General features: G+C 70.1%; 54 protein-coding genes (1 of these 54 running past the window's edge). 34 read left to right on the top strand and 20 right to left on the bottom strand.

Annotated elements, in window-relative coordinates; genetic code table 11:
* Positions 1–600, bottom strand: the 5' portion of a protein-coding gene (locus tag VH914_15865; GenBank protein ID HEX4492685.1) for an SDR family oxidoreductase. Its footprint begins 402 nt before the window's first position; only the first 600 of its 1,002 coding nucleotides appear in the window; it begins with the start codon at positions 598–600; the stop codon falls past the left edge of the window.
* Between the two features lie 84 nt (positions 601–684).
* Here VH914_15865 and VH914_15860 point away from each other — a divergent pair, with 84 nt between their 5' ends.
* From VH914_15860 to VH914_15830, 7 genes are all read left to right on the top strand, one after another.
* Positions 685–1,653 (top strand): TIGR03557 family F420-dependent LLM class oxidoreductase, encoded by a 969-nt coding sequence (locus tag VH914_15860; GenBank protein ID HEX4492684.1) that lies wholly within the window; start codon positions 685–687, stop codon positions 1,651–1,653.
* A 26-nt stretch (positions 1,654–1,679) separates the two neighbouring features.
* Positions 1,680–2,225 carry a hemerythrin domain-containing protein gene (locus VH914_15855; GenBank protein HEX4492683.1) on the top strand — a complete coding sequence of 182 codons (546 nt, stop codon included), beginning with the start codon at positions 1,680–1,682 and terminating at the stop codon, positions 2,223–2,225.
* A 16-nt stretch (positions 2,226–2,241) separates the two neighbouring features.
* Positions 2,242–3,300, top strand: coding sequence for a DNA topoisomerase IB (locus VH914_15850; protein ID HEX4492682.1), 1,059 nt, complete (start codon positions 2,242–2,244; stop codon positions 3,298–3,300).
* A 149-nt stretch (positions 3,301–3,449) separates the two neighbouring features.
* Positions 3,450–4,307: a formate/nitrite transporter family protein gene (locus tag VH914_15845; protein ID HEX4492681.1), complete on the top strand. Its 858-nt coding sequence runs from the start codon at positions 3,450–3,452 to the stop codon at positions 4,305–4,307.
* A 111-nt stretch (positions 4,308–4,418) separates the two neighbouring features.
* Positions 4,419–5,132 (top strand): GAF and ANTAR domain-containing protein, encoded by a 714-nt coding sequence (locus tag VH914_15840; GenBank protein HEX4492680.1) that lies wholly within the window; start codon positions 4,419–4,421, stop codon positions 5,130–5,132.
* 67 nt (positions 5,133–5,199) lie between these two features.
* Entirely contained in the window at positions 5,200–6,204 is a 1,005-nt protein-coding gene (locus tag VH914_15835) for a chemotaxis protein CheB (GenBank protein HEX4492679.1), read from the top strand.
* Complete coding sequence (locus VH914_15830; protein HEX4492678.1) at positions 6,204–8,051, top strand: protein-glutamate O-methyltransferase CheR; 1,848 nt, start codon at positions 6,204–6,206, stop codon at positions 8,049–8,051. Before VH914_15835 ends, VH914_15830 begins: the two co-directional genes overlap by 1 nt.
* Positions 8,052–8,063: 12 nt before the next feature.
* Here VH914_15830 and VH914_15825 read toward each other — a convergent pair whose 3' ends face one another.
* Together VH914_15825 and VH914_15820 are read right to left on the bottom strand one after the other, a co-directional pair.
* Positions 8,064–8,624 carry a hypothetical protein gene (locus VH914_15825; GenBank protein HEX4492677.1) on the bottom strand — a complete coding sequence of 187 codons (561 nt, stop codon included), beginning with the start codon at positions 8,622–8,624 and terminating at the stop codon, positions 8,064–8,066.
* The gene (locus VH914_15820; GenBank protein HEX4492676.1) at positions 8,621–9,151 is read right to left on the bottom strand and encodes a CinA family protein; all 531 of its coding nucleotides are present in this window, start codon (positions 9,149–9,151) and stop codon (positions 8,621–8,623) included. Before VH914_15820 ends, VH914_15825 begins: the two co-directional genes overlap by 4 nt.
* A gap of 115 nt (positions 9,152–9,266) precedes the next feature.
* Between VH914_15820 and VH914_15815 the strand changes: the two genes are divergently transcribed.
* Both VH914_15815 and VH914_15810 read left to right on the top strand, forming a co-directional pair.
* Positions 9,267–9,545, top strand: coding sequence for a hypothetical protein (locus VH914_15815; protein HEX4492675.1), 279 nt, complete (start codon positions 9,267–9,269; stop codon positions 9,543–9,545).
* A gap of 19 nt (positions 9,546–9,564) precedes the next feature.
* Entirely contained in the window at positions 9,565–10,776 is a 1,212-nt protein-coding gene (locus VH914_15810; protein ID HEX4492674.1) for a glutathione-independent formaldehyde dehydrogenase, read from the top strand.
* Positions 10,777–10,826: 50 nt separating this feature from the next.
* On the opposite strand, the gene VH914_15805 is transcribed toward VH914_15810, so the two are convergent.
* From VH914_15805 to VH914_15795, 3 genes are all read right to left on the bottom strand, one after another.
* Positions 10,827–13,766 carry a protease pro-enzyme activation domain-containing protein gene (locus VH914_15805; GenBank protein HEX4492673.1) on the bottom strand — a complete coding sequence of 980 codons (2,940 nt, stop codon included), beginning with the start codon at positions 13,764–13,766 and terminating at the stop codon, positions 10,827–10,829.
* A gap of 139 nt (positions 13,767–13,905) precedes the next feature.
* Positions 13,906–15,378, bottom strand: a complete 1,473-nt coding sequence (locus VH914_15800; protein ID HEX4492672.1) for a hypothetical protein — start codon at positions 15,376–15,378, stop codon at positions 13,906–13,908.
* A gap of 62 nt (positions 15,379–15,440) precedes the next feature.
* Positions 15,441–15,614: a KOW motif-containing protein gene (locus tag VH914_15795; GenBank protein HEX4492671.1), complete on the bottom strand. Its 174-nt coding sequence runs from the start codon at positions 15,612–15,614 to the stop codon at positions 15,441–15,443.
* Between the two features lie 39 nt (positions 15,615–15,653).
* On the opposite strand from VH914_15795, the gene VH914_15790 reads away from it, so the two are divergent.
* From VH914_15790 to VH914_15780, 3 genes are read left to right on the top strand one after another with little or no spacing between them, the layout of a single operon-like run.
* Complete coding sequence (locus VH914_15790) at positions 15,654–16,124, top strand: SRPBCC family protein (protein HEX4492670.1); 471 nt, start codon at positions 15,654–15,656, stop codon at positions 16,122–16,124.
* Between the two features lie 17 nt (positions 16,125–16,141).
* A complete protein-coding gene (locus VH914_15785; GenBank protein HEX4492669.1) occupies positions 16,142–16,897 on the top strand; it encodes a class I SAM-dependent methyltransferase in 756 nt (251 codons plus the stop codon).
* A 20-nt stretch (positions 16,898–16,917) separates the two neighbouring features.
* On the top strand, positions 16,918–17,373 hold the full coding sequence (locus tag VH914_15780) for an SRPBCC family protein (GenBank protein HEX4492668.1): 456 nt from the start codon (positions 16,918–16,920) through the stop codon (positions 17,371–17,373).
* 76 nt (positions 17,374–17,449) lie between these two features.
* Here VH914_15780 and pip read toward each other — a convergent pair whose 3' ends face one another.
* Both pip and VH914_15770 read right to left on the bottom strand, forming a co-directional pair.
* Positions 17,450–18,412: a prolyl aminopeptidase gene (pip, locus tag VH914_15775; protein ID HEX4492667.1), complete on the bottom strand. Its 963-nt coding sequence runs from the start codon at positions 18,410–18,412 to the stop codon at positions 17,450–17,452.
* Positions 18,394–19,014 carry a VOC family protein gene (locus tag VH914_15770; GenBank protein HEX4492666.1) on the bottom strand — a complete coding sequence of 207 codons (621 nt, stop codon included), beginning with the start codon at positions 19,012–19,014 and terminating at the stop codon, positions 18,394–18,396. Before VH914_15770 ends, pip begins: the two co-directional genes overlap by 19 nt.
* Before the next feature lie 73 nt (positions 19,015–19,087).
* Here VH914_15770 and VH914_15765 point away from each other — a divergent pair, with 73 nt between their 5' ends.
* A complete protein-coding gene (locus VH914_15765; GenBank protein ID HEX4492665.1) occupies positions 19,088–20,236 on the top strand; it encodes a TRAM domain-containing protein in 1,149 nt (382 codons plus the stop codon).
* 45 nt (positions 20,237–20,281) lie between these two features.
* Positions 20,282–20,647, top strand: a complete 366-nt coding sequence (locus VH914_15760; protein HEX4492664.1) for a cupin domain-containing protein — start codon at positions 20,282–20,284, stop codon at positions 20,645–20,647.
* Between the two features lie 63 nt (positions 20,648–20,710).
* Here the strand turns inward: VH914_15760 and VH914_15755 are convergent, their stop codons facing one another.
* Entirely contained in the window at positions 20,711–21,346 is a 636-nt protein-coding gene (locus VH914_15755; protein HEX4492663.1) for a phosphoribosyltransferase family protein, read from the bottom strand.
* A 43-nt stretch (positions 21,347–21,389) separates the two neighbouring features.
* Between VH914_15755 and VH914_15750 the strand changes: the two genes are divergently transcribed.
* Positions 21,390–22,067, top strand: a complete 678-nt coding sequence (locus VH914_15750; protein HEX4492662.1) for a dihydrofolate reductase family protein — start codon at positions 21,390–21,392, stop codon at positions 22,065–22,067.
* A 24-nt stretch (positions 22,068–22,091) separates the two neighbouring features.
* On the opposite strand, the gene VH914_15745 is transcribed toward VH914_15750, so the two are convergent.
* Complete coding sequence (locus VH914_15745; protein HEX4492661.1) at positions 22,092–22,625, bottom strand: sigma-70 family RNA polymerase sigma factor; 534 nt, start codon at positions 22,623–22,625, stop codon at positions 22,092–22,094.
* A 90-nt stretch (positions 22,626–22,715) separates the two neighbouring features.
* Here VH914_15745 and VH914_15740 point away from each other — a divergent pair, with 90 nt between their 5' ends.
* Entirely contained in the window at positions 22,716–23,447 is a 732-nt protein-coding gene (locus tag VH914_15740) for a zf-HC2 domain-containing protein (GenBank protein ID HEX4492660.1), read from the top strand.
* 82 nt (positions 23,448–23,529) lie between these two features.
* Positions 23,530–24,219, top strand: coding sequence for a YcnI family protein (locus tag VH914_15735; GenBank protein ID HEX4492659.1), 690 nt, complete (start codon positions 23,530–23,532; stop codon positions 24,217–24,219).
* A 28-nt stretch (positions 24,220–24,247) separates the two neighbouring features.
* Here VH914_15735 and VH914_15730 read toward each other — a convergent pair whose 3' ends face one another.
* Both VH914_15730 and VH914_15725 read right to left on the bottom strand, forming a co-directional pair.
* Positions 24,248–26,449, bottom strand: a complete 2,202-nt coding sequence (locus tag VH914_15730; protein ID HEX4492658.1) for a YceI family protein — start codon at positions 26,447–26,449, stop codon at positions 24,248–24,250.
* A gap of 155 nt (positions 26,450–26,604) precedes the next feature.
* A complete protein-coding gene (locus tag VH914_15725; protein ID HEX4492657.1) occupies positions 26,605–29,343 on the bottom strand; it encodes an alkaline phosphatase family protein in 2,739 nt (912 codons plus the stop codon).
* A gap of 143 nt (positions 29,344–29,486) precedes the next feature.
* Between VH914_15725 and efeO the strand changes: the two genes are divergently transcribed.
* Positions 29,487–30,623 (top strand): iron uptake system protein EfeO, encoded by a 1,137-nt coding sequence (gene efeO / locus VH914_15720; GenBank protein ID HEX4492656.1) that lies wholly within the window; start codon positions 29,487–29,489, stop codon positions 30,621–30,623.
* Here the strand turns inward: efeO and VH914_15715 are convergent.
* Positions 30,620–31,744, bottom strand: a complete 1,125-nt coding sequence (locus VH914_15715; GenBank protein ID HEX4492655.1) for a DinB family protein — start codon at positions 31,742–31,744, stop codon at positions 30,620–30,622. The genes efeO and VH914_15715 overlap by 4 nt on opposite strands.
* Positions 31,745–31,795: 51 nt before the next feature.
* On the opposite strand from VH914_15715, the gene VH914_15710 reads away from it, so the two are divergent.
* The 4 genes from VH914_15710 to VH914_15695 all read left to right on the top strand — a co-directional run bounded on the left by VH914_15710 (position 31,796) and on the right by VH914_15695 (position 36,935).
* Complete coding sequence (locus VH914_15710; protein ID HEX4492654.1) at positions 31,796–33,811, top strand: FAD-dependent oxidoreductase; 2,016 nt, start codon at positions 31,796–31,798, stop codon at positions 33,809–33,811.
* 4 nt (positions 33,812–33,815) lie between these two features.
* Complete coding sequence (locus tag VH914_15705; GenBank protein HEX4492653.1) at positions 33,816–35,096, top strand: PQQ-dependent sugar dehydrogenase; 1,281 nt, start codon at positions 33,816–33,818, stop codon at positions 35,094–35,096.
* A 61-nt stretch (positions 35,097–35,157) separates the two neighbouring features.
* Complete coding sequence (locus VH914_15700; protein HEX4492652.1) at positions 35,158–35,706, top strand: SigE family RNA polymerase sigma factor; 549 nt, start codon at positions 35,158–35,160, stop codon at positions 35,704–35,706.
* The gene (locus VH914_15695; GenBank protein HEX4492651.1) at positions 35,703–36,935 is read left to right on the top strand and encodes a hypothetical protein; all 1,233 of its coding nucleotides are present in this window, start codon (positions 35,703–35,705) and stop codon (positions 36,933–36,935) included. The genes VH914_15700 and VH914_15695 overlap by 4 nt, the downstream gene beginning before the upstream one ends.
* A 1-nt stretch (position 36,936) precedes the next feature.
* On the opposite strand, the gene VH914_15690 is transcribed toward VH914_15695, so the two are convergent.
* Positions 36,937–37,293, bottom strand: a complete 357-nt coding sequence (locus VH914_15690; protein HEX4492650.1) for a hypothetical protein — start codon at positions 37,291–37,293, stop codon at positions 36,937–36,939.
* Positions 37,294–37,360: 67 nt separating this feature from the next.
* Entirely contained in the window at positions 37,361–37,999 is a 639-nt protein-coding gene (gene lexA / locus VH914_15685; GenBank protein ID HEX4492649.1) for a transcriptional repressor LexA, read from the bottom strand.
* Positions 38,000–38,447: 448 nt separating this feature from the next.
* Between lexA and VH914_15680 the strand changes: the two genes are divergently transcribed.
* The 4 genes from VH914_15680 to VH914_15665 all read left to right on the top strand — a co-directional run bounded on the left by VH914_15680 (position 38,448) and on the right by VH914_15665 (position 43,486).
* Entirely contained in the window at positions 38,448–38,606 is a 159-nt protein-coding gene (locus tag VH914_15680; GenBank protein HEX4492648.1) for a LysM domain-containing protein, read from the top strand.
* A gap of 51 nt (positions 38,607–38,657) precedes the next feature.
* Positions 38,658–39,167, top strand: a complete 510-nt coding sequence (gene nrdR / locus VH914_15675; protein HEX4492647.1) for a transcriptional regulator NrdR — start codon at positions 38,658–38,660, stop codon at positions 39,165–39,167.
* 214 nt (positions 39,168–39,381) lie between these two features.
* Positions 39,382–42,177: a vitamin B12-dependent ribonucleotide reductase gene (locus VH914_15670; protein HEX4492646.1), complete on the top strand. Its 2,796-nt coding sequence runs from the start codon at positions 39,382–39,384 to the stop codon at positions 42,175–42,177.
* A 178-nt stretch (positions 42,178–42,355) separates the two neighbouring features.
* Positions 42,356–43,486, top strand: coding sequence for an alpha/beta hydrolase (locus VH914_15665; protein ID HEX4492645.1), 1,131 nt, complete (start codon positions 42,356–42,358; stop codon positions 43,484–43,486).
* On the opposite strand, the gene VH914_15660 is transcribed toward VH914_15665, so the two are convergent.
* A complete protein-coding gene (locus VH914_15660; GenBank protein ID HEX4492644.1) occupies positions 43,449–43,880 on the bottom strand; it encodes a VOC family protein in 432 nt (143 codons plus the stop codon). The two genes, VH914_15665 and VH914_15660, sit on opposite strands and share 38 nt — an antisense overlap.
* 58 nt (positions 43,881–43,938) lie before the next feature.
* On the opposite strand from VH914_15660, the gene VH914_15655 reads away from it, so the two are divergent.
* Complete coding sequence (locus VH914_15655; GenBank protein ID HEX4492643.1) at positions 43,939–44,475, top strand: hypothetical protein; 537 nt, start codon at positions 43,939–43,941, stop codon at positions 44,473–44,475.
* On the opposite strand, the gene VH914_15650 is transcribed toward VH914_15655, so the two are convergent.
* Positions 44,462–44,962, bottom strand: a complete 501-nt coding sequence (locus VH914_15650; protein ID HEX4492642.1) for a hypothetical protein — start codon at positions 44,960–44,962, stop codon at positions 44,462–44,464. The genes VH914_15655 and VH914_15650 overlap by 14 nt on opposite strands.
* A 28-nt stretch (positions 44,963–44,990) precedes the next feature.
* The gene (locus VH914_15645; protein HEX4492641.1) at positions 44,991–45,389 is read right to left on the bottom strand and encodes a VOC family protein; all 399 of its coding nucleotides are present in this window, start codon (positions 45,387–45,389) and stop codon (positions 44,991–44,993) included.
* 138 nt (positions 45,390–45,527) lie between these two features.
* Here VH914_15645 and VH914_15640 point away from each other — a divergent pair, with 138 nt between their 5' ends.
* The 5 genes from VH914_15640 to VH914_15620 are packed head-to-tail and all read left to right on the top strand — an operon-like array spanning position 45,528 to position 52,221.
* The gene (locus VH914_15640) at positions 45,528–46,541 is read left to right on the top strand and encodes an AraC family transcriptional regulator (protein HEX4492640.1); all 1,014 of its coding nucleotides are present in this window, start codon (positions 45,528–45,530) and stop codon (positions 46,539–46,541) included.
* Positions 46,542–46,568: 27 nt separating this feature from the next.
* Positions 46,569–48,167: an ABC transporter substrate-binding protein gene (locus VH914_15635; protein HEX4492639.1), complete on the top strand. Its 1,599-nt coding sequence runs from the start codon at positions 46,569–46,571 to the stop codon at positions 48,165–48,167.
* 30 nt (positions 48,168–48,197) lie between these two features.
* Positions 48,198–49,148: an ABC transporter permease gene (locus tag VH914_15630; GenBank protein HEX4492638.1), complete on the top strand. Its 951-nt coding sequence runs from the start codon at positions 48,198–48,200 to the stop codon at positions 49,146–49,148.
* On the top strand, positions 49,145–50,068 hold the full coding sequence (locus tag VH914_15625) for an ABC transporter permease (protein ID HEX4492637.1): 924 nt from the start codon (positions 49,145–49,147) through the stop codon (positions 50,066–50,068). The genes VH914_15630 and VH914_15625 overlap by 4 nt, the downstream gene beginning before the upstream one ends.
* Positions 50,065–52,221, top strand: a complete 2,157-nt coding sequence (locus VH914_15620) for an ABC transporter ATP-binding protein (protein ID HEX4492636.1) — start codon at positions 50,065–50,067, stop codon at positions 52,219–52,221. Before VH914_15625 ends, VH914_15620 begins: the two co-directional genes overlap by 4 nt.
* A gap of 14 nt (positions 52,222–52,235) precedes the next feature.
* On the opposite strand, the gene VH914_15615 is transcribed toward VH914_15620, so the two are convergent.
* On the bottom strand, positions 52,236–52,694 hold the full coding sequence (locus VH914_15615) for a GatB/YqeY domain-containing protein (protein HEX4492635.1): 459 nt from the start codon (positions 52,692–52,694) through the stop codon (positions 52,236–52,238).
* A gap of 121 nt (positions 52,695–52,815) precedes the next feature.
* Here VH914_15615 and VH914_15610 point away from each other — a divergent pair, with 121 nt between their 5' ends.
* Positions 52,816–54,399 carry a hybrid sensor histidine kinase/response regulator gene (locus tag VH914_15610; GenBank protein ID HEX4492634.1) on the top strand — a complete coding sequence of 528 codons (1,584 nt, stop codon included), beginning with the start codon at positions 52,816–52,818 and terminating at the stop codon, positions 54,397–54,399.
* A 121-nt stretch (positions 54,400–54,520) separates the two neighbouring features.
* Here VH914_15610 and VH914_15605 read toward each other — a convergent pair whose 3' ends face one another.
* Positions 54,521–55,855: a right-handed parallel beta-helix repeat-containing protein gene (locus VH914_15605; protein HEX4492633.1), complete on the bottom strand. Its 1,335-nt coding sequence runs from the start codon at positions 55,853–55,855 to the stop codon at positions 54,521–54,523.
* A 401-nt stretch (positions 55,856–56,256) separates the two neighbouring features.
* On the opposite strand from VH914_15605, the gene VH914_15600 reads away from it, so the two are divergent.
* A partial coding sequence (locus VH914_15600; protein HEX4492632.1) for a hypothetical protein occupies positions 56,257–57,671 on the top strand: 1,415 nt, incomplete at its 3' end.

Below are 57,671 nucleotides of genomic sequence, written 5' to 3'. Positions count from 1 at the left end.
CATCGTCGTGTGGCACCAGTCGAACTGGGGCGTGTTCACCGCGGGCAGGTGCACCATGCACAGCTCGACGTGGCTGCCGTCGTGGATGAGCTCGGCGCGCGTCGATTCGAAGAAGCCGCGGCACGCGAACTTCGCCGAGCAGTACGCGGCCTGGAGCGGGATGCCGATGAAGGCGAGGGCCGATCCCACGTTCACGATGCGGCCGCGATCACGCGGGCGCATGCGCTCGAGCGCGGCCATCGTGCCCCACACCTGACCCAGGAACGTCACCTCGACCGCGCGCCGGAAGTCCGCGGCGGCGGTGTCGGCGACGGGGGAGAACGTCGTCGTCATCGCGTTGTTGACCCACACGTCGATGGGTCCGAGGTCGCGCTCGATCGTCGCCGCCGCATCGAACACCGCGCGGTCATCGGCGACGTCGACGGGAACGGGGATCGCGCGCACACCGGCGCGCGCCGCTTCCTTCGCCGCCGCTTCGAGTCCCGCGCTTCCGCGTGCCAGCAATGCAACGTCGAAACCGTGCTCCGTGAGCGCGAGCGCGGTGGCGCGCCCGACTCCTGCGGACGCGCCAGTCACGACCGCAACGCGCGAACCGCTCATGGCAGCGCGCTACCCACGACGGCGCTGCGTTACGCAGGCACCGATCCGTTTACCGAACCCGTCGCGGAGGTACCGCAGGCCCACATGACGGCCTTTGGTATGACGCTTTCGAGTGAGGAGCACGGGCCGCGCGAGCTCGTCGATCTGGCGGCGCGCGCCGAGGATGCGGGGTTCGAGTTCGTGTCGATCTCCGACCACTTTCATCCGTGGGTGAGCGAGCAGGGTCACAGCCCGTTCGTGTGGAGCGTGCTCGGTGGAATCGCCGCTTCGACGCAACGCATCGAGGTCGGCGTCGGCGTGAGCTGTCCACTCGTCCGAATCCATCCGGCGATCGTCGCGCAGGCAGCCGCGACGACGTCGTTGCTGTTCGAGGGACGCTTCTTCCTCGGTGTGGGAACCGGTGAAGCGTTGAACGAGCACGTCCTCGGTCACCGCTGGCCGCGCCCGGAGGTGCGGCGAGAGATGCTCGACGAGGCGGTACACGTGATCCGGCGCCTGTTCACCGGCGAGACCGTCGACCACCGCGGTCAGTTCTACGAGGTCGAGAACGCGCGCCTCTTCGACGCGCCGCGCGCCGCGCTGCCGATCATCGTGTCCGGGTTCGGCCCGGCGTCGGCGGAGCTCGCAGGTCGCATCGGCGACGGCTACTGGGGGAGCGCACCCGACCGCGAGCTCCTCGACGCGTTCGAACGCGCGGGCGGCTCGGGACCGCGGTATGCGCAGCTCAACGTCTGCTGGGCCGACGACGAACGCAAGGCTCGCGAGACGGTGTACAAGATCTGGCCCAACGCGGGCATCCCCGGCCAACTGTCGCAAGACCTGCCGACGTGGAGCCACTTCGAGACTGCCGCCGAGATCGTCACCGAGGATCTCGCGACCAAGTCGGTGCCGTGCGGGCCCGACGTGCGCGACGCGCTGCTCGACAGCGTTCGGAAGTACGTCGACGCCGGCTACGACCACTTGTACTTCCACCAGATCGGGCCCGATCAGGCCGGGTTCCTCGACTACTGGCAGCGCGAGCTCGCGCCCGCGCTTGTGGGCGCGACGGTCTGATCGAGCCTGACAGAAAGGACGATGTGATGAGTGACCAAACGAAGACCACGGGTGCGACCGAGTTGCTCCGGACGCAGCACGAAAAGGTCAAGACGATGTTCGCCGAGCTCTTCGAAGCGACGGACGACCATCGCCGGCAGCTGTTCGACTGCCTGCGCGCAACGCTCGCCGCGCACGAGACGGCCGAGGAAATGGTCGTGTACCCGAAGGCGCGCTCCGAGGGCGGGGGCGACATCGTCGACCGCCGGGTGAAGGAGGAGGACGAGGCGAAGCAGGCGCTCGCCGAGCTCGAGAAGCTCGACACGAACGGGGCACCGTTCGACGCGAAGATCCATGCCTTCCACGAAGACGTCCTGCGCCACGCGACCGCCGAGGAGACCGAGCTCTTTCCCGTCCTCGAGCAGAAGTGCTCCGCCGAGGAGCTCGCGAAGATGGCCGACCGGATCCTCACGGCCGAGAAGATGGCTCCGACTCACGCGCATCCTCACGGACCGAACAGTGCCGTCGGCAACATGCTCGTCGGACCGTTCGCGGCGATGGTCGACAAGGTCCGGGACGCCTTGCGCAGCTGAGCCGCGCAACCCTGCGATGACGACGACCACGCTCGCCGACCTGCGCGAGTGCCATCTCTCGTGGAGCGACGACCGGGAACCGGGCCTGCGCCGGGTGCGGAGCGGGCGGGGTTTCCGCTACGTCGACGCCGAGGGTCGGCCCGTGCGCGACCAGCCCACGTTGACGCGCGTCAAGGCCCTCGCGATCCCGCCCGCCTGGACCGACGTGTGGCTCTCGGCGCACCCCAACGGCCACCTGCAGGCGACGGGGCGCGACGCGCGCGGCCGCAAGCAGTACCGCTATCACCCGCGCTATCGCGAGCACTGCGAGCTCGCGAAGTTCGAGCACCTCGCGGTGTTCGGACGCGCGCTGCCGAAGGTGCGCGCGCAGGTCGCGACCGACCTGCGCCGGCGCGCGCTGCCGCGCGAGAAGGTCGTCGCCGCGGTCGTGCAGTTGCTCGAGTCGACGCTCGTGCGCGTCGGGAACGAGGAGTACGCGCGCTCGAACTCCTCGTACGGTCTCACGACCCTGCGGAGTCGTCACGCGCGCCTCGACCGGGGGGCGATCCGGCTCCGGTTCCGCGGCAAGAGCGGTCACGACCTCGACGTCGCGGTGACCGATCCGCGGCTGCGCCGCATCATCCGTCGCTGCCAGGACCTCCCGGGCCAGCTGCTCTTCCAATACGTCGACGACGACGGGACGCACGGGATCTCGTCGAACGACGTGAACGAGTACCTACGCGACGCGACGGGTCTCGACGTCACGGCCAAGGAGTTCCGGACGTGGATCGCGACGGTGCTCGCCGCCGACGCGCTGGCGCAGCTCGATCCGCCGGAGTCGGATCGCGCGGCCCGGCGCGCGGTCACCGACGTCGTCCGCACGGTCAGTTGCCAGCTCGCGAACACGCCCGCGGTGTGCCGCGCCAGCTACGTGCATCCGCGCGTGGTCGACACCTACAAGGCGGGCGAGTTGCCCGATCAGTGGCACGCGTCCGCACCGCGGGTCGCGGGCCTCGCGCTCGAAGAGCGTCGCCTGCTCGGAATGCTCGAGGAGCACTCGACGCGCCGGCGGCGACCCGCGGCACGCGCCGCGTAGATCCTGATCCCAAGCACACGGAGGAACCATGTATATCGGTGGTGGAGCCCTTCTCGTGATCATCATCGTCCTCGTCGTCTTGGCGCTGCGCTGACCGACCGACTCACCTTCACGGTTCGGTAGCGGACCGATCGGGTATCGGCGCGACCATGCCGGAGCCCGACGGCCGTCAAGCGCGCGCGACCGCGCCAAGCTCTCGCGACGACGTCGACGAGAACGAGGTCGTCACCCAGAGCGTGCAGGAGACGTTCCGCCGCTCGGTCGACGAGGGTGTGCTGCGCCTCGAGCGGCCGCTGCCCGCGCTCGTCGCGACCGGCCTGGTCGGCGGTCTCGACGTCAGCATCGGCGTGATCGCGCTCCTGCTCGTCGAATCGAAGACGCAGAATCACCTGCTCGGTTCGCTGGCGTTCGGAATCGGTTTCCTCGCGCTCACGCTCGCGAACAGCGAGCTCTTCACGGAGAACTTCCTCGTTCCGATCATGACGGTCGTCGCGAAGGACGCGCCGTGGTGGTCGGTGCTGCGCCTGTGGGCCGGCACCGCGCTGTTCAATCTCATCGGTGGCTGGATCGCGATGGGGCTGGCGATGATGGCGTTCCCGCCGCTGCGCAACACCGCGCGCGCGGTCGGCTTCGAGTCGATGCGCATCGGTGTCGGCCGGCAGGCGTTCGCGAGCGCGATCGTCGGCGGTGTGCTCATCACGGTGATGACGTGGATGGAGCGCGGCACCGACTCGGTGCCGGCGAAGATCGCGTCGGCGTGGGCGATCGCGTTCCTGCTCGCGGGACTGCCGGTCCAGCACGCGATCGTGATCTCGATCGAGGCGTTCGCGGCGCTGCACGCGGGCGCGGCATTCGGGTACGCGCACTGGCTCGCGATGTTCGGGTGGGCCGCGCTCGGCAACGTGCTCGGTGGCATCGTCCTGGTGACCGGGCTGCGCCTCATGCAGGTCGGCCGGCGCGGGGTCGCGCGCGAGCAAGCGCGCGAGAAGCCGGCGGTGGACCTCTGAGGTCGACGATGTCCATCCGAGGCGACGACAAAAAGGCTGCGTATGCCGGTCGTGCGATGGCCTCGGGGAGCCGGGCGGCGCCGCGGCTCGCACGGGGGTATCGTCCGCAGAGTGAACGAAGAAGTCGCCCGCGTCGATGCCGCGGCGTCGTTCGCCGCGGTAGCGGCCGTGTTCTCCGAAGCGGAACACCTCACCGAGTTGCTCGCGCTCGCGGTGCGGCTCGCGACGACCACGGTCGTTCCGTGTGCGCGGGCCGGCGTCGTCGCGCGCCGGGACGGTCGGCTCACCTCGATCGCGGCCTCCGACCCCGAAGCTCATCGGTTGAACGAGTTGAACCTCACACTCGAACAGGGGCCCGCGGTCGACGTGCTCGACACGGGCCAGTCGGTCTATGTCCCCGACCTATCGGACGACCGGCGTTGGCCGGCGCTCGCACGGGGCGCGTGGGGCGCCGGACCGGTGTTGGCGACGTCGATCGAGGACGGCACCGACGAGCCGAAGGCATTGGTCTTCTATGGCGCGCCCGGAATGGCGTTCGATCGGATCGATCGGGCACACGGCGTCGTCTTCGCGACGCACGTGTCACTCGCGCTGAGCGCGCTGCAGCGTCACTTGCGCGAGCACGAGCTTGCCGAGCAGCTGCGTCGCGGCCTCGACAGCCGCACGGTCATCGGACAGGCGCAGGGGATCGTGATGGCGCGCGCGGGTTTGAACGAGCGCGAAGCGTTCGAGGTGCTGCGGCGCGCGTCGCAGCACCGCAATATCAAGCTGCGCGAGATCGCCGCGTACGTCGTCGAGACCGGTGACATCCCCACGGTCGACTGACGACGCCCCGGGAAGGGTCGAGAAGCGGCACGCACGGGTAGGGTCGTCCGCACCGAAGGAGGCAAGGATGGCGAGACGCGATGTGGTCGTCATCGCGGCCTCGGCGGGCGGGATCGAGGCGCTCAAAGCCGTCTTCGCAGGACTGCCCGAGGATTTCGACGCCATCGTGTGCGTGGTGGTGCACATGCCCGCGCGCGGCGGATCGGCCCTGCCGGCGATCCTCGACCGCGCCGGCCCGCTGCCGGCGCGGGCCGCCGTCGACGGCGAGCCCCTGCGCTCCGGGCGCGTGTACGTCTGCGTCGGCGACCGTCACCTGCTGCTGCACCGCGGCCGCGTCCTGGTGCGCGCGGGTCCGCGTGAGAACGGCTCCCGCCCCGCGGCCGATCCGCTGTTCCGCAGCGCGGCCCGGTACTTCGGCGAGCGCGTGATCGGTGTCGTGCTGTCCGGGTCCCTGAGCGACGGGACCGCGGGGCTCTCGGCGATTCGGCGCCAGGGCGGCGTGGGCGTCGTGCAGGATCCCGACGACGCGCTCTATTCCGAGATGCCGCGCCACGCGATCGAGGCCGGCGCCGACCACATCGTCCCGGCGGTCGAGATCGGCCCGCTGCTCAGCCGCCTCGTGAAGGAGCCGGTGACGGCCGACGGCGGTGACCCGTCGGCCGAGATGATCGAGGAGGTCGCCATGATGGAGGATGGACCTCCGGGCGTCGGGAACGACCATCCCGGACGGCCGTCGCAATGGCCGTGTCCCGACTGCAACGGTGTGCTCTGGCGCATCGACGACCCCGACGTGCTCCGCTTCCGGTGCCGGGTCGGCCACGCGTGGGCCGGTGAGAGCCTGCTCGACCAGCAGAACACGGCGGTGGAGAACGCGCTCTGGATGGCGCTGCGCGCGCTCGAAGACCGCGCCGAGCTCAGTCGTGCGCTTGCCGAGCGCGCCCGCCCCCGCCGTCCGATCAGCGCGCGTCTGTTCGACAGCGAGGCCGTCGAGACGGGCGAGAACGTCGAAGTGCTCCGACGACTGCTCGGCGTCGGCGACGCGAACGAAGCGACCGGGACGAAGGACGCGTAGTGGTTGGCACCAATGAACAGCCGTCAGAAGGTCTCGAAGAGGTACTCGACTACCTGAAGAACGCGCGGGCGTTCGACTTCACCGGGTACAAGCGCGGCACGCTCGCGCGCCGGATCGAGAAGCGCATGGAGACGATCGACTGCGAGAGCTACGAGGACTACGTCGATTACCTCCAGGTGCACCCCGAGGAGTTCGAGCCGCTCTTCAACACGATCCTGATCAATCTCACATCGTTCTTCCGCGACGGCGACACCTGGAACGCGATCAACGACACGATCATCCCGCAGCTCGTCGCGCGCGACGACGAGCAGATTCGCGTCTGGAGCGCCGGTTGCGCGACGGGTCAGGAGGCCTTCTCCGCGGTGATGCTCCTCACCGAGGCGCTGGGGATCGACGAAGCGAAGGAGCGCGTCAAGGTCTACGCGACCGACGTCGACAACGAGGCGCTCGAGCAGGCGCGCCGCGCCGTGTACACGAGCCGCGAGCTCGAGTCGATCCCCGAGGATCTCCGCGCGAAGTACTTCGACGCGCGTCCCAACGGCGGCGGCGCGTTCACGAACGATCTACGGCGGCTCGTGATCTTCGGCCGTCACGATCTCTTGCAGGACGCACCGATTCCACGCGTGCAGATGCTCATGTGTCGCAACACGCTGATGTACTTCAACGCCGACGTGCAGAGAAGGCTCGTGCAGCGGCTCCAGTTCTCGCTCGTGAACGGCGGCTTCCTCGTCCTCGGCAAGGCGGAGATGCTGCTGGGGCACGGCGACTCCTTCCAGCCCGTCGACCTCAAGCAACGGATCTTCTGCAAGCACTCGGAACCGACCATGAGCACGCGTCTGCTGACGCTCGCGAGCCGTCCCGACACGCCCTACGAGCATTCGGTGACGCCGCTCTCCGACATCGCGTTCGAGCACGCGCCGAGCTCCGACGTGCTGATCGACGCGGCCGGCAACTTGCTGGCGGCCAACGCCGCGGCGCGCAAGCGCTTCTCGATCTCGCCCCACAGCCTCGGCCGCCCGTTCCAGGACCTCGAGCTCTCGTACCGGCCGGTCGAGCTGCGATCGTCGATCGATCAGGCGCGGCTGCACCGCCGGCAGATCGAGCTCGAGAGCGTCGCCCACCGCCTCGGTCCCGACGACACGCGGTTCCTCGACGTCAGAGTGACGCCACTCGAGATCGAGAACTCCGACGTCGGTGTGTTGCTGTCGTTCACCGATGTCACGAACCACCGGCGCGTCACCGAAGAGCTCGAGGAGACGCACCGCGAGCTCGAGACCGCGTACGAGGAGCTCCAGTCGTCGAACGAGGAGCTCGAGACGACGAACGAGGAGCTCCAGTCGACGATCGAGGAGCTCGAGACGACGAACGAGGAGCTCCAGTCGACGAACGAGGAGCTCGAGACGATGAACGAGGAGCTGTCGTCGACGAACGAAGAGCTCCAGACGATCAACGACGAGCTGCGGGACCGGACCGGCGACCTCAACCAGGTGAATGCGTACATGGAGTCGATGCTCACGAGCCTCGGGGCCTCCGTGATCGTCCTCGACAGCGATCTTCAGGTGCGCGTCTGGAACGGTCTCTCGTTCGAGATGTGGGGACTGCGCGCGGAGGAGGTCGAAGGCCGCGGTTTCTTCGGCCTCGACATCGGCTTTCCCGTGGAAGTGCTCGGCGCGGCCGTGCGCTCGTGCCTGGCAGGCGAGTGTCCGGAGAATCCGATCACGAGCGAAGCCACGAACCGCCGGGGTCAGCGGATCACGTGTCGCGTGCGGCTCTCCCAGCTGATGGGCGGCGGCGGCGCGATCGAGGGCATCATCGTCCTCATCGAGGACGAGGCCACACGCGTCTGAGGGGTCAGTGCGTCAGCGGTTCGGCCAGTAGTCGAGCGGGTAGCCGAAGCCCTCTTCCGCGAAGCGCTCGTTCAGCGCAACGGCGACGCGGTTGAGCTCGCGATGACTCGTCGTGCGCTGTCCCTGGAGGACGGCCGTCAACGAGTCGTGCTGCAGGTCGCCGCCGAGCGCGAAGTATGAGCACCACAGGTCGGTGCTCGACATTCCCGCGATCTCGCGCGCGCGCTCGAGCATCTGCGCGCGATCGAACGGGTTCGGGGGATCCAGCGCGGCTTCCCTGCGCCGCTCGCCGTCGGCGGCGAACCGGCGGCGTTGGTCCCGGAGATCGGCGCGGCGTGTGGCCGTCTTCGTGCGGATCGCGACCAGCTCTTCGACCCTCGAGCGCGCGACGTTGATCGTCACTTCGGCGCGCGCGCACGATGCGGCAGCCTTCTGGCTCCCGAGGTGGATCCTCCAACGCGCGTGCGCGTGCGCTTCGGAAGCCGGAGTCGACTCCCAGCCGCACGAGCACACCGCGACGTGGGCGCGGTTGGTGCCGTGGGTCGAGACCAAGGCGTGGGCGGCGTCGCTCAAGGTCGGCATGGTACCGCCCGTTCTGTCGATGTGGATGTCGATGTCGATGGTGCGGGACGCGACGCGGTGAGGTCGACCATCAGGTCGCGTAGCGCGTAGTCGCGCGCGCTACGGCACACGATGTCGACGCTTCCGCGAATGCGGTGCAGATGCGATCGCGCTTCCCCGTCGACGAACGTGCCGACGAAGATCGTTCCGGGGGCGACGCCGTCGAGCGGATCCGGTCCGGCCGCGCACGTGATCGACACGGCAACTTCGCAGCCGAACAATTTCGCCGCCCCGGCGGCCATCGCCCGCGCCGCCGCGTGCGTCACGACCGGTCCGGGTTCGAGTCCGAGCAGCGCGACCTTCGCGTCCTTCTGATAGGTCACGATGCCACCCGGGAACCAATCGATCGAGCCCGTGGCCTTCGCGAACATCTGCGCGAGCAGCCCGCCGGTACACGACTCTGCGCACGCGAGGCGTCGGGATCCGAGTCGCGATGCGATGTCGGCGACGAGATCCTCCGTCGCGGTGTCGCTTGTCACGAAGTGAGATGTTCCCGGTGCGCACGTCGCGCAACCACGGAGCGCGTGTCGTCGCGCGTGCGTCGCTTGCGCGTGTCCCCGAGTAACACGCGGATCGCGCGGGCACAATGCCGCCATGTCCGCCGCGCTGCCGAATGACGACGTCCGCCCGACCGGAGCCGAGGGTGGCGAGTTCGCCGCCGACGTGCCGGCGGTCGATCCGCCGGAGGCCGAGGCGCCGCTCGAAGGCGACGAGCGGCTGTACACCGGCGAGCCCGTCGATGACGGCGAGCACGTCCGTCGACCGCAGCAGATGAACGTCGGCGTCGAGAACATGGAGGGCGGCGGCGAGTGGCCCGATCCGGACACGCCGCCCTCGCCGGGCGCGGCCGGCGATACGAACCAAGACCATTGAGCGCGCGCGGAGGTGCGATGTGAGAGCCGTCGTCTGGAAGGGACCGCACGAGGTCGCGGTCGAGCAGGTCGAGGACGCGAAGATCGTGGAGCCCACGGATGCGGTCCTGCGCCTGACGACCTCGGCGATCTGCGGCAGCGACCTCCACATGTACGAGGGACGCGCGCCGGTCGAGCCGGGTGTCGTGTTCGGTCACGAGAACCTCGGCGTCGTCGAAGAGGTCGGCGATGCCGTGCGCACGATCGCGAAGGGCGACCGCGTCGTGTTGCCGTTCAACATCGCGTGCGGCTTCTGCTTCAACTGCACGCGCGGCTTCCCGAACGCGTGCCTGACGACGAATCCGCACAGTCACTCCGCGGGCTACGGCTACTCGGGCATGGGTCCGCACCGCGGTGGTCAGGCCGAGTTCGTACGAGTCCCGTACGCCGACTTCAACTGCCTGCAGTTGCCCGGAACCGCGGGCGACGAGCTCGAGGACGACTTCGTGCTCCTCGCCGACATCTTCCCGACCGGGTATCACGCGACCGAGCAGGCGCACGTCCGCGCCGGCGACACGGTCGCGATCTTCGGCGCGGGACCGGTCGGTCTGCTGAGCGCGTTGAGCGCGCGCCTGCGCGGCGCGTCGGAGATCTACGTCGTCGACCGGGTGCCCGAACGGCTGCAGCGCGTCGCGCAGATCGAGGGCGCGGTCGGGGTCGACGCGGGCGCGGGCGATCCCGTCCAGCAGATCATCGATCTCCGCGAGCCGCACCGCCGCTCGGTGCAGGATCGGCGCGGCGACCAGGGCGAGAAGATGCCCGGGGTGATGTGCGCGATCGACGCGGTCGGGTACGAGGCGTGGGACCGGGAGCACTGGGGTGAGGAGCAACGTCCGACACAGGTGATCGACGATGTCGTGCGGCTCACGAACCCGACCGGGCACATCGGCCTCATCGGCGTGTACTTCCCCGAGGATCCCGGTGGCGTCGACGAGGACGCGAAGCAGGGCCGCTTCCCGATCTCACTCGGCGAGGCGTGGAACAAGGGCGTCTCGATCGAGATGGGGCAGGCACCGGTGAAGCAGTACAACGTGTACCTGCGCGATCTCATCGTGTCGGGCTGCGCGCGACCGAGCTTCATCGTGAGCCACGACCTCCCGCTCGAGGACGCGCCCGACGCGTACGAGAAGTTCGACCGACGCGTCGACGGGTACACGAAGGTCTTGCTCAAGCCCGACATGCGGGCCGCGTGACGGTGAAGAGGCCGGGACCCGAAGATGACGCGCCGAACCGTTGAGCGAGGTCAGCTGATCACGACGAAGGCGTCGACGTCGACGTTCGGGTGACCGGCAGTTCCCAGCCCGTCCACCACGAACGTGTGCGGCCCCGCACCCGGCAGCGTCTCGACGAACCGCATCTGCGCCGCGGCGTCGGGCGCGTCGGTGTCGACGACCCCGGCGCGCCGGCCGTCGATCATGATCTTGGCCTCACCGTTGTCCGGCGATGTCGTCGTCACGAAACCGACCTGCACACCCGAGAACGTGAACGTCGCCTTCCTGCCTGCGAGCGTCGTCTCCCGCACGAAGCCCCCCGACGCGCCCGGCTGCGCGACGCGGGTCCAGCCCGACGTGTAGGCGACGGCCGGCTTGTTCTCTTCGAACAATCGCACGTGGAACACCTTGCCGATCGAGTATCGCCCCACGTTGCCCGCGTGATCGGTCGCGCGCACGCGGAACCGGTACGAGTGACCGGAGGGCAGGCTCAGCACCTTCGAGGTCGCGCGCAGCGCGCGGCCGACAGTGGTGTACGCGCCGCCGTCGACGCTCTCGTCGACGCGGTAGCTCTTCACACCGCTCGTCGCGTCGAACGCGGACCACTTGATGCGCACCGGCACGTTGCCGTTCGTGATCGACGAGCTCTTGACCAGCGCTGACGACGGCGGGGCGGACATCAGCGGTGCTTGCGAGTCGAAACAGAGCGGCCCGTCGGTGACGTCGCCCGACTGATACCCCATGTTGTCCCACGCCTCGACGTTCAGCGTGTTGCAACCCTGGAGCTGGAACGCGAGATCGAGCGTTTCGCTCGTCGTGTTGACGTGTTCGGGTCCCTTGTAGAACGAGTTGCCCGAGCCCGGCGCCGCCGCGCTCGTCGGGTCGCCGGGGTCGGTGTTCCACGCCGCGCTGAATCCCGCGACCCCGCTCGCCGGGAAGCCGCCGCCGGTGTCGGCGACCGTGATGCCGAGCGGCTCGTCGGTTCGGTACCACACGTGCGGTACCGCGCCCGAGAACGCGACGGTCGGCTTGCCGGCGTCGGCGAGCAGGCGCCAGTTGAATCCCCACGCGAGCTGCAGCATGTTCGCGGAGCCCCATCCCGTGACGAGGTCGTCCCCCGTGCCCGCGCAGTATCCGGTGCCGATGAAGTTGCTGTTGCATCCCGACGTGATGTCGTAGAAGGGATTGTGGGGTGCGCCAAGGAGCGCGTCGCGATACAGCGGGAAGTTCGCGTTGCCCATCGGTGCGCACGCGGACGCGCCGGAGCCGCAGATGCTGCCCTCGGCCAAAAGGTACGCGTTCTCCTGCGCGAAGAACCCCGCGAGCTCGGGCGCGACGATGCTCGTGCCACCGTTCGGGTACCACATTCCTTCGACGTAGGTGTTCTGGGGCGTGTTGAACCAGTCGGCGTTGAGCGAGAGGTCGGGCACCGCGCGGGAGCCGCTGCCGCACGGCTCGTTCGTCTGGTACGCGGGCGCCGAGAACAGCGCGCTGCAGCCGCCACCGCTGCCGCCGTCGTTGCCGAAGCAGTCGGGCAGCCCGGCCGACCACGCGGTCTCGCTGTTGTACGTCGAGTCCGCATTCAGCGTGAGCTGCGTCCCACCGGCGCCGACGACGTCGGGGTCGCTCGCCGGGTAGCTGACCGACTTGGTCGCGCAGTCGTCGTACGCGCCGCGGTCGCCCGACGCGGCCACGAGCGTCCAGCCCTGCCCGACCATCTCGTCGAAGATCGCGTGCTCCTGGGTGATCATGCTCGCGGGACATCCGGTGATCTCGGTGCAGCTCCAACTCGTGCTGAAGACGCGCGCGAGGTTGTCGTTCAGCATGGCGTTGTACTGGTCGATGATGGTCGAGTCGTCGAAGTTGGCGGCGTCGTAGGCGTACACCTTCGCGGTGTCCGCGTTCGCGCCGAAGCTGTTCGACGTCGCGGTCGACCACTCGATGTCCATCGTGCCCTCGGTGTCACCGAACTCGGGCGTGCCGTCGATGTTCACCTCCTGCACGTTGTACGCGAGGTACGGATACTGCGTGTGGAACGCGGCGATGTCGTTCATGTCCTGTGCGCCGAACGTCGCGATCGCGATCGACGTCTGCGCGGGGGAGCTGGCGGCATTGCCGAGCGGGTTGCAGCAGTGACCCAGCGCCGAGAGCGCGGTGTAGTCGTACGCCTGGGAGCTGTAGATGTCGGTCGGGTCGTACGCGTCGCTGGTGATGTTCGGCCCGGCGCGGCGCGCGCTCGTCGCCGCTCGCAGTTTCGTGCGACTGCCGTTCGCGGCGCCGTGCGGTCCGCGCGCGACGACCGGACCGGCCACGTACGCGCGGTTCGCGGGCTCGTGCGGGGTCGGCGACGAGGGATGCATGTTCTGCCGGTCGTTCAATCCGCTGATCGACCCGACGATGCTCGCGAGCGCCGCCGGCACGACCGGGTTCGCGTTGTTCGCGAAGAAGCTCTGGGTGCCGAGCCGGTAGTTCTCGATCTGGACGCCGAGCGCGTGCTCCACCGCGCCGGCGGTTCCGGTCACATCGACGACGAGACGGTTCGGGTAGAGATGCGTCACCGTGATGCCCGCGGCCTTCGCCCACGCGACGACCTTCTGCTGCGCCGCCGCGCTCGGTCCGAATCGCGCCGTCCACTGCGCGGTCGACAGGTAGTGGTGGAAGTCGGGGGACGACTCGTCCTGGAGCGCGTCGAGGTACTTCTGCTCCGCCGCCGGGTGCGGAGGTCGCAGCCCGATCGAGAGTCGGATCGGGTTCGCCGTGCCGTATGCGCCGAGGTCGCGAGCCGAGTGGTCGCGGACCGCGAGCAGCGTCTGCGAGCCCGCGGCCTCGGTCGCCGCGTTCGTCGGCGACGTCGTGCTCGACGCGGCCGGGGCGGCGGCGACGGCCGCCGGCAGTGCGAAACCTCCGCACAGCGCCGCCGTCGACACCGCGACGACCCGGCGCGCGCGGCGCGAGAAGGCCCCAGCCCGCATGACACCCCTTGCCTGCTCAGGCCCGACCGGGTCGCCTTCCTTGCCCCGCCGCGACGCCGTGTGGTCGGGCACCGTCGCCGCGAAACCTCTCACAACGGTCATCGCGGGCGCAAACGGCGCGCCGCGGGGTCGAAGCGCCTCAGCCGGCGGTGACCCGGGTGAGCGTCTGACCGATGTCGTCGACCACCCAGGCGGAGTCGCCGACCGCGACGATGCCGCCTTCGGTGTCGCGGCTCGCGCAGCTGCGGCTCACGAGGTGGACGTTCCCGACCGGGTGCGCGCGCAGGTCGGTCGCACCGATCGTTCCGACCGCGCCGGGCTCGCCGTAGGTGCACGGCTTGCGTTGCTCGGACCCGGTGCCGAGGTACCAGACGGTGCCGCCGGCCGAGGTGACGTCGGCGGTGTCGATGTGCGTGTCGACCGCGCTGAACGGCGCGTGCTCTTCGACGCGCATGACCGTGATGCGACCGTGCTCGGTTGCGAGCGTGAACCACACGTGGTGCCCGTCGGCTGCGATCGACTGCGCGAAGCAGCAGGTGTTCACGACGATCGCGGCGCGGTTCGTGCGCGGATCGATGCGTTCGAGGCCTCCGTTGCCGTAGTCGATGAGCCAGACACCGGCCGCGTCGACGACCATGCCGTTGGCGGGGCGGGGGATCCGGATGCGCGCGACGACCCGACGCAAGCTCGGGTCGATGCGGATCGCGGTGTTCCCGCCGTCGTAGACCCAGAGGCTGCCGGCACCGAACGCGAGTTGGACGCGCGGGTTCGTGTCGCCTTCGATGCCGGTGCCTGCGATCGCGATCGGTCGATCCGCGTGGCCGGTGATCGGATCGGTACGTGTCACCGTCAGCGGCGTGTCGTCGAGGCGCGCGTTCAGGGTCCAGATCGCGCCCGCCCCGACGGTGAGCGCGTGAACATGGGAGCCCGCGATCGTCGGGGCCAGGCTCGCGAAACCCGACTCGGGATCGACGCGCCACCAGTGCGCGACACAGCCGACGGCGCACTGCGTGCGGCCGGTCTCGACCCATAACGAGCCGAACGCGGCGAACGTGAAGCCGAAGCTCCAACCTGCCGGAGGCCTCACGGTGAGCGGCGACGAGCAGCAGCCCGAGACGACCGGCGCGAACGACGGGTGCGGGTCGAAGCGGAAGTCGCGCCCGCAGCCGGCGGTCCAGCGCGTCCCGGACGGCGGCGGTTGCCCGAGCCGTCCGAACGTGCTCTCCGGTTCGAGGCGCGCGTCGCGGAGGAACGCGTTCACGGAGGCGGAGCAGTAGGGGAACTCGAGGTCGGTGCCGACGCCGCACGCGGGCATCGCTTCTTCTCCGCACACCATCGCGGCGTCGCCGGCCGCGGTCTCGATCGTGCCGAAGTTCAACTGGCGGCTCGCCGTCGTGGGTTCGACCGGTGGGCGAGCAGCCGTTCGCGCGCGGCCGTCGTGGTGACCGTGCACGACGACGACGATCGCGACCGCGACGACCGCGAGCGCACCGCACGCGACGGCGAACCATCGCCGGCCGTCGATCGAGGGAGCTGGCGTGGCGCCGGCGGGTTCCGATTCGCCGGCGACGTCGAGCACCTCGAGGTCGTCGCCGCGGTCCGCCTTTCGCACGTCGTCAGGTCCGCGTCGTCGGGTCCGCGCTGTCAGGTCCGCGCCGTCGGGTCCGCGCCGGGTCAGTCGTCGATCTTGTTGACGTGCGCCTCGTGCGTCTTGATCTCGCGACCGTGCTTCTCGAGCGCGACCGTGAGGCCGTCGCCGATGACGTGCTTGTCGGTGATGGCCCCCCGATCGCCCTTGAAGTCGCCCTCGGTGATGATGACCTTGTCGCCGACCTTGAAGTGCGTCATGGGCGGAAAGCATCGCGCGATCGGTGTCAGGATGGGCCAATGCCCGACGAGCGCATCGAGGTTCCCCGTCTCATCGAAGCCGAGCCCGCTGCGATCTTCGCGGTCCTCTCCGACCCGAATGGTCACGTGACGATCGACAGCTCCGGGATGCTCCAGAGTGCGACGGGGGAGCCCGTGTCGAAGGTCGGCGACACCTTCGTCGTGCACATGGATCGGGAGTCGCTGAACGACTATCCGCTCGGTCGGTACGACGTCACGATCTCGATCGAGCGGTTCGAGCGCGATCGCGAGATCGCGTGGAGCGTCCTCGGTGAGATCCGCCCGCAGATCGGTCACGTCTACGGCTATCGCCTCGAGCCGGCCGAGGGCGGCACCCTCGTGACGTCGTATTACGACTGGTCGTCGATCGATCCCGTGTGGCGCGAGGCCAACATCTTCCCGGTGATCTCCGAAGGCGCGCTGCGCGCAACCCTCGGCATCCTCGCCCGCACCGTCGCGAACGGGAGCTGACCACGACCGACCGGTCCGTGCGCGCGACGTCGTTCGGTGCGATCGCCGCCGACTACGACCGCTACCGCCCGGGTCCGCCCGCGGCAGGTGTCGAGTGGATCCTCGACGGCGCGCGCGGCCGGGACCTCGTGGTCGACATCGGCGCGGGCACCGGCGCACTGTCGCGCCTGCTCGTCGAGCGCGTGACGCGTGTCGTCGCCGTGGAACCCGACCGGCGCATGAGCACCGTGCTGTCGGAGAACGTTCCCGCCGCGACCGTGTGCACGGCGCGCGCCGAGCAACTTCCGTTGCGCGCCGGCGCGGTGGACGCGGTGATGGGCTCGTCGATGTGGCACTGGGTCGACGAGCCACGCGCGGTCGCCGAGGTCGCGCGCGTGTTGCGGCCCGGCGGCGTGCTCGGTCTGATGTGGGGCGGCCCCGACCGCACGCGCGGCTGGCTCGCCGACGTGCTCTCGGGACCGGCGCGCGCGTGGCGCGAACGCGAGGAGGAATCGCATCCGCAGCGGCATCATCACGAGCTGCGCATCCCCGAGTCCGCGCCGTTCGCGCCGGCGGAACGTCAGTACCTCGAGTGGACCGTCCCCGTCACCGCCGAGGAGCTCGTCGGCCTGTTCCGCACCTACAGCGGGTTCATCGTCTTGCCCGAAGCCGAACAGGAACGGATCCACACGCTCTTCGCCGACGCGGTGCGCGACCATCCGTCGTTCGCCGAACGTGACCGCGTCGACCTGCCGATGCGCTGTACATGCTGGCGCGCGGTGCGCCGCGGCTGACGGTTCCGTAGGCTGCCGCCGTGCACGGAGCAGTGACGGTCCACATGCGCGCGACGCCCGAGCGGATCTGGGAGCTCGTGAGCGACGTGACGCGCATTGGCAAGTACAGCCCCGAGACGTTCGAAGCCGAATGGCTCGACGGCGCGACGGGACCGAGTGTTGGCGCGCGCTTCCGCGGTCACGTGAAGCGCAACGGCATCGGTCCCACTTACTGGACGACGTGCACGGTCGTCGCGTCCGTGCCCGGACGCGAGTTCGCGTTCGGCGTCGGCTCGTCCGACAAGCCGCTGAACGTGTGGCGCTACCGACTCGATCCGGCGGGCGATGGCGCCGACGTGACCGAGTCGTTCGAGCTCGCCGACAAGTTTCCGCTGCGCCTCTACTGGGTGCTGCTCGGCTGGGCGCGCGGCCGTACCAACCGCAACGACATGCAGACGACGTTGGAACGGGTCAAGGCCGAGGTGGAGCGGTCCTGATGGTCGCACCCGCTGCGCTCGCCACTCCTGACGCCTCAGTCCCCGAGGCGCCCGGGCCGCAATGCGACCCAGCCGTTCACGTACTGACGAATCTCCTGGTCGCCGCGAGGATTGCCTCGACCTGTGCGGTCGCGGCGGCGCCGTGGCCCGCGTTCTCGACGAGCACGAGCTCGATGTCGGGGCACCGTTGGCTGAGCTGCCACGCGAAGTCGGGTGGGCTGCTGATGTCGAGCCGACCGTGCACGATCACCGCCGGGATGCCTGCGAGGCGCGCCGCGTTCCGCAGCAGCTGATCGTCGTCGAGGAAGTGCGCGTGCTTCCAGTAGTGCGTGACGAGCCGCGCGAAGCAGAGCCGGAAGCGCGCGTCGTCGTAGCGCGGGTCGTGCTGGTACCCCGCGTACGTCGCGATGTGCGTGTCCTCCCATTCGCACCACGCGCGCGCGGCGGCGTCCCGCTCCTGCGCGTCGGGGGAGTGCAACAGCCGAGAGTACGCGGCGGCGAGGTTGCCGTCGCGCTCCGCGTCGGGCACCGCGTCGCGGAAGCGCTCCCACTCGCGCGGGAACACGCGGCCCATGTCGCGCGTGATCCACTCGACCGCGCGGTGGCTCGTCGCACCCGCGCTCACGAGGATCATCTCGCTGACCGTTTCGGGGTGCGCCTGCGCGTACGCGAGCGCGAGCGATGTGCCCCAGGAGATGCCCCACACGAGCCACCGGTCGATGCCGAGGTGCTCGCGTAACCGTTCGCAGTCGGCGACGAGATGTTGGGTCGTGTTCGTCGACAGGTCGACGCCGGGCTCGCTCGCGTGCGGTGTGCTGCGACCGCAGTTGCGCTGGTCGAACTGCACGATGCGGTAGCGCTTCGGATCGAACAGGAGGCGCACGGCCGGCGAGCTCCCCGATCCGGGTCCGCCGTGGAGGAGCAGCGCGGGCTTGCCCGCCGGATTGCCGTGCACCTCCCAGAAGACGCGGTGACCGTCGCCCACGTCGAGCCGGCCCGACTCCGGTGCCTCGCCCGCGGTCACGGTCGCAGCACCCATTCACCCGTGGCGATCGCGATCGCGGCCGCGTGGATGCCGGGCTCGCCGCCGACGATCCGCACGCCGACGTCGTGGTCGCCTACGAAGCCCTCGAGTCGCGCCGGGTCCGGCGTCGACACCTCGATCCACGCAAGCGAGCACGGTCCGACCGGATGCGCGACCGGTGCCGCGCCGGGAAAGTCGTCGGTCCGATCCCACTGCATGAAGAACGGCAGCCAGGGCTCCGCGAGCGCGCCCTCGAGACCGGCTGCCTGCCACGAGAGCAGCGAGCCGTCGGGCCGGCGGCGCGAACGACGTTCGGGCACCAAGCCGAGTCGCGCGGCGTCGACGTCGATCTGCTCGGTGCGGATCGACCAGCGCACGAATCGGTCGCCGGCCTCCGTCTCCCGCAGCAGGGCACGTCCGTACTCCTGCGCGCGTGCCTCGGCCTCGTCGATCACGCCGAGCACTTCGAGGTACGAGTCGCCGAGCGGCACGATGCGATTCGCGGTCCCGAGGCCGGGGTGCACGCCGCCGTCGAGCACGGCGAGACCGTCGGCTCGCAGCTTCGCGGCGGCCGCGTCGAGATCGCGCGTCCCGAGGATCACCTGGCCGATCGGCACGGCCGCCATTCTGGCCGCGGCCGGTACGCTCAGGCGGTGCTGACCGCAATCGCCACCCGGGTCGGCGGCTGACGTGCTCGAGCTCGTACCCACCGCGATGGTCGCGGGCGGCGACGCGATCGCGAGGGACGGCGATGGACGGGTCGTGTTCGTCGACGGCGCGCTCCCGCGTGAACGCGTGCTCGTCGAGCTCACCGACGATCACTCGCGACACGCGAAGGCGCGCGTCGTCGAGGTGCTCGAGGCATCGCCCGAGCGCGTGCTCCCGCCGTGTCCCGAGGTCGCGCGCGGGTGCGGCGCGTGCGGATGGCAGCACATCGACCTCGACGCGCAGCGCGGCTTCAAGGCCGGCATCGTGCGCGAGGCGCTCGTGCGGCTCGGTCGCGTCGATCCACCCGCGCTGCGCGAGACGGTCGCACTCGAACCGTGGACCTTCCGTACAACCGTGCGCGCCGCGGTCGTGCACGGACGCGCCGGGTTCCGCCGCGCGCATTCGCACGATTCGCTCGCGGTCGACGCGTGTCTCGTCGCGCACCCGCGCCTCGCGGAGCTGTTGATCGACGGGCGCTTCCCCGGTGCCGAAGAGGTCGTGCTGCGTTGCGGCGCACGCACGGGCGAGCGGCTCGCGGTCACGACGCCGCGCCGCGCCGGCCGCGAGGTGCCCGACGACGTGCGCGACGACCACGTCCACGAGCACGCGGCCGGGCGGTCGTGGCGCGTCTCGGCGGCGTCGTTCTTCCAGAGCCGGCCCGACGGCGTCGACGCGCTCGCGGCACTCGTCGCCGACGCGGCCGGCGAGATGGCGAGCCCCACGACGGCGCTGGATCTGTACAGCGGTGTCGGCATCTTCGCGGGTGTCCTCGCCGAGCGGGGCTGGTCCGTCACCGCGCTCGAAGGCGGTCGCGCCGCGCACGCCGACGCCCGCGCGAACCTCCGCAAGCTCGGCGTGCACGTCGCCCGGGCCGACGTCACGACCGCGACGCTGACGGCGGCCGACCTCGTCGTCGCCGATCCGAGCCGCACCGGTCTCGGCCGGGCCGGCGTCGCCACGATCGCTACGAGCGCACCGCAACGGATCGTCCTCGTGAGCTGCGACGCCGCGAACCTCGGTCGCGATGCGGGTCTCCTGCGCGACGCCGGCTACCGCCTCACGTCGGTGACGCCCGTCGACCTCTTCCCGCACACGCCGCACGTCGAGGTCGTCACCGTCTACGACCGCTGAACGTACGCTGCAGCGCGTCGCCCGATCCTCGAAAAGGAGCACGCCGTGCCCACTCCGAACTTCAACGTCGTCGACGCCCCGACCGGTGACCTCGACGACTGGGGAACGCTCGAACCGCCGTTGGCGACGCCCCTCGGCGGGCCGATGGCGACGTTCGGGCTCGAGCTCTACGCCACCGACGACGGCTCGATCTCGACCGGCACCTGGGAGTGCGGGCCCGGGAACAGCCGCTGGGACATGCCCGACGAAGGCGAGTTCATCCACGTGCTGTCGGGGCGCATGACCTGCACCGAGGACGACGGCACCGTCACCGAGGTCGGTCCGGGTTCGACGGTCGTCTTCCCGAAGGGCTGGGCCGGCACCTGGGATGTCCACGAGACGCTGCGCAAGGTGTACGTGATCTTCAAGTGAGCGGGCTGGTCGCCCGTCTCGTCCCGAGACCGGCGGCAGCGATCAGATCCGCGAAAACCCAGGTCAGCGACGGGTGGCGACGAGCAGACGGACGACCTCGTCGTCGGTCGTCGGCGCGAAGTCCTGGTAGCGCTCGCCGATCGCGAAGAAACTCTCGGGCGTCTCGACGCAGACGACGTCGTCCGCGACATCGCGGAGCTCCTCGACCGCGCGCGGCGACGCGACCGGCGCCGCGAGCACCACGCGCGACGCGTCCTGCGCTCGCGCGACGAGACACGCAGCCCGCGCGGTCGAACCCGTCGCGATGCCGTCGTCGACGATGATCACGTCGCGCCCGGCGAGCGCAACCCGTTCGCGGTCGCGCCGGAGCAGGCTCGCGCGCCGTTCGAGCTCGGCGCGCTCGTGCGCTTCGACCTTCGCGAACGCAGCATCGTCGACGCGCGCGGCCGCCCGCACGGCTTCGTTCACGATGCGCACACCGTTCTCGCCGATCGCGCCCATCGCGAGCTCGGGTTGCGACGGCACGCCGAGCTTGCGGACGACGATCACGTCGAGCGGCGCGTCGAGCGCCTGCGCGACCTCGAACGCGACGGGCACCCCGCCGCGCGGCAGTCCGAGGACGACGGCGCCGTCGCCGCGCCACGCGTCGAGCCGGACGGCGAGCTGCCGCCCTGCGTCGGCGCGGTCCGTGAACGGCATGGTGATCGGCACGGTAGCGTGCGCCGCTCGGGAGGCGATCACCGTGCGTGTGCTCCAACGGGACGATTCCGCAAGCCTCGATGCGCTCGTCGCGCAGCACGTTGCGGTGCCCGAACCGCGGCCGACGGCCGCGCTCGTGCGCCTGAACATGATCGAGTCGGCCGACGGTGGGAGCGCGCTCGCGGGCCGTTCGGGCGGTCTCGGCAACGACACCGATCACGCGGTGTTCGGCGCGTTGCGCGCCGCCGCCGACGCAGTGATCGTCGGGATGCGCACCGTCATCAGTGAGCACTACGGCGCGCCGAGCTCGGACGCGCTCCACCTGTACGTGATCGCGTCGCGGCCCGACGTGTCGGGTAATCCGGAGTTGTTCGCATCTGGGCGCGCAACGCTCGTGCTCCCGCCCGACGCGGATGCGCCCTCCGCCGACGTCGACGTACTGGAACTCGGCACCGGTCTCGACGTCGACCTGCGCGCGCTCGTCGATCACCTCGCGGGCAAGGTCGTGATGGCCGAAGGTGGCCCGACGATCGCGGGCCGGCTTGCGACCCTCGGGCTCCTCGACGAGCTCTTCCTCACGGTCTCGCCGCGCGTGATCGCGGGCGACGTCGCGCGCGTCGTGCACGGTGCCGACGCCGATCCGACGCCGTGGCTCCTCCGCCACGCGTTCGCCGACGACGACGACTTCCTCTTCCTGCGCTACGCGCGCCGCGCCGACTGACCGACCGAGTGGCTGACTGACGGATCAGCCCTCGGCGAGCGGGAGCGCGCCGCCGAGCAGCTCGATGAGCTCGTCGCGCGCGCGGGCGACGCGCGACCGGATCGTTCCGATCGGGCACCCGCACACGTCGGCCGCCTCGGCGTAGCTGAGCCCGAGCAGCTGCGTGAGCGTGAACGCGGCGCGGCGGTCGACGTCGAGCTGCGCGAGCAGGTCGCGTGCACCGACCTCCTCGGCGGGGTCGGGGGGCGCGGCCGGCGTGGTGCCGGCGAGCGCGATCGCGGTCCGCCGGCGCGACCGCGTGCGGGCGCGCAGCTCGTCGAGGCAGGTGTGACGCGCGATCGCGAGGACCCACGTGCGCCCCGAGGCGTCGCCGCGGAAGCGCCGCACGGCCCGCACGGCGCGCACGAACGTCTCCTGCGTCAGGTCGTCGGCGCTCTGGCGGTCGACGAGCGACTGGCAGAGGTGCCACACGGGCTCGTAGCTCCCGCGGATGAACTCTTCGAGCGCGCCCGGGACGGCTCGGCGCGCCGCGAGTGCCAGCTCGGTCAGCTCGTCCACGGACGGGAAACCTAAGCGGATCACCGCGCCCGTGCACGGCGCCGCCGGGCGTCCGGGAACTTCGCGGCCGTCGCCGTCGACTATGTGATCGTGCGGTGCGAGCAGGTGCGCGAAGCGATCTCGGCCCGCCTCGACGGCGAGGTCGAAGGCGTGGCCCCGGCCGCGCTCGCGGAGCACCTCGACGGGTGCGCCGAGTGCCGGCTCTGGCAGGAGCGCGCGCACGAGGTGACGCGCACCACCCGCCTCGGCCTCGCCCGGCCGCCCGCGCTCCGACCCGACGCGCTCGTCGCGGGCGTGCTCGCGCACAGCCGTCCGCCGCGCCGGCCGACGCCGTTCACCTGGGCCCGGCTCGGACTCGTGCTCGTGGGTAGCGCGCAGGCCGTCGTCGCGCTCCCGCTGCTCGTCGCCGGGCGTGACCACGGCTCGCCCGAGCACGTCGCCCACGAGATGGGCGCGTTCGCGATGGCGCTCGCCGTCGGGTTCGTGCTCGCGGCCTGGAAGCCCGAGCGGGCGCGCGGCATGCACGCGCTCGTGGGGGCGGCCGCGGTGCTGCTCGTCGTCACCGCCGCCCTCGACCTCGCGCACGGCCGCACCGACCTCGGCGACGAGGCGCCCCACCTGCTCGCGGTGGCGGGCTGGCTGCTGCTCGCGTGGCTCGCGTCGGCGACCCCGTCGCCGGTGACGACCGCGAACCGGTCGCGGGTGCCCCGTCGCGCCGAGCTGCGTCACCGCCGGCGGCATGCCGGGGCCGGCGTCGCGGCCCGGCTCGCGCCGCAACGGCCGGCCCGAGCCGGCGGCGAGGGGCAGCGCCGGGCCGGTTGAGAGACCGTCGGGAACCGCAGCTCGGTCCGCGACGACTATGAGAGTGTTGTCGGCCGGGGTGGCCGCAGAGAGGGAGTGTGTGGTGCTGCGACGTGTTGGTGTGGCCGGGCTCGTGCTCGGAGTGGTGTTCGTCGGATTGGGCACGCCCGCGTGGGCGCACGTGGAGGTGAGCCCGGAGACGGCCGTGAAGGGCAGCGACGCGGTGCTGTCGTTCACGGTGCCCGACGAGTCCGACACGTTGAGCACGACGAAGATCCAGATCTTCTTCCCGACCGACCACCCGATCGCGGAAGCGCTCACGCAGCCGATCGCGGGCTGGACGTCGTCGGTCGAGACGATGAAGGTGAGCAAGCCGATCCAGACCGACGACGGTGCGGTCACCGAGGCCGTGAAGAGCGTCACCTGGACGGGCGCCAACATCGAGCCCGACCACTTCCAGCAGTTCAGCGTGTCGGTCGGCCTTCCCGACGCAACCGGTCCGATCGAGTTCAAGGCGCTCCAGACCTACAGCGACGGTCACGTCGTGCGCTGGATCGAGAGCTCGGTCGAGGGTCAGCCCGAGCCCGAGAACCCGGCGCCCGTGCTCACCCTGACCGCGTCGGAAGGCTCCGACACGGCGTCGACCCCCGCGGCGACCACGACCAAGACGGCGTCGAAGAGCAGCGTCGACTCCGCGAAGACGCTCGGTCTCGTCGCCCTGATCCTCGGCGTGGTCGCGTTGCTCGTCGGGCTCGCCGGCTTCGCGATGGGACGGCGCAAGTCCGCAGCCTGACCCGCAGGCTGCACCCGGCGCGCGCCGATCAGTACTTGTCGGGGATGATCGCGTAGGTCCCGAAGCACATCTCGTCCTCGGTTCCCTCCGCGAACACGATGTACTTCTGCGGCCGGTTCGGGTCGAGCGCGCGATCCCACGAGCACGTCATCTGGATCGTCTGGCCCGCGGTCACGTGGATCGCCTTCTGGAACTCGTAGTTCATCTGCCAGTCGAAGTTCCACGTCGGGATGTCGAGCAGCACCTTCTGCTGCGCGGTTCCCGGATCGAGCGTGAGCCGGAAGCTCTTGCCCAGCGTGTGCATGTGCCCGAGCGCGCCGACCATGGTCCCGGACTCCGGCACCGTGTAGTTGCACGTCGTCGAGGCGACGCCGTCGTGGAAGTTGGCGGCGAGCTTCTCGGGAGTCGTGCCGCACAGCGCGAGCAGCCCGGCCTCGTTGCCCGCGCCCGACGGACCGTAGAGGCGCACGTCGTCCTGGATCGCGTTGGTGCGGTCGCACAGCCGCGCGGTTGCGCCGGGCATGCACGGGATCTCCACCGGCGCGATCGGGTTGATGATGTCGATCGGCTTGACCTTCGACGTCCCGGGCGCGGTCTGCAACGTGACCGTCGTGCGGTCGGGGATCGGCGTCGCGCTGTAGTGGTAGTGGATCTGGAGCACGAGCGCGTCGCCGGGCTCCATGAGGATGCCGGAGCCGTCCGGGTAGACCGTCGGGTCCTGACCCGGGACCCAGCCCGCGATCAGGCCGGGCTGGCCGGTGAAGCCGGGCACACGGTGGCGGTGATAGTGCGCCGTCGTCGCCGTGCGCGACAGGCGGTTGCCGCCGAACGAGTCCAGCGCGGGACCGCCGTAGCAACTCCACCCCGGCTTGCCGTCGGAGCCCGATCGTTCCTTGCCCTGCGCGGCCTGCGCCGCGTCGATGTGGAAGATCTGGGCGTGGTGGATCTCGGTGAGGTGACCGGGCGTGACCCCGTAGCCGGTGACGTACGTCGGCTTCGTGAAGTGCGGGTCGAGCACGAAGCAGCGGTAGTCGTTCGCGTTGCTGAGCGAGCCGGCGTACGCCGGGTTCATCTGCAGGGTCACGTCGGCGCGCGGGCGGACGGTGGTCGGGTTCAGCGTCGGCGTGATGCGCGTCGACGCGGGCACGTCGAGCGGACCGCCGGCGTCGGCCCACTTCACGATCTCGTCGATCTGCGTGCTGCTCAACTGCTTCGAGTGCGCGAGTGGGACACCGAGCGTCGAGGCCGGCCACGGCGGCATGTACTTCGCGTGGACGACCGCGCCGATGCCGTCGGAGACCGCGGCCGCGTCGCGGGCACTGCTGAGCGTCCACTGCGACGCACCGATCTGGCCCGGCTGGTGGCAGGACGCGCAGTTCGCGCGCAGGATCGGCATGACGACGTTCTTGAACGACGGGCTGTCGTTCGGGTGCGACGCGGTCACGGGCGGCGAGATGTGGTCCGGGATCGTGAACTTCGACGGGTCGAGCGCGGTCAGCTTCATCGTGAGCGTCGCGTCGTTGGACGTGCTGACGAGGCCGACGATCGAGATCGGTCCGACGCCCCACTGCGTGAGCTTCACGTGCGTGATCGCGGTGGCGGTGACCTTGCCGCCTTCGACCTTCGCGTCGACCGACCAGCTCGCCGGCGCGGACGTGCCCTTCACCGTGAGCTGACTGCTCATCGCGAAGTGGTAGGTGTGGCCGTTCTCGATGCGCGCCGGGAGACCGGAGAGCTTCGACACCGAAAGGGACACGAGCGGGTAGTCGTGCGAGTCGAGGTTCGCGGCGCGGATGCGCGCGTCGCGCAGGTTGTTGTCGGAGTGCAGCTGCTCGACGTTCACGACGATCTTTCCGACGCGACTCGTCGACGGGTGCGACTCGTTCACCGCGAGGTCGCCGGCGATGCCCTGCGTCGTGCCGTGCGCGGTGTGCGCGGTGTGCCCGAAGAGCTTCTCGGCGACGCCGTAGGTGAGCGTCGAGTGCGTCGGGTCGATGCGGTAGACGGTCTCGCCCGAGTTCGCGACGAGGTGCGGCGCGGTCGGCACGGTGTAGTTGACGTCCGTGTACTTCGCCGACGTCACCGTGCGGTACTCCTGCCAGAAGTGCACGCCGAACCCGACGACCACGACCGCGACGGCCGCGGTCAGCAGCAGGCGCCATTGGCCGAGCAGGCCGCGCCGTGACGGCGGCGGCGGTGTGCCGAGTGCTTCCTCACCGGTGATCGTCATGGCGCGTCCATCATCGTCGTCATCAGCGAAACCGCCCCCCGGCGATGAGCGCAACCCACGCGTCGACTGGTCGAGTCATCCTATCCACGCGCTTTCGCGCCCCGAGGTCGCGTGCGGCCCGCGCGCGACCTCGGCGTGACGTGCGTTCGTGCTGGTCAGAAGACGGTTGCGTGCTGCGTCGCGACGGTTGCGACCGCGTCGGCCGTCGCGGTCGAGCCACTTGCCGCGGGAGTCGTGAACGTCTCGGTATCCGACGTGCTCTGGCCGACGCCGTTCTCGGCGACGAACCGGTACGAGTACGTGGTTCCCGGCGTGAGCTGCGACACGTCGGCGGTCACGGACAGCTTCGCCTTGACGGAACCGATGTCCTGCGCGGCGGTCTGATGGCTGAGGTTGCCGTTGGTCCCGTACTCGAACCACGCCTGCGTGTCGGATCCCTCCGTGTTCACGAGCCCGTGCATCGTCACCGAGGTCGGCGTGAGGTTGCTCGTGTTGATCGTGAAGACGCGCGGACCGGTGTTCGTCTTGAACGGCAGGACGACACCGTTGGTGGTGCCGACCGCGTTCGTCGCGACGATGCGGAAGTAGTACTGGTCGCCCGCGCTGAGCCCGGTGATCTTCTGACCGGGACTGCTCGCGCCGTTCGGCGCGCTCCGCGTCTGCGTGCTGTTCGTGAGGTTGTTCGGGTCGGTGCCCCACTCGAAGTGGAACGTGGTGGCCTTGCCGTTGGTCCAGAGGTCGGCGCCGAGGTTCGCGCTGTCGGGCCCGACGTCGGGGGCCTTCGTCTGCGCGGTCGGCGCGCGACTCGCGGAGACGGTGCTGATCGCGCGCGCGACGTTCGACAGGTGTGTCGCGGGGTCGGTGACGGTGAGCGTCGTCGTGTAGATCCCGTCCGTCGTGAACGTGTGCGACAGCGCGGCGGGTGGCTTGCCGGTGCCGGTGACCGCGGGCGACCCGTCGCCGAAGTCGATGGTCCAGTTGCCCGAGCTGCTGGCGGACGCGTCGAACTTCTCGGTGAGCCCGTCGAATCCGAGCGGCTGGTTCCCGCTGATCCACACCTGCGGCGGTGCGTGCGTGACCTTCACGACCACCTTGGCGACCGCCGACGTCTTCGCCTTGTCGAACACGGTGATGCTCGCGTGATACGTGCCCGGCGTGTTGTAGACGTGCGTGAGCGCGCCCGGTTTCCCGGTGCCCTTCTTGATCGCGCCGTCGCCGTAGCGCACGGTCCAGCGCGTGATCGTGCTGGAGCTGTCGCTCGTTCCCGATGCGTCGAGCACCGCGGTGAAGGGCGCGTCGCCCGACGTGTCCGGCGGCTTCGCCGCGGCCGCGGCCGGCACGATCGGCGCGTTCACCGCGGTGGTGCTCGCGGTCGCCTTGGTCGTCGCGCTCGCCTTCGGTTTCTGCGGCAGCGTCGACGCATGGATGGTCGCCGCGACCGGATGGATCGGCGGGTTCACCGCGTTCGGATTCGTGTTGCCGATGATCTCGGGCGCCCGCGGGGCCTGCGTGAAGTCGAAGTCGTTCGTGAAGTCGGAGAGCTGTGGCGCGTTCTCGCGCACGACCGGCCGCGGGTCCGGACGGCCGTCGGTCGTCGGGTCGAGCCGCTGACCGTCGAGGAACACGTCCTCGATGAACTTCTGGTAGCTGTCGAAGCTGTGGACGCCGTGGTCGATGTAGCCCTGCTTCGCGTACGGCGAGATGAGGATGCTGGGCACGCGGATGCCGAGGCCGTTGCCGTCGATGGTCGGCGGGTTCACGTGGTCGTAGAAGCCGCCCCACTCGTCCCAGGTGAGGAAGATCGCGGAGCTGTCCCAGTCGGGTGACTGCTCGAGCTGGTTGATCATGTAGCTCATGTACTTGGTGCCGTCGGACAACTTCGCGGGCGGGTGCTCGCTCACCGAGTTCGTGGGCAGCACCCACGACACCGCGGGCAGCGTGCCGTTGTGCGCGGCGGCGACGAAGTTGTCGACGCTCTGCACGTTGCCGAGCGTGCCGTCCTGCGCCACGTCGGTGAAGTAGGGCAGCGGGTTCCAGATCGAACCCGTCCGGTACGACTGCGGCAACGGGACGCAGCCGATGTCGTCGGGGTCCTCGCAGTCGGGCTCCGAACCGTCGAACACGTAATAGCCCCACGACACGTGGCTCTGGTCGAGCAGGTGCGTGACGTCGGTCCACGCGTAGTTCGGGTTCGGCTCGAAGCGCGCGTCCTCGGGCGCGTCGAGCTCGTTCTCACAGCTCATCGGGTCGCCCTGGACGGAGCAGCGCGCCGACCAGTCCGACACGAGCGACAGGTGCTCGGGCAGCGACCACGACCGGCCCGAGCCGAACATGTGGTCCATCAACACGTAGTTGTCGGCGTACGACCAGTACTCGGGGATGTCGGCGCGGGTCTTGTACGACATGACGTCGGGCTCGGGCTTCGGGAACCCGCAATCCGGTGAGCCCGGCTTCGACTCGCACTGCTTCAACGCGTCCTCGTAGGACTTGATGAAGCCGTCCATCTTCCCGCCGTCGATGTCCTTGTTCGCAGGACCCTCGCCGTGCGGTCCACCGTTCGACACGTCGTCGGTGTCGTGCCACGGGTAGACGCACTCACCGGTCTGCGGGTCGTTCACGCAGACCGTCGGGTTGCCGTTGGCGTCGACCGGGATGCCGTCGGCGCCGGGATAGGTGCCGAAGTACGAGTCGAACGAGTGGTTCTCCTGCATGAAGATCACGACGTGCTTGATCTTCGAGAGCCCCGCGGACGCGGGCGTCACCTTGAGCGACGGCGTGATGCCGGTCGCCGCTTCTCCGCGCGAGCCGGTGAGCGTCGCGAAGACGCCGCCGATCACGATGAGTGTCATCAACAGCGCGGCGCGCCGCGCCGCGTTCCCGGGAATCGCCCTCACGGAGCCCAACCTCCATCGCCCGCGTCGGCCCCTCCGCCCGAAGGACTCTACCGCGTGAAGTGGTCGCCGATCCACGATCGGTGATCGAATCTTCGCCCTGCCGTTCAGTAAGGTTTACCTCACTCCGGAGCGGGACGGAACCGATGCGCGCACATTCGAGGGTCGCCGGAGCCGGCGCGGCGGTCGCGATCCTGCTGGTCGCGGGGTGTTCGTCGGCGGGCTCGAAGCCCGCGGCGGCCCCTCGAGTCCGCACGGTCACCGTGCACCTCGTCGCCACCGGATGCTCGCCGCGGGCGCTGTCGCTCCGCGCGGGCGCGACCAAATTCATCGTCGCGAACACGGCGGCCCCCGCGTTCAACGAGTTCGAGATCCACAAGGGCTCGAACATCATCGCCGAGGCCGAGCTCGTCGCACCGGGCGTGTCGAAGACGTTCGCGATCACGCTCGCGCCGGGGCACTACACGACGCTCTGCAAGGGCGGCGCGACGCAGTCGGGATCCGGGACCCTCGTCGTCACGGGGAAGGTCTCTCACGCGCAGTCGGGGATCAGCGCCGAAGCGGCGGCGCAGGCGGTCACGCGTTACCGCACCTATCTCGACACGCAGGCCGACGCGCTCGTCGCGCGCACGTCGCCGTTCGTCGACGCGGTCGAGCGGGGCGACATCGCGCAGGCGAAGGCGTTGTACGCGGCCGCGCGAGTCCCGTACGAGCGCATCGAACCGGTCGCCGAGTCCTTCGGTGATCTCGACCCGCGCATCGACGCGCGCGAGAACGACGTCGCCGCGGGGCACTGGAGTGGCTTCCACCGCATCGAGCGTGCGCTCTGGGTCGAGAACGACGTCACCGCAATGGGTCCGACGGCGCGCCAGCTGCTCACCGACGTCACCACGCTCGACCACCTCGTGCGCACGGTGCCGCTGCAGCCGGCGACGATCGCGAACGGCGCCGTGGAGCTGCTGAACGAGGTGACGACGTCGAAGATCACGGGCGAAGAGGAGCGCTACTCGCACCTCGACCTCGTCGACGTGGCCGCGAACGTGCAGGGATCGCAGGCCGCATTCGACGCCGTCGCGCCGCTGCTGCCGACGAGCGGAGCCGTCTCGCCGCACGTGATCGATGCCCGGTTCACCGACATCGACCACGTCCTCACGCCGTTCCGCCGGGGCAGTGGATGGGTGTCCTACGCCACGCTCACCCCGACCGACACCCGCGCGATCTCGCAGGCGACCGACGGCGTCGCCGAGCCGCTCTCACGCGTCGCGGAGCTCGTGCTGCTCTAGCTCGCCGACTCGGTGATGTCGTGTGCGTGGTGCTGTAGCTCGTGGACGGTGTGGTTGCCGATCCACTCGATCGTGCGCCGCGCCCGCACCGGATAGTTGTAGATCGCGACGCGTGACCAGCCCGCGTCGTCGAGATCGTCGAGGCGCGCGGAGAGGTCGTGCGCAGCCTCGAGCAGCGCGGCGTGCACGGTGCTCGGATCCTGGTCGTTGTAGCGCTCGTCGACCGCGCGCTCGTCGCGTCCCATGGGGACGAGCTCGGGCTCGTGCTCGCGCGCGACGAGGTCGACGCGGTCGGTCTGCACGCGCAGCATGTCGCGCACGTGGCACGCGTACTCGAGCGGCGACCAGACGTCGGCGGAGGGGCGGCGGCGCACCGCGTGGTCGTCGAGTGCGCCGAGGTGTGCGGTGAACGCGTCGGCGTCGGAGACGAGGCGGGTCACGATCGCCTCGTGCTCGAGGTCGTAGACGAAGCCGCACTCGGGGCACCGATCGGTGAGCGTGTCGAACCCGACGAACTCGAACATCCGCACGCCCGGCGCGAACGGCGCCGGGGGCGCGGCGAGGCGCTGCACGCCGACCGCGAAGAGGAAGGCGTCGGGCGCGACGAAGTCCGTTTCGCCGAATCCGGCGGTCGCGAAGGTCTCGCGGATGCGCGACGTCGTGTCGGGCGGACGGCGATGGCGGGTCCAGATGACGGTCGCGCCGGGCGCGCACAGCGACGGCAGCACCTCGACGGTGCGCACGATGTCGGCGTCGGTGACGTTGCCGAACACGCCGCAGGCGAGGACCAGGTCGGCCGGTACCGCCCCCGCGAACGCGTCCGTCGAGCCCGCGTCGGCGCACACGACGTCGATGGCCGCCGGCGCGGCGGCGCGGGCGCGTGCCGCGAGCTCGGGATCGAGCTCGACCAGGCGACCGGTGACGTCACCACCGCGCGGGTGGTCGGCGACGACGTCGAGCAGGTCGCGGCCGTCGCCCGCGCAGAAGCTGATGACGCGGATCGGACCCGGCGCCGCCGCCGTGAGCGCGCCGGCGACCGCGTGCTGCACGATCACGAGCCGGCGTGCGAGCGGGCCGTCGGCGTCGTCGTACGCGCGGTACCAGTCGACCCAGCGGCTCATCGTCACGACGGTATCGCCGGGCGGCCGGATCGCTCGGTAGGTTCCTGCGCGATGTCGTCCCGCTTCTCGCACCTGCTCGCGCCGGGCCGCATCGGGAAGCTCGAGATCCGCAACCGCATCCTGATGTGCCCCATGGGCGACTGTCTCGCGGAGCCCGACGGCTCGGTGAGCGAGCGCCAGATCGCGTACTACGAGGCCCGCGCGCGAGGCGGCGCGGGGCTCCTGCTCGTCGGCTCGGTGAGCGTCGCCTACCCGTCCGGTTCGTACGGCGCGCAGCAGACCGCGCTCTCGAGCGACGAGTTCCTTCCCGGCCTGCGCGCGCTCACCGATCGCGTGCACCACCACGGGGCGCGCATCGCCGCCCAACTCGTGCACGACGGCCAGCGCTCACTGCTCGATATCGCGCAGGGTCGTGCCGTGCTGTGCGCTTCGCCACCGGCGCGACCCGCCCCGGACCGGCTCTCGCAGATGGTGACCGCCGACGAGATCGCGGCGATGACCGCGCCGTTCACGCAGCCGACGTCGAAGTTCCGGCTGCAGGTCGCGACCGCCGAGGATCTTGCGTGGGTCGTCGAGACGTTCGCCGACGCGACCGAACGCGCGCGGCGGGCCGGGTTCGACGGTGTCGAGATCCACGCCGGGCACGGCTACTTGATCGACGACTTCCTCTCGCCGGCGTCGAACCAGCGCGCCGACGAGTGGGGCGGCGCGCTCGAGAACCGCGCCCGGCTGCTCGTCGAAGTGCTCCGCGCGGCGCGAGCGCGCGTCGGGAACGACTTCCCGATCTGGTTCCGCATCAACGCGCAGGAGAACTTCCGTGAGGGTGGCGAGACGTTCGACGACGCGCTACGAGTCATCTCGCTCGCGATCGCGGCGGGCGCCGACGCGGTGCACGTCAGCGCATTCGCGAACGGGAACGTCGCCGTCGGCATCACGCGATCGCACACGCCGCACGAACCCAACGCGCTCGTCGGCTTCGCGGCCGAGGTGCGCCGCCACGTGACCGTGCCGGTCATCACGTTCGGTCGCATCGAGCCCGACGACGCCGAGCGCGCGGTCGCGCAAGGTGCGGCCGACTTCGTCGCGATGGGCCGCAAGCTCCTCGCCGACCCGGAGCTGCCGGCGAAGCTGCGCGACGACCGCATCGACGATGTTCGGCCGTGCATCTATCAGTACCGCTGCATCGGCAACATCTTCCTCGGCACGAGCGTCGCCTGTGTCGCAAACCCCGCGACCGGACGGGGCGACCGCGCACCGGAGCCCGCGACGAACCCGCGCCGCGTGCTCGTGATCGGCGGTGGACCCGCGGGCATGCACACGGCCGCGGTGCTCGCGCGCCGCGGGCACGCGGTGACGTTGTGGGAGGCGGGCACGCGTCTCGGAGGGCGTCTCGTCGCCGCGGGACGGTGCGACGCCCCGATCGATCGCTTCGTCGGGTGGCTGCAGCACGAGCTCGACGGGTCGGGCGCGGCCGTCGCGCTCGGCGTCGACGCGACTCCGGAGCTCGTCGCGCGCGGTGGCTTCGACGAGGTGGTCGTGGCGACGGGCGCGGCGTGGAGCGGGCTCGAGGGCCCGGGCTCCGATCTGCCGTTCGTGCACACCGTCGACGGGCTCGGCTCGTGGCTCGCCGACGACGGCGCGTTGGTGGGCCGGCGCGTCGTCGTCATCGGAGGTGGCAAGGCGGGCCTCTCGCTCGCCGACCTCGCGTCGCGGCGCGGGCGTGAGGTCACGATCGTCGAGGCGACCAACGTGTTCGGAGCGGAGCTCGGCCTCCCGGGCCGCTTCGAGCTCGTCGCCACCCTCGAAGAACGGGGCGTGCGATTCGCGCCCGGCCGCGTCGTCGAGAGCATCGAAGCCGACGCCGTCTACGTGCGCGCCGGCGACGCCTCGGCCGAGCGGCTGCCCGCCGACTCCGTCCTCGTCGCGACGCCCGGCCGCCCCGACGAGACCGTGGCCACCGCCCTTACGGCCGCGGGAATCGTGCATCGCGTCATCGGCGACTGCCGCCGCGTGGGCATGCTCGAGGGCGCCCTTCTCGACGCGGCCGATGTCGGCATGTCACTGTGAGGGCGTGAGCTCGGCACGGATGCGACGAGCGCTCGTCATCACGATCGTGGCGATGATCGCAGGGGCAACGACGGTCTCGGGGCGCGCGGTGGCGACGGGTACCGCGCAATCGGCGGAGCGCCTGCCCGCGGGATTCCACGACAAGCTGGTCGCCACGGTCGAGGATCCGGTCGCGCTCGCGCCGATGCCCGACGGCCGCACGCTCGTCGCCGATCAGCAGGGCAAAGTCTTCGTCCTGCGCGCGAACGGCAAGCTCGTCGCGACGCCCGCGCTCAACCTCACGGCGATCGTGTGCGCCGGTTTCTCGGAACGCGGCCTGCTCGGTGTCGCGATCGACCCCGCGTTCGCGACGAACGGGTTCGTGTACGTGTACTACACGTTCCGCAACGGCACGCAGTGCGGCACGCTCAGCGCCGACGTGCCGGTCGACCGCGTGTCGCGCTTCACGATGCACGGCAACACGATCGACCGCGCGAGCGAGAAGATCCTCATCGACGGGATGATCTCGTACCACGCGAATCACGAGGCCGGTGACGTCGGCTTCGGACACGACGGCATGCTCTACGTGAGCGTCGGTGACGGTGGCTGCGACTACACGGGCGCGAGCGGGTGCGACGGCGACAACGCGACCTCGCGGCGCGGCAACACGCTGCGCGGCAAGGTGCTGCGCATCACGCGGACCGGCGGCATCCCGAGCGACAACCCGTTCCGCGGCGCAGGTACCGCGCGCTGCAACCACGGCGATGCCGCACCGATGAAGGTCTGCCAGGAGACGTTCCTGCGCGGGTTGCGCAATCCCTTCCGCTTCGCGTTCGACCCGAACGTCGCGCGCACGCGGTTGTTCGTCGACGACGTCGGTCAGGCCACGTGGGAGGAGATCGACGCCGCGGTGCCGGGCGCCGACTACGGGTGGAACGTGCGCGAGGGCCACTGCGCGAACGGATCGACGACCGACTGCGGCCCGCCGCCCGCGGGCATGACCAATCCCATCTTCGACTACCGGCACCTCCAGGGCTGCGGCACGATCACGGGCGGCGCGTTCGTGCCGAACGGTGTGTGGTCGGCTCGGTTCAAAGGCGGTTACCTCTACGCCGACTACCTCTGCGGCCGCATCGCGCTGCTCGCACCGAATGCCAAGGGCGGCTGGACGTCCAAGTCGTTCGTGAAAGGCCTCGGCGCGGGCTCGGTGATCGCGCTGCGCTTCGCGCCCCACAACGGCACGAAGGCGCTGTATTACACGACCTACGCGAACGGCGGCGAGGTCCACGTCATCACGCACTCGTAGCTGATCGGCGCGTCCCGGCAACCTTTGCCGAGGGTCCGGTGTCGGTGAGCGTGTGGATGCGGTGTCGGTCAATCTGGTGACCGTGGGGGAGCTGACCGAGTTCGGGCCCGTCGAGTCCGAGCCGTCCTTCGACGAGTTGTTCGAGACCCACTACCGGTCCGCGCTGCGACTCGCCGTGCTGCTCGTCGGCGATCAGGCCTCCGCAGAGGACCTCGTCGCCGACGCGTACGTGCGCGTGTACGTGCAGTGGCGCCGCGGTCGGGTGAGCAACGTCGAGGCGTACCTGCGTCGAGCGGTCGTGAACGCGGTGAAGAACGCGTGGCGCCGGCGCAGCGTCGCGCGCCGCTTCGAACGGCTCGTCACGCAGTCGACCTTCGACGCCGATCCGCGCGCGCTCGACACGCTCGTCGTGGAGCGCGACGAGCTGCTGGCCGCGTTGCACTCGCTGCCGCCGGGCCAGCGCCAGTGCATCGTGCTGCGGTACTACGAAGATCTCTCCGAGGCGCAGACCGCCGCGATGCTCGGCATCGCGGTCGGAACGGTGAAGTCGCAGACCGCGAAGGGGCTGGCGCGGCTCGCGTCGATCATGGAGGGCGGGGCACAACGATGAGCGACGACGACGCGCGCGTGCGCGCGCGGTTGCACGAGTACGCCGACGCGGTCGAGCCGGTCTCCGACATTCCGGCGGCGGGGCGCGCACGGTACCGGCGGCGAGTGCGGCGCCGAAGCGGGGCGGCCGTGCTCGCGGGCGTGTTGGTCGTGGTCGGCGCGAGTGGTGTCGGCGTCGAGCTGTCGCGTGGGCCGTCGCACTCGGTGCAGTTCGCCACGCACGGCGCTTCGTCGAGCTCGTCCGCGGGCCCGACGGCGACGACGGAGCCGTCGATTCTCGTGAGGTCCGCCATCGCCGACACGACGTGGATCAGCGACGACGCCGGCTGGGCCTTGACCCGCTCCTCGATCCTGCAGACCATCGACGGCGGGCTGACCTGGCGGTCGGTCGCGGACGCACCCGCCTCGGTCACACACATTCGATTCGCGGACGCGCGCCACGGCTATCTCTTCGGCGACTCGTTCTTCACGACCGACGACGGTGGCGCGACATGGACGCATTCGTCGTCGCCGCCGGTCGTCGCGCTCGAGGTCGCGCACGGACGCGCGTACCGGCTGGTGAGTGTGGGCGACGGCTGCCCGGGTCCCTGCGACTACGAGCTCCAGAGCTCGGTCGTCGGCACGTCGCTCTGGGCGCGCGTCACGACGCCCGACATCGGTCCGGGCACGGAGGCGCAGCTGCTCTACGACGGTCCCCGGCTGTACATCGCGACGTATCAGTCGGCGATGGGCTCGACCGAGCGGCATCTCGTTCGCTCGGTCGACAGTGGTGCGACGTGGCAGTCGAGTCCGAACCCGTGCTCGCTCGGTGTCCAGGATCTCCTCGTGCAGCTCGCGGCCGCGCCGGGCGGGTTCGTCGCCGCGCTGTGCCGGCACGCGGCCGGCGGCACGTACGTCCGCGCCTCGTCGGACGCGGGCGCGACCTTCGGTCCCGGCCGTTCACTGCCCAGCCCGTTCAGCGCGCCCGGTGGTGGCGGGGCTGCGATCGCAGCAGGGACATCGACCTCGATCGTCGTCGTCGGGACCGACGGAGCCAACGCCCACGTGGTGGTGTCGCACGACGTCGGCGCGAGCTGGGCGGAGACGCTGACCGTGCCCGGCTTCACGATCAACGACGGCGTCTCGTTCCTCGGGTTCGAGGACGCGCAGACCGGGCGGGTCGCGATCGGGGACTCCCGGATCTGGACGACGCGCGACGGCGGTGACACCTGGACGGCCCACCGCGCCTGAGTCAGCCGGTCGGGTCGTCCTCGTGGGGCGCCGATTCGATCCGGAAGCCGCCGATCGGCGCGGACTCGCCGGTGGCGGAGAGCGCGCCGGTGAGGACGTCGTCGTGCGACTCCGTGCCGGACGGCTGCTCCGCGAACGGCCACTGGTGCAGCTCGGGCGCGAGCAGGAACCACACGCTTCCGAGCACCACCGCGATCGCGACGAACAACGGCCACGCGGGCGTGCGCTCGGCACCGATCGAAGGGTCGGCGTAGTGCGACGCGCCGTAGCCGATCGCGAACGCCGTGGAGGCTGCGACCGCGACACCCCACGCCGTGTGCCAGAGCGTTCGCCGCTGGTGCTCGGATACTTCGCTCACCGCGAAGAATGGTACGGCGAGCCGTCTTGCTGCTCCGAGTCGGGCCGCGCTCGCTCGTCCGAGGAACTCAGAGTTTGCGGAGCACGGTGACGACGCGGCCATAGATGGAGATCTCGCTCGGGTCGAACACCATCTCGTCGAGCGTCGGGTTCTCGGGCCGCAGGACGATCTTGTTGCGCCGGCGCAGGAAGGTCTTGACCGTCGCCTCGTCGCCGGGGATGCCGGCCACGACGATCTCACCGTTCTCGGCCGTCGGCTGGCTGCGCACGACGACGTAGTCGCCGTCGAAGATGCCGACCTCGATCATCGAGTCGCCGCGCACGCGCAGCATGAAGAGGTCGCCGTCGCCGGTGAGGTCCTCGGGGACGGGCAGCGTCTCCTCGATGTTCTCGGCCGCGAGCACGCCGGTGCCGGCGGCGACGTCGCCGACGAGCGGGACGTGCCGGACGGGCCGGCGCTCGACCGTCGCGCCGCTGCTCGGCTCGTACGTGATCTCGAGCGCGCGCGGCTTCGTCGGGTCGCGGTGGATGTAGCCCTTGTCCTGCAGGGCGGCGAGGTGCGCGTGCACCGTCGAGGGCGACGACAGACCGACCGCCTCGCCGATCTCACGCACGCTCGGCGGGTAGCCCCGCCGCCGTACTTCGGTGTCGATGAACTCGAGCACCTGCCGCTGTCGGTCCGTGAGCCGCGCACCTTCGGGGGACATGTCCGGAAGGTAACACGATCACGCGTTCGTGGCAAACACCCGTTCGCATTTGCCTCTTGACACCGAACGTCTGTTCGCCAACGATGACTGTCTCACCCCCGTGGTTCGATCCGCATCGAGCCCACCCCGCTCGGCCACCAGCCGGAGCCTGCGGGGCGGGGAGTCCGGAGCCCACCTCGCTCCGGCGAACGAGACGAGGAGTGTCCAGATGGTTGCCGTCATGTATCCGGTCGAGACGTCGAGGCGTGGTGCGGGTGTCCTTCCCGGCCCCGCTGCGTCCCTGCGGCGTCGACCGCCCGCCACCCGCCGAAGCCACCGACCCGCCGCCACCTACTGGCGGCGTCGGGTCGTCGCCGTCGGGATCGCGCTCGGGACCGTGCTGACGGCGGCCCACGCGGGCGCGGCGCTCGGAGGCTCCCCCCTCACCGCCTCCGGGCGCCGCCCGCATGTGGTCACGCACATCGTGCAGCCCGGCGACACGCTCTGGAAGATCGCCGGCGAGCTCGACCCGAAGGCCGATCCACGCGAGATCGTCGACGAGCTCGTCGCGGCGCGCCACACGACCGCGCTCGTGCCGGGCGAGACGATCATGTGGCTCGGAAACTGAGCGCATGGTCGCGCCGATTCTGATGCGAGAAGCCGGCGGTAGCGTGCGCGCATGCGCTGTCCGTACTGCCGTGCCGACGACGACAAGGTCATCGACTCGCGGCTGGCGGAGGACGGTACGGCCGTGCGCCGGCGGCGCGAGTGCCTGGCCTGCGGGCGTCGCTACAGCACGCTCGAGCGCGCGCTCGACGTGTCGCTCGTCGTGCGGAAGCGCTCGGGTGAGCTCGAGCCCTTCGACCACGACAAGCTCGTCGCCGGGATCGCCCGTGCGGCGAGCGGCCGCCTCGACGACGACACCGTCGACACGGTCGGGTCGGAGATCACGGAGTCGCTGCGCGAGCGCGGCGCCGAGATCAGCAGCGAGGAGCTCGGCATGGCCGTGCTCGAGCGGCTGCGTGCGCTCGACCCGGTCGCGTATCTGCGGTTCGCGTCCGTCTACAAGGGATTCGAGGGCCTCGACGACTTCGAGCGGGCCGTCGACGAGCTCCAGCGCGACCTCGCGAACCGGGACGTCGGGCCGAGCCTCGAGAAGACGACGGAGCCCAAGCAGCCTCGTCGCTGAGGCTTCCGCGAAAAAGCGTTCTGACCAGCACCGACGCGGGTCCGATTCTGTTGACACCGGTGTAATTCCGGTGCTGTAATAACCCTCCATCTCGCGTCGAGGGAACGGCGAACCACTAGATATTGTGGTTTGGCCAATGGCGTTGGGGTCGGGTGACCAGCACATCCACCATCCAGCAATGGGCCCGGGCGGGTCCGAGTAGGGGGAACCACTTATGGCGATGGCGCCGCAGCAGCTCGGCATCGGGATCCGCCGGCACTTCTCGACTGCCGGTGTGGACCCGTACGACACGGTCGAGTGGGAGCGGCGCGACGCGCGGATCCAGAACTACAAGGACGGCACCGACGCCTTCTTCCAGCCCGACGTCGAGTTCCCGGTCAGCTGGTCCCAGAACGCGACGAACATCGTCGCCCAGAAGTACTTCCGCGGCACCCTCGGCATGCCCGAGCGCGAGTCGTCGCTCCGCCAGGTCATCGACCGCGTCGCCGACACGATCACCGAGTGGGGTGCGCGCGACGGCTACTTCGTCGACACCGCCGAGGCCGACGCGTTCCGCGACGAGCTGAAGTACCTGCTCGTCCACCAGCGCGCCGCGTTCAACAGCCCGGTGTGGTTCAACATCGGCGTGAACGGCGTGCCGCAGCAGGCGAGCGCGTGCTTCATCCTCGCCGTCGACGACACGATGGACGCGATCCTCAACTGGTACCGCGAGGAGGGGACGATCTTCAAGGGCGGCTCGGGTGCGGGCATCAACCTCTCGCGCATCCGCTCGTCGAAGGAGCACCTCAAGGGCGGCGGCACCGCGTCGGGTCCGGTGAGCTTCATGCGCGGCGCCGACGCGTCGGCCGGCACGATCAAGTCGGGTGGCAAGACGCGGCGCGCCGCGAAGATGGTGATCCTCAACGCCGACCACCCGGACGTCGAGGAGTTCGTCTGGTGCAAGGCCGTCGAGGAGCGCAAGGCGCGGGCGCTGCGCGACGCCGGGTTCGACATGGACCTCGACGGCGCCGACAGCCACTCGATCCAGTACCAGAACGCGAACAACTCCGTCCGCGTCACCGACGAGTTCATGAACGCGGTGCTCGAAGACGCGGACTGGGCGCTGCGTGCGGTCACGAACGGCGAGCCGGTGAAGACGGTCAAGGCGCGTGACCTGTTCCACCAGATCTCGCGCTCGGCGTGGGAGTGCGCCGACCCCGGCATGCAGTTCGACACGACGATCAACCGCTGGCACACGGCGCCGAACACCGGCCGCATCAACGCGTCGAACCCGTGCTCCGAGTACATGCACCTCGACAACTCGGCGTGCAACCTCGCGAGCATCAACCTGCTCACGTACCTCGGCGACGACGGCAGCTACGACGTGGAGAGCTTCCGCCATACGGTCGAGGTGATGTTCACCGCGCAGGAGATCCTCGTCGGCAACGCCGACTACCCGACGGAGAAGATCGCGGACAACAGCCGGGCGTTCCGTCAGCTCGGTCTGGGCTACGCGAACCTCGGCGCCACGCTGATGGCGCAGGGCATGGCGTACGACTCGGTCGAGGGTCGCGCCTTCGCGGCGACGATCACCGCGTTGATGACGGGCCACGCGTACGCGACGAGCGCGAAGACGGCGTCGCGCATGGGGCCCTTCGCGGGCTACGCCGACAACGCCGAGCCGATGCTGCGGGTGCTGCGCATGCACCGCGCCGAGGTCGCACGGATCGACGAGGAGCTCGTGCCGACCGAGCTGCTGAGCGCGGCGCAGGAGTCGTGGGACGAAGCGGTCGAGCTCGGCGAGCAGTTCGGCGTGCGCAACTCGCAGGCGACGGTGCTCGCGCCGACCGGCACGATCGGTCTGATGATGGACTGCGACACGACCGGCATCGAGCCCGACCTCGCGCTGAGCAAGGCGAAGAAGCTCGTCGGCGGCGGCACGATGTACATCGTCAACCGCACGGTGCCGCGTGCACTGCGCAAGCTCGGCTACGACGCCGGCCAGGTCGACGCGATCGTGCAGTACATCGACGAGCACAAGACGATCCTCGGCGCGCCGGGCTTCGACGCCGCACACGAGCCCGTGTTCGCGTGCTCGATGGGCGACAACCCGATCCACCACATGGGCCACGTCACGATGATGGGCGCGGTGCAGCCGTTCATCTCCGGAGCGATCTCGAAGACCGTGAACCTGCCCGAAGAGGTGAGCGTCCGCGACGTCGAGATGGTGCACGTGGAGGCGTGGCGACTCGGGCTGAAGGCGGTCGCGATCTACCGCGACAACTGCAAGGTCGGGCAGCCGCTGTCGACGCAGAAGAAGGCGGGCGCGAGCGAGTCGAGTGACGGCTCGGTCGAGCGGGTCGTGGAGCGCATCGTCGAGACGGTGATCGTGCAGGAGCCGGTGCGGCAGAAGCTGCCGCGGGTGCGCACGAGCAAGACGCTGTCGTTCCGGGTCGCCGACTGCCACGGCTACGTGACCGTCGGCGAGTACGAGGACGGCCGCCCCGGCGAGATCTTCCTCAAGGTCGCGAAGCAGGGCTCGACGCTCGCCGGCATCATGGACGCGTTCGCGATCTCGGTGAGCCACGGCCTGCAGTACGGCGTGCCGCTCGAGGCGTTCTGCGAGATGTTCACGAACTTCCGGTTCGAGCCGGCGGGCATGACCGACGACCCGGAGATCCGGTTCGCGACGAGCCTCGTCGACTACATCTTCCGGCGACTCGCGATCGAGTACCTCGCCTTCGACAAGCGCGAGGCGATGGGCATCCTCTCGGTGAGCGAGCGCATGCAGCCGACGCTGCCGGGTGTGGAGGAGGCGACGACGCCGACCGCGTCGTCGCTCGACCTGCCGCTCGAGGATCAGGCGCCCTCCGCGGCGCTGCCGGCCGCGGCACCCGCCGCGTCCCGCGCGCCGAAGCCGCGGGCGCGCGAGCGCGACGTCGTGATCTGCCACCTGTGCGGCGACATCATGCAGCGGGCCGGCTCCTGCCACGCCTGCCCGTCCTGCGGCGCGACGAGCGGCTGCTCGTAGCGGTCGCATCACGATCGGGTCCGGCCGCGCTCACGGATGAGCGCGCCGGTCTCATTCTCCTTCTCGTTTTTCGCCCAGCCCGCTCGGACCGACGGTTGCGTGTGCACGCGCGCCGTCGGTCCCGGCGCGTGCGGTCGGTCGCCGTCGGTGCGTCGGGCGGGACGGGTAGAACGAGTCGGTGCCCTGGGGCTACCTGATCTCCGTCGGCATCCTCGCAGCGCTCACGCTGCTCGCACTCTGGCCCCTGCGCGCGCCGGGGCCGCTCGCCCGGCTGTCGTGGATCCTCACGATGGAGCTCGACGAGGTGCCGCAGATCGGCGTCGTGTGGATCGTCGCCGCGACCGCGATCGCGTTCGCCGACGGCGACGTCGAGAGCGCGGGCGCGTGGCTCGTGTTCGCATTGGCGTGCGTCACGACCGTCGGACTCGTGGTGGTCCTCGCGCGCGTTCACCGGAGCGCGAGCACGGTGCGACGCGCGCTCGACAGGTCAGGGATGGCCGCATCGCGACGCGCGCATCGTCGACCGACGCTCGCGATGTTCGCGGCGCCGGTGTCGTTCCTCGCGCGTCCCGGTGAGATCGAGCGCATCAAGAACATCGCCTACGGCGACGAAGGCCGCGCCCACCGACTCGACGTCTACCGCCATCGGTCCCGCCCCGCCGACGCGCCGGTGCTCGTCCACTTCCACGGAGGTGGGATGGAGCATGGGAACAAGAGCCGCGAGGCGAAACCGCTGATGTATCGCTTCGCGCGCCAGGGCTGGGTGTGCGTGAGCGCCAACTATCGCCTCGGCGGCGCGGTGCGCTACGCGGACCGGCTCGCCGACGTGAAGCGCGTGCTCGCGTGGATCCGCACCGAGGGCGTCGAGCTCGGCGCGGATCCGAACCTGATCATCGTGAGCGGGAGCTCGGCCGGCGCGCATCTCGCGATCACCGCCGCGCTCACTCCGAACGAGCCGGCGTTGCAGCCGGACATCGAGTGCGACACGTCGGTCGCCGCCGCGATCGGGTTCTACGGCTTCTACGGCCACGCCGACGACTCGGTGCCGTCGTCACCGTCCGACGTGGTGCGCGCGGCCGCGCCGCCGCTTCTCATCGCGCACGGGACGAACGACACCTTCGCACCCGTCGACGCCGCGCGCGAGCTCGTCGAGCGGCTGCGCGCCGTCGCGACGCAGCCCGTCGTCTACATCGAGCTCACCGGCGCGCAGCATTCCTTCGACCTCTTCCACTCGGTGCGCTACGAAGCGGTGATCGACGGCGTCGAGACGTTCACCGACTGGGTTCGCGCGCACCGCTCGGCGCGCTGATCCCGAGCGCGTCCCGCGGGTCGTCGTAGGACTTGAGCTCGATCACGTTGCCGCTCGGATCGGCGAGCTTGGCGCTCGTCTTGCCCCGCAGGCGACCGCTCGTGTCGGTCTCCACCGGGCTGATCCAGCGCACCTCGTGATCGCCGAGGCGCGCGAGCAGCGCGTCGAGCGCGGCGCGGTCGAGGGTCACGCCGAAGTGGCGCACGCCGGGCGCGTCGTCGGGGGCCACCTCGGCGGGCCGTTCCTGGAGCGTGAGCTGGAGACCGAAGAACCACACGTCGATCGCGTGGGTGCCGATGTGCTGGCCGGCCTCGCAGCCCAGCGCATCGACGTAGAAGGCGCGGGCGGCGTCGAGGTCGCGTACCGGGATGGACAGATGGAGGATCGGCTCCACGGCCCGACGCTACCGCCGCGGCTCAACGGATCGCCGACGAGAAGCGTCGGACGGGATGATGAGCACCGTGCGCGCGGCCAAGACCGTCCTCGCAGTGAGCGGGTTGCTCATCGCGGTCGTCGCGGGTTGTTCGCACAGCCCGCAGCGCGGCGCGACCACCGCGCACCGCCCGACGACCAGCGACATCTACGGACCGCCGAGCGACGCGGCGATCGCCGCGCTCTCGCGCGCGACGGTGCCGACCGCCGGTCGCGACTGTGGTCACGTTGCGCTCGACTCGGGCTGGCCGACGACCACGATCATGTCCGACAAATCGGTCTGCCTCCGCGACGCGGATCGGATGGGTCGGGCCGCGTTCATGATCGCCACCGGTCGCGACTACGACCACAGCGCCTACCGGATCGTGCTCACGACGGCGGGCGACCACCGGCTGCTCGTGACGGTGATCGACGCGAGCCCGACGGGCGCGGTGCGGCGGTACGGATGGCGCTGCGGGGTACCGGCCGAGCCGATCGCGATGTCGGTGTTCTTCCCGAACGGCCGACCGGAACCCGCGCTCGTCGACAACGGGCACTGCACCTCTACGTCGACGTGACCTCGAGCAGGCCGCGGCTCGTCGCGATGCGCTCGACCGTCCAGGCCGCGCCCGGCGCGAGCGCTCGGAGCTCGCCCTCGAGTTGCGGCGTGCGCCGCTCGTCGATCGCGAGGAACAGCACCGCGACGGGCCCGTCGTGACCGTCGCCGTTCGTCGCGGTGACCGGCCACCCGCGCCCGCGCAACGCCGGCACGAGGTGCGCGTCGACGGGTGCGAACACGCGCACGGACACGTGGCCCGTCCGCACCCGCCGGTCGATGACGCAACCCAGGAGTACGCCCAACCCGACGCCGACCGCGTACGCGGCGACGCGCGCGACGTCGCCCATGTCCTGCACGACGCGCGAGATCGCGGTGACCTGCAGGACGGCTCCGATGCACCCGAGCACCACGCCGCCCGTCACGCGGCCGCGGATCGTGATCGCCACGCGCCACTGCCAGAGCGCGACCTCGACGAGGACGATGGCCATGATCACGACGGCTTCCATTGCGATGCTCCGGGTTCGTACGGACAGGTCAACTCGGTGGTGCGAAGAACTCCAGCGCGATCCCGTCGGGGTCGCGGAAGCTCAGGCCCGACCCGTAGGCCGCGTCCTTGATGCCGCCGTGCTCGATGCCGAGCGCTTCGAGGCGGCTCGCCCACTGCTCGAGCTCGGCGCGGCTCGCGCAACCGAACGCGACGTGGTCGAGACCGACGCGGTACTCGCTGAAGCGATCGCTCGGCGCGGGGGTCTTGTGTTGGTGCAAGCCGATCAGCGTGCCGTTGCCGAGCAGGTACACGGTGTGGTGCATGTCGGGGTCGGTGTCCTCGTCGATCACGGGGCTCGCGTCGAAGAGGGCCTCGTACCAGGGCACGCTCACGGAGAGGTCGCGGATGGTCAGGGCGACGTGGGTCAAGGGAGGGAACTCCGTCATCTTCGGTTCCTTTTCGAGTACTCGCGGGGGTGGATATCGTCGGTGTCAGTGTGCGTGGCGGCGGGCCGCGTGACCATGACCGAGGTGCCGCGGCTGCTTGCCGCGTGACCGGAGTCACGACGACGAATGGTGGGCGAGGTGGACGCGCCGCGCGATGACGACGATCTCGTGCTCGCGGCCGCGCTCGAGCAGCTCCGGCTCGAGGGCGCGCTCTTCTTCCGTTCCGAGCTGAGCGAGCCGTTCGAGTTCGAGTCGGAACCGCTCGCGATGGCGGACGCGCTGCATCCCGGCGCCGACCGCCTGATCCTGTTCCACATCGTTGCCGCGGGCTCGTGCTGGGTCGAGGCGACGGAGGGAGCGCGGCACTGGGCGCGCGAGGGCGACGTGATCGTCCTGCCGTACGGCGATCATCACGCCATCGGCGGTCGTGCCGACGCGAACCGCGTGTCGATCCAGTCGTTGCTCGACCCGTTGCCGTGGCGCGATCTGCCGTTGCTGCGCCACGGCGGCGGTGGTGCGCGCACCGAGCTCGTGTGCGGATACCTCACCTCGCCCGATCCGTTGTTCGACCCCGCGCTGCGCGCGTTCCCACCCGCGTTCGTCGTGCGGCTGCCCGACGGCGCCGGCTCGGGCTGGGTTCGGGCGAGCGTCACCTACGCGCTGGAGCACGGCATCCCGAGCAACGCGAGTCCGAACCCGATCAGCACGCGCCTGCCCGAGCTCGTGCTCGTGGAAGTGTTGCGCGCGCACCTCGCGACCGCGCCGGCCGCGGATCACGGGTGGCTCGCGGCGCTGCGGGACCCGGTGCTCGCGCCCGCGCTCGCGTTGCTGCACGCGTCGCCCGAGAGAAAGTGGACGGTGACGGAGCTCGCGTCGCACGCGGCCGTGTCGCGTTCACTGCTCGACGAACGCTTTCGCGAACGGCTCGGTTCGTCGCCCATCCGCTACCTGACCGAGTGGCGCATGCATCTCGCCGAAGACTTGCTCGCGACGACCGAGCTCGGGATCGTCGCGGTCGCGCGTCGGGTCGGGTACGAGTCGGAGGAGGCGTTCAGCCGCGCGTTCAAGCGGGCGCGCGGGCTCTCACCGAGTCACTGGCGCGCGGCGCGAGAACGCGCGCCGCGCGGAGCCAGGCAGTACGGTCGTTCCTGACAGGGGTGTCAGGTCGAGGGGGCTGCGATGACCGGATCGGCGCGCGCGAAGTCGCTCGTCACGTTGGCGGTGTGTCTCTGCATGCTCGCGGCGTGCAGCAGCAGTGGCAGCAAGGGTGCGGCGCCGAACGGCGGCAACAACACCGCGGTGACGAACGGCGGCACACCCGACCCCAACGGTGTCCTCAAGTACGGCGTCGACCTCAACAGCGCGTTCTCCGACAACTTCGACCCCGGCAAGCTGCAGAACGACTGCGCGAACGAAGAGCTCTCGCTCATCTACGACGGGCTCACGCTCGCCCGCAGCAACACCGACATGCTGCCGGGCGTCGCCCAGAGCTGGACCGTCGACAACCCGCTGCAGATCACGTTCCACCTCACGCCGAACCTGAAGTTCTCCGACGGCACGCCCGAGGACTCGGCCGCGGTGAAGGCGAGCCTCCTGCACACGAAGCTCAGCCCGACGCGTACGTCGCTCTTCGTCATCGGCTCGATCGACACGCCCGACGCGACCACGGTCGTGCTGCACCTCACCAAGCCGCAGGCCGGCGACGTGATCTGGGCGCTGTCCTACATCGACGGCATGATCTACTCGCCGGCCGCGATCGCGCACCTCGACAAGACGCCCGTCGGCGGTGGTCCGTTCAAGCTCAAGAGCTACGAGACCGGCCAGCTGCTCTCGCTGGAGAAGAACCCGACGTCCGGCGACGCGTCGAAGTACAAGCTCGCGGGCGTCGACTTCGTGCAGGTGGGCTCGGGGCCGCAGGCCGTGACCGCGCTGCAGTCGGGTCAGGTCGACATGATCGACCTGCAACCCGACCAGCTCGCGGCGGTGAAGGCGAACCCGTCGAAGTTCGCCATCGCGAGCGGCCCGTCGCTCGACTACGCCACCATCCACTTCCGTATGGACCAGGGTCCGTTCGCGAACGAGAAGGTGCGGCAGGCCGCCGAGTACGCGGTCGATCGCAACCAGATCAACTCGATCGTCTTCGGCGGCCAGGGCGAGATCGCGGACCAGCTGTTCCCGAAGGGCACCGCCGGCTACGACGCGAGCCTCGCCGGCAAGTACAAGTACGACCCCGCGAAGGCGAAGTCGATGCTGCAGGCCGCGGGTGTGCCGACGCCCGTGAAGTTCGACCTCGTGCTCATCGCCGGCATCCCGCTCTTCGAGCGCATGGCGCCGCTGATCCAGAACGAGATGGCGGCCGCGGGCTTCAAGGCGAACCTCGTGCGCGTCACACCGACCGCGATCCTCACGCAGGTGTACCTGCAGAAGAAGGGCGACGCGATCGTCACCACCGACCTCACCAACGGCCCCGCGCTCTGGAACAACTTCGGCGGCAACTACACGTCGGCCGGCTTCGTCGCCGGCGCGATGGGTTCGAAGCGGCCCGAGATCGAGACGCTCGTGCACACGGCGGAGAAGTCGGGCAAGTTCGACGGGGCTGCGCTCCAGCAGCCGATGCAGCAGGCGTCGAGTCTGGTGATGAGCGAAGGCCTCGAGGTTCCGCTGATCTTCCAGACGCGCATGGTCGCGTTCAACAAGGCGCGCGTCGGCGGCACGATCACGGCACCGATCGGCTCGTGCCGTTCGAACCTCGAAAACGTCTTCATCAAGCAGCAGTAACCGTTCGCGCAAGAGAGGAGGCGCAGCTCGTTGGGCGCGTTCATCGTTCGCCGGCTGATCGCGCTCGTACCGCTGCTCCTCCTGATCTCGTTCGCGGTCTTCGCGCTGGTGCTCGTGATCCCCGGCGATCCCGCGCGCACGCTCGCGGGCGGCACCCACGCGGACCCCGCGAAAGTCGTGCAGATCCGCCACCAACTGCATCTCGATCAGCCGTTGGTGAAGCAGTACTGGCGGTGGCTGAGCCACGCGGTGCGCGGCAACCTCGGCACCTCGATCTATCCGGCGACGCACACCGTTTCGCAGGAGATCGCGCACCGCTTCCCGATCACGCTGAGCCTCACGCTCGCGGCGATGGTCGTGTCGCTGATCATCGGCATCCCCGGCGGCATCCTCGCGGGACTCAAGCCGGGCTCGGCGCGTGACCGTTCGGTGACGTTCGGCACGAGCCTCGGCATCGCGATGCCCGACTTCTGGGTCGCGATGATCCTCGTCGTGCTCTTCGCGGTGAAGACGCATCTGTTACCCGCGATCGGGTACGTCGGCATCAGTCAGGACCCGGCCGGGTGGCTGCGCGACATGGCGCTGCCGTGCATCGCGCTCGGACTCGCGGGTGGCGCGACGATCGCCCGCCAACTGCGGGGCTCCCTGATCGACGCGATGGACCAGGACTACATCCGCACCGCGCGCGCGATGGGACTGCGACGACGCACGATCATCGGCAAATACGCGTTGAAGAACGCGGCGACGCCGGTGCTGACCCTCGTCGGCCTCCAGTTCGCGTACCTGCTCGGCGGCACCTTCATCATCGAGCAGATCTTCTCGATCCCGGGCATGGGCTCGTACATGCTCGGCGCGATCCAGCTGAAGGACCTGCCGAAGGTGCAGGGCGTCGTGCTCGTGACCGCAGTGATCTTCGTGGTCGTGAACCTCGTCGTCGACGTCGGCTACGGGTTCCTCAGCCCGAAGGTGCGCGTGTCGTGAGCCTCGCGAGCCCGTTCTCGTCGAACCCGCCGGTACCGATCGGCGAGGAGTTGCCGGTCGACGACGACGTCGTCGGTGAGTCGCGCGGCCGTTTCTGGCGCCGCTTCTTCGCAACGAAGACCGCGGTGTTCGGGCTCGCGTTCCTCGTGATCATCGGCCTCGCCGCGATCTTCGCGTCGGTGATCGCGCCGCACTCGCCGAACCAGAACTTTCCCGTGATCAACGGCACACCGTCGTCGGCGCACTGGCTCGGAACCGACGATCTCGGCCGCGACATCCTCAGTCGCATCATTTACGGCGGACAGATATCGCTGCAGGCGACCGTGCAGATCGTGTTCCTCGCGGTGATCGTCTCGTTGCCGCTCGGGCTCATCGCCGGTTACTTCGGCGGCTGGCGCGACCACCTGCTGATGCGGATCATGGACGCGCTGTTCGCGTTCCCGCCGCTCGTGCTCGCGCTGACGGTCGCCGCACTGCTCGGCGCCAGCCTCGTCAACGAGTCGATTGCGATCGCAGTCGTGTTCGTGCCCGGTTTCGTTCGCCTCATCCGCGGTCAGGTGCTCGCGGTGCGCGAGGAGACGTACATCGAGGCGTCGCGCTCGCTCGGTGCGGGCTCGTGGCGCATGCTCCGCAAGCACGTGCTCCCGAACGTCGCGTCGCCGCTCATCGTGCAGGTCGCGCTCGCGCTCGGTTACGGCCTGCTCGCCGAAGCCGGGCTGAGCTTCCTCGGACTCGGCGTGCAACCGCCGCGAGCGAGCTGGGGCGGCATGCTCAGCGAGGCGTACACGTACGTGCTGAACGACGCGTGGGCGCTGGTGGTGCCGGGTGTCGCGATCGCGCTGACGGTGCTGTCGTTCAACCTCGTCGCCGACGGTCTGCGCGACTCGCTCGGCCGCGAACGGTTCACGGGGCGCGAATGACGTCGACGTCCGAAGCGCGCGCCGACGAGCCGGAGGCGCGACCAGAAACCGCGACTGCGACCGGATCGTTGCTGGCCGTGCGCGACCTGCGCGTCGAGTTCGCGGGTGCCGGCGGATGGCAGCCGGTCGTCGAGGACGTGACGTTCTCGATCAACCGGGGCGAGACGCTCGGTCTGGTCGGCGAGAGCGGCTCCGGAAAGACGGTGTCGTCACTCGCGGTGCTGCGGCTGATCCCCGAGGGCAACGGCCGCATCGCGACGGGTTCGATCGACTTCGAGGGCCGCAACCTGCTCACGCTCTCGAACGAGGCGATGCGCCAGGTGCGCGGCAACGAGATCGCGATGGTGTTCCAGGAGCCGATGACGAGCCTCAATCCGGCGTTCACCGTCGGCGACCAGATCGCGACCGCGGTGCGCTCGCACCGGAAGGCATCGCGCCGCGACGCGCACGCGCGCGCGCTCGAGATGCTCGATCGCGTCGGGATTCCCGACGCGAAACGGCGCGTCGACGACTATCCGCACGCGCTGTCGGGCGGCATGCGCCAGCGGGCGATGATCGCGATGGCGCTCGCGTGCGACCCGAAGCTGCTCATCGCCGACGAGCCGACGACCGCCCTCGACGTCACCGTGCAGGCGCAGATCCTCGACCTCATGCGGTCGCTGCAACAGGAGCTCGGCACCGCGATCTTGTTCGTGACGCACGACTTCGGCGTGGTCGCCGACATCTGCGATCGGGTCGCGGTGATGTACGCGGGGCAGATCGTCGAAGAGGCGCCTGTGGCCGCCGTGTTCGCGCGGCCGCACCACCCGTATTCGGAAGGCTTGCTCGTCTCGATGCCGCAGGCCGCGGCGCGCGGCGCGCGGCTCACGGTGATCCCGGGGCAGGTGCCCCGGCCGGGCGCGATGCCGGCCGGCTGCCGATTCAACCCGCGTTGTCAGTACTCGACGGCCGCGTGCGCGACGGAATCGATATCGCTGACGGTCGTCGGCGCGGGCTCGGTGCGCTGCGTGCGCCACACGGACCTCGCGCTGTCGGGCGCGCGCGAGGTGCTCGACCGCGCGCGCGAACCGGTGGCGACCACCGATGCCGCCGAGGCGGTCGCGCCCGCGCCTGTGGGCACGCCGGAATCCGTGAGCACGCTCTTGACGGTGCGCGGGCTCACGAAGCACTTCCCGATCGAGAGCGGTGTGCTGCGCCGCGTCAGCGGCCACGTGCGCGCGGTCGACGGGGTGGAGTTCGACATCGCGCCCGGCGAGACGCTCGGGCTGGTGGGGGAGAGCGGCTCCGGCAAGTCGACGGTCGCGCGCCTCGTGCTCGGGCTCGTCGACGCGACCGAGGGTTCCGTCGCATTCGACGGTCACGACCTCGTCGGCGTCCGGCCGCGCGAGCTGCGCCGGCTGCGCCGCGACATGCAGATCGTCTTCCAGGATCCGTACACGTCGCTCGATCCGCGCGCGACGATCGGCGCGAGCGTCGGCGAGCCGTTCGAGATCCACGACTCGCTCCGCCGCCGGGAGCGCGAGCAGCGCGTCGCCGAGTTGCTCGAGCTCGTCGGCCTCGGCGGCCACCACGCGCCGCGCTACCCGCACGAGTTCTCCGGTGGTCAGCGTCAGCGCATCGCGGTCGCCCGCGCGCTGGCGCTGAACCCGCGGCTGCTCGTGTGCGACGAGCCGGTGAGCTCGCTCGACGTGTCGACGCAGTCGCAGGTGATCAACCTGCTCGCCGATCTGCAACGCCGCCTCGGCCTCGCGTATCTGTTCATCGCGCACGATCTCTCGGTCGTGCGCCACATCAGCCACCGCATCGCGGTGATGTACCTCGGCCGCATCGTGGAGATCGGACCCGCCGACGAGGTCGCGGCGCGCCCCCGCCATCCCTACACGGAAGCGTTGCTCTCCGCGATTCCCGTCCCCGACCCGGTCGAGCAACGGCGGCGCAAGCGCATCGTGCTCGAGGGCGACATCCCGAGCCCCGCGAACCCGCCGACGGGTTGCCACTTCCACACCCGCTGCCCGTACGTGATGAACGTCTGCACGCACGTCGATCCACCCGCCTTCACCGACGCGTCGGGCACGACGTCGTACTGCCACCTCCACACCGCGGGCCCGACGCTCCAGGGCGCGCCCGTGACCGGGATCGCGCCGTCGAGCTGAGCGCGAGGCGCGGCTCAGCCGATGCCGAGCGCGGTCTTCACGAGGACCGCGATGCGCGCGCCGTCGGCGCCGTCGCCGGCCCGCTCCTTGACCGCCTTCACGACCGCGCCCATGGCCTTGCCGCCGGTCGCGCCGGTGGCAGTCACGGTCGCGACCTCTTCGGCCACGATCGCGTCGAGCGCGGCGGCGTCGATCGCGGGCGGCAGGTATTCGGCGAGCACGTCGGCCTCGGCGCGCTCGCGGTCGGCGCGGTCGGCGCGCCCACCCTGTTCGTACATCCCGGCCGCTTCGACCCGCTTCTTCTGCTCGCTGCGGAGCACGCCCACGATCTCCGCGTCGGAGAGCTGCACCTGCTGCTTGCCCGCGACCTCGGCCTTCGTGATCGCGGCGAGCGCCATGCGGAGCGTTGCGACGCGCACGTCGTCGCGCGCACGGATCGCCTCGGTCAGGTCGGCCTGCAGTCCGTCTTTCATGCCGCCGGACGATATCCGGCCCGCGCGCCGCACGGCGGTTGTCACGGCGTTGTCAGAACCGAGTGTGAGCGGCGGTCGACGCGTTCTCAAGTCGCACGTATTACGACCGAACGCGAGGGATGTGACGCATCAGCGCGGCGTCGTGGGGTTGCCCGAGCGGGGTCCCGTCGCGAGGTTTGCCGACGAGATGCTGCGCCTGAGCCCCGACGTGTTCTCCGTCGTCGACGGCGACGGCACGATCGTCGAGGTCGCGGGGGCGGCCGACGCGGTGCTCCGTATGCCGGCCGCCGACCTGGTCCACGCGAGCGTGTTCGCGTCGCCGGTCGCGCATCCCGACGACGTCGCGCGCATCGCCGCGATCTACCGGCGCCTGCTCGCGGGGGAGATCGAGCGCGAGGAGTCGCGCTATCGGCTCCGGCCCGACGGCGGTCCGCGGCGCGCGGTCGAGGCGTCTCGACGGATCCTGCGCGGCCACGACGGCGCGATCGAAGGCGTCATGGTCGTCGAGCGCACCGTCACGTCGCAGGTGCGGCTCGAGGAGGAGCTGCGCGCCGCGCAGGAGACGGCCGAGCGCGCGGATCACGCCAAGGACGAGTTCCTCTCGCGTATGAGCCACGAGCTACGGACGCCGCTGAACGCGGTGATCGGCTTCGGGCGACTGCTCGCGCGCGACGACCTGACGGCCGACCAGCATGACGGCATCGTGCAGATCCTCAAGGGCGGCGAGTTGCTGCTCGAGCTGATCAACGAGGTGCTCGACATCTCGCGCGTCGCGTCGGGCCGGCTGATGGTCGCACCGGAGGCCATTGCGCTCGCTCCGGCGGTCGACGACGCGGCGACCCTCATCCGGCCGATGGCGACGACGAACGACGTCACCGTGTCGGTGACGGGTGATCGCACGTTGCAGGTGTTCGTCGACAAGCAGCGGCTCGCGCAGATCCTGCTGAACCTCTTGTCGAACGCGGTGAAGTACAACCGGCACCCGGGTTCGATCACCGTCATGTACGCGGCGGCCGACGGTGTGGCGCGGATCGACGTGCGCGACACGGGCATCGGGCTCTCGCCCGACGCGCTCGCGCGGATGTTCAATCCGTTCGACCGGCTCGGCGCCGAGCGCACGACCGTCGAAGGCACCGGACTCGGGCTCGTCGTCGTGAAGGGTCTCGTCGAGACGATGGGCGGGACCATCGCGGTGACGAGCGAAGAGGGCGTGGGCAGCACGTTCTCGGTGACGTTGCCGCTCGCCGCGGTCGACGACGTCAAGACCGAGCCCGTGCCGGTCGCGCGCCCGATTCGTGAGGCGGGGGAGCGCGAGCACCTCGTGCTCTACATCGAGGACAACCTCGCGAACGCGAAGCTCGTCGAGCGCATCCTCGACGCGACCGAGGGCTTCCGTTACCTGCCCGCGCGTGAAGGCCGCCTCGGGCTCGACCTCGCGCGGCAGACGCACCCGGCCGTCGTCCTGCTCGACCTGAACCTGCCCGATCTCGACGGGGAAGAGGTGCTCGCGGCACTGCGCGCCGATCCCGCGACCGCGGCGGTGCCCGTCGTCGTGCTCTCCGCCGACGCGACGCCGGGCCGTATCCAGCGCGTCATGGGGCGCGGCGCGTCCGCGTACCTCGCGAAGCCGTTCGACGTCGACGAGCTGCTCGACAAGCTCGCGGAGCTGTGCGACGCGCCGACTCCCAAGCTGCGCTCCGCCTGACGCGTCGCGGTGTCGAGGCCGCTCGGCCCGGACGCGAAAACGTCGGGGGCGAGACGGCGAACCGCCTCACCCCCGACGTCAGAACGTTCCGTACGTTCAGAACGTAGAGCTCTGTTCTGATCTAGCAGAGACCGGTCGGAAGGCTCGACGCGTGCGTCGTGCAGTGGCTTCCCGACCAGAAGTTCGCCGTCCCCGCGGTGCCCGAAGGCGGCGGGCTCGTCTCGTCCGCCATGTCGTAGCCGGTGTTGCCGGTCGCACGGTTGTTGCTGAACGTGCTGTTCGCCGTGCCGAGATCGGCGTGGATGCCGATCCCGCCGTTCGTCTTCACCGTGCTCATCGTGACCGTGTTGTTCTCGCTCGTCGAGTTCGCCACGCCGTCGCCGCTGATGTAGATGCCGCCCTGCGCGTTGCCGCTCGCCTTGTTGCCCGAGAACGTGGAGTTCGACGTGCCGTAGGCGCTGATGCCGAACTCGGCGTTGTTGTTCGCGGTGTTGTTCGACACGGTCGCACCGGTGATGCTCTCGAGGTAGATGCCGTCCCACGCGCCCGCCGCCGACGGACCCGCGGTGTTGTGCGTGATCGTCGGGTTGTCCGAGTCGGGGTAGCTCGGGCTGCCGTCGTTGTAGACGACCAGGTTCTGGTCGTTGTTCGACAGCTTCGACTTCGTGACGACGACACCCGCCGCCGCGTCGTAGATCAAGACGCCCGCCGCCTGCGGCTCGGGCGTGTAGTTGTTGCCGGTCACCGTCGTCGATGTCACCGAACCGCCCGCACCGAACCCGATCTCGATGCCGTTCTGCGCGGTGACGGTCGTTGCGCCGTGGCCGGTGACGGTGCCGTTCTTGATCGAGCACGTCGTGTTGGCGTCGACGCAGACGACGCCGCCCTTGTTGTAGTTCGTGACCGTCACGTACTTCATCGCGATGTTGGCCGGGGTGCTCGGGTACGCCGCGTCCGACCGTGCGTAGATGCTGACGCCGGTCTGCACACCGGTGAACCCGGTGCCCGGGACGACGTTCTGGACCCGCACGTGGTCGAGCGTGACGCTCGCGCTGTCGGCATAGACGCCGGAGTAGTTCTCACCGGCCGGCAAGTTCGCGTTCGACGCGTCGATGTCGAGGTTCTTCAAGGTGACCCCGGTGGTGCCGGGGGACACGTACGCGAGCGCGGTGACGGGGGTGACACCGTCCGGCTTGAACGAGTTCTGCGCCGCGTTCGTCTTCTCGAAGACGACGCCGCCGTTGTTCCGGCCTTCGATCGTCAGCCCCGAGGTCGAGATCGTCGGCTGCTCGTCGTAGACGCCGCCGGCCAGGTGGATCGTCGCGCTCGGACCCGCGTTCGCCAACGCGTACTGGAACGAGCACGGGAACGACGCCACGCAACGCGGGTTCGTACCGGTCGGGCTCACGTAGAAGTTCGAGCCGGACGCGCCGGCCAATTGGAGCGGCCCCATCACGCTTGCCAATGCGCCCAGCATTGACATCACAAGCATGCCGCCCAGCCACCGTCGAGAGTGGCGTGCCGATCCTTTGAACATCTTCCCCCCTAGCCAAGTGGTCGCATTGACGGCGACCATCCGATGCGGCCGGCGAGTCGTGGCCTCGACTTCAGACGGCGACGCAATCGCGTTCACGCGAATCGCACGATCGCGCGACGCGCCGCAGTCGGCTCCACCCCGTTTCCCCCGCTCCCCAGCGCGATTGAACCTACTGTTTTAGTCGGGGCGACGCAAGACAAGATTGCGCGAAGTACGCGCGCCGCGCGCCGCGTCGCCGCACGTTGATTTTTAAGCTACTTGACTTAGGCAGTCGTACCTGACAGGTTCTTGGGGGGTAGTCCGATCACTTGGGGGGCTTCATGGCTGGGCGGCATTCTCGATCGACGCGCGCGTTGTCGGTCCTGCTCGGAACGTTCTTGACGGCGGTGTTCACCGGCGTCGTACCGGGACTCGCAAGCGCGGCGGGCGCATCGAGCGGCCCGTTCACGCCGAGTATCCAAACCACGACGTCGACGACCGACGTCATCTGCCGCGCGAACGGTGGGTCGCTCTCGGCGAACACCGAGGCCGACCAATCACTGGGTTCGACGGTCAGCGCACCCGATGCGGTGATGGCGGGCCAGTCGTTCGACATCAAGGTCAAGCAGCCGTATTCGTCGTTCCCCTCGAGCGACAGCTCGACGGGCATCTCGGCCACCATCGTCGCGATCTACAACCAGATCTCGCGTTGGAAGCTGCCGACGGGACTCACGATCAGCAGTGTCTCCCTGGCGCCGATCAACGGCGATGTCGGAGCGAATGCCGACGCGGGCTACTACATCGCGCCGGCGAACATCCCCGCCGTGGACAAGCAGTCGAACGGCGAAGTGATCGAGGGTTTCGACCCGCTCACGCTGCCCGCGAGCTCACGTGTCGCGATTCCGGGCACGGCCCCCGCGGCGCTCATCGACTCCGCGACGAACACCGTGCGCATGGGCATGGTCGGCACCGGCACCGAATCGAGCGGCACCGTGTACGCCGGTGGCTCGATCGTGCAGGCACCTGCCGTCACGCTCCACGTGACCGCGAGCAGCGCGGTCGCGGCGGGCAGCGACCTCGGCATCAAGATGGCGGGCTCGTTGCCCGCCGGCACCTTCACGGGCAGTGAGCCCAACAACTTCCCGGCTCCTGCGGCGATCACGGTCAACCAGGCGACCCTCACCTCGAGCGACACGGTCTGGACGGACCCGTCGTACGTCAACTACGTGTACACGACGGCGCTCGGCGGGCTCATCAAGATCACCGCGAAGGCGGCCTGCGCCCCGGGCTACGAGTCCAACGGCGATCTCGGCACCACTCCGCCCGACTACTACACGGGTCCGGACGCGATCCCGAACGGCACCGCGCCGTTGATGAACCACACGACCGTCATCGGCGTCGGTTCCACCGCGCCGTTCGAAGGCGCGAGCTACCTCACCGGCTCGACGGTGAACGCGGCCTACTCGTGCATCGCGAACCCCGACGGTGAGACGTACGACACGTGCGTCGGCGACGTGCCGAACGGCTCGCCGATCGACACGGCGACGCCGGGACCGCACACCTTCACGATCAGCGCGACCGACGCGTTCCAGGATCCGATCACCAAGACGATCCACTACACCGTCGCCGACCCGCAGGCGCCGCTCGCGAACGCGGGCACGGCGCAGACGGGCAAGGTCGCGGGCGCGGTCGTCACGCTCGACGGTTCGGGATCGAGTGACCCGAACGGGCCGCCGGCGTTGCCGCTCACGTACAC

The sequence above is a fragment of the Acidimicrobiia bacterium genome, assembly GCA_036271555.1.
GTDB lineage: Bacteria > Actinomycetota > Acidimicrobiia > IMCC26256 > PALSA-610 > DATBAK01.
Note: the sequence above shows the minus strand (reverse complement) of the source record. Positions and strands in the feature narration are given on the sequence as shown.

Excerpts from the sequence above, each read along its gene's own strand:
- VH914_15860 (HEX4492684.1), top strand. The coding sequence starts at position 685 with ATGACGGCCTTTGGTATGACGCTTTCGAGTGAGGAGCACGGGCCGCGC.
- VH914_15855 (HEX4492683.1), top strand. The coding sequence starts at position 1,680 with ATGAGTGACCAAACGAAGACCACGGGTGCGACCGAGTTGCTCCGGACG.
- VH914_15850 (HEX4492682.1), top strand. The coding sequence starts at position 2,242 with ATGACGACGACCACGCTCGCCGACCTGCGCGAGTGCCATCTCTCGTGG.
- VH914_15845 (HEX4492681.1), top strand. The coding sequence starts at position 3,450 with ATGCCGGAGCCCGACGGCCGTCAAGCGCGCGCGACCGCGCCAAGCTCT.
- VH914_15835 (HEX4492679.1), top strand. The coding sequence starts at position 5,200 with ATGGCGAGACGCGATGTGGTCGTCATCGCGGCCTCGGCGGGCGGGATC.
- VH914_15815 (HEX4492675.1), top strand. The coding sequence starts at position 9,267 with ATGTCCGCCGCGCTGCCGAATGACGACGTCCGCCCGACCGGAGCCGAG.
- VH914_15805 (HEX4492673.1), bottom strand. The coding sequence starts at position 13,766 with ATGCGGGCTGGGGCCTTCTCGCGCCGCGCGCGCCGGGTCGTCGCGGTG.
- VH914_15795 (HEX4492671.1), bottom strand. The coding sequence starts at position 15,614 with ATGACGCACTTCAAGGTCGGCGACAAGGTCATCATCACCGAGGGCGAC.
- VH914_15790 (HEX4492670.1), top strand. The coding sequence starts at position 15,654 with ATGCCCGACGAGCGCATCGAGGTTCCCCGTCTCATCGAAGCCGAGCCC.
- pip (HEX4492667.1), bottom strand. The coding sequence starts at position 18,412 with ATGGGTGCTGCGACCGTGACCGCGGGCGAGGCACCGGAGTCGGGCCGG.
- VH914_15755 (HEX4492663.1), bottom strand. The coding sequence starts at position 21,346 with ATGCCGTTCACGGACCGCGCCGACGCAGGGCGGCAGCTCGCCGTCCGG.
- VH914_15730 (HEX4492658.1), bottom strand. The coding sequence starts at position 26,449 with ATGACGATCACCGGTGAGGAAGCACTCGGCACACCGCCGCCGCCGTCA.
- efeO (HEX4492656.1), top strand. The coding sequence starts at position 29,487 with ATGCGCGCACATTCGAGGGTCGCCGGAGCCGGCGCGGCGGTCGCGATC.
- VH914_15715 (HEX4492655.1), bottom strand. The coding sequence starts at position 31,744 with ATGAGCCGCTGGGTCGACTGGTACCGCGCGTACGACGACGCCGACGGC.
- VH914_15710 (HEX4492654.1), top strand. The coding sequence starts at position 31,796 with ATGTCGTCCCGCTTCTCGCACCTGCTCGCGCCGGGCCGCATCGGGAAG.
- VH914_15695 (HEX4492651.1), top strand. The coding sequence starts at position 35,703 with ATGAGCGACGACGACGCGCGCGTGCGCGCGCGGTTGCACGAGTACGCC.
- lexA (HEX4492649.1), bottom strand. The coding sequence starts at position 37,999 with ATGTCCCCCGAAGGTGCGCGGCTCACGGACCGACAGCGGCAGGTGCTC.
- nrdR (HEX4492647.1), top strand. The coding sequence starts at position 38,658 with ATGCGCTGTCCGTACTGCCGTGCCGACGACGACAAGGTCATCGACTCG.
- VH914_15670 (HEX4492646.1), top strand. The coding sequence starts at position 39,382 with ATGGCGATGGCGCCGCAGCAGCTCGGCATCGGGATCCGCCGGCACTTC.
- VH914_15655 (HEX4492643.1), top strand. The coding sequence starts at position 43,939 with ATGAGCACCGTGCGCGCGGCCAAGACCGTCCTCGCAGTGAGCGGGTTG.
- VH914_15650 (HEX4492642.1), bottom strand. The coding sequence starts at position 44,962 with ATGGAAGCCGTCGTGATCATGGCCATCGTCCTCGTCGAGGTCGCGCTC.
- VH914_15645 (HEX4492641.1), bottom strand. The coding sequence starts at position 45,389 with ATGACGGAGTTCCCTCCCTTGACCCACGTCGCCCTGACCATCCGCGAC.
- VH914_15635 (HEX4492639.1), top strand. The coding sequence starts at position 46,569 with ATGACCGGATCGGCGCGCGCGAAGTCGCTCGTCACGTTGGCGGTGTGT.
- VH914_15620 (HEX4492636.1), top strand. The coding sequence starts at position 50,065 with ATGACGTCGACGTCCGAAGCGCGCGCCGACGAGCCGGAGGCGCGACCA.
- VH914_15615 (HEX4492635.1), bottom strand. The coding sequence starts at position 52,694 with ATGAAAGACGGACTGCAGGCCGACCTGACCGAGGCGATCCGTGCGCGC.